Raw genomic sequence first — 57,671 nt, 5'->3', positions numbered from 1 at the left:
ATCTGTACCATATATATTTACTAATTACAGGTGTGTCAACGATAGGTATCTTAGTTGTTATTTTTTACTTTTTTGAAACAATTTTAAAAGATAGGGCTTGTTGCGTGTAATTCGATACTGATTTTAATGAAGAGGATGTCAATGTGTCATTGCTTATTTTAATTCTAATGCATTGATATAATGTAATTTTTTATTTTTATAGGTACTTATTTTTTGTTTCATTTTTGTTAATTAACGCTTTTAATTAACAGGGAATTGAAATAAGTAAATAGACTAAAAGTATTACTTTGGCATATTTTTGTAATTATTCCGAATGTAATTTACATGATGCTATATTGTTTCAAATTGTTATTTGGTAGTGTTGATCAATTGCAATATTTTTCGCTCTATAATTTTAGCCGCCAGATACATCATTAAATATCCTGTACCGAGGGCTAAGATTACAGCAACCACATTTTCCGTGTGTAAGCGATAAATATAGAAAGTACCTACTAGCACGATAATCCCCAAAATACGGATCATTAAGCTCTGGGTAAAATAGCCATGGGCTTTGATATAGGCTAGCTGGTAGCCATTGAGCATCATAAATATAAAAAACATGGAGAAATGCATTAATACGGGTGCCGCTTTAATGTATTGCTCGGGGAATAACCACGCGACTAATGGCTCGCTCGCGAATATCATAGTGATGAAAAACACTCCGCTGATCCACAATGACATTTTAGTCAGCCATGATTTAATTTTTTGCACTTCGTCAAAGCGTTTTTCTCGTACACATACTGCGACTTCAGGCAGCACAAAACGGTATATAGGGAAGACGAAAAGTAGGGTGAGATAAGTGATCATCGGCCGAACCACCACTTGGAAATCACCCAGTTCATCTATGCTGAAATAGGCAATAGTCAGCAGTACTGTGATGTAAATCATCAAGATACTGGCACCTGCCTCCATGGATGCTGTTAGACTTTTTTTCATAAAGCTGCGTAGTTCTGTATCAAAATGCACTGCACTTAAGGGTGGGGTGGCTATATCCCTGCGCCGTTTTAAGTACATATATAGGGCTACGATGAGTGATGATAAAGTCATACTGTAAAAGAGTGACGCGATTGCAGTTTGTTGTAGACCATAGAAGCACAATAAAAAACTCATCACCTGTGCGAGTGGTTCTAGCCAAGTCACACGATTGGAGATGGCATAGAGTCGGTACATAGCGATTTGGTTGGTAAAATAGACCTTGAACCCCATACTCAGAATAATCCCAACCAATTGAAAATATTCTACATTAAGCTGAAGTTTGTGTTTGATATAAGGTAATACCAGACCCCATGTCAACAACACCATAGCAATAAGGCTATAACGGAAAATATTGGTGATATCCACATCTTGTTTGGTTTGTGAATAGGTCACCACCATAGAAGAGCGAAATCCTGTCATCAGGATTAGCGACAGCGAAATAATATCGATCACCGTGTGATAGAGCGCCAGATCGGCTTTGGCAACCCATTGTGCTAGCCAGAGTTTAAATAGAAAGCCTATTGAAATACTGGCGAGTGATGCCCAAAATCCAGCAATAATGGCCTGTTTAACCCGTTGCAGTGGCGTGGTTTTCATCATCAATATCCAACTGAAACGACAAAAGCGTTTCGCAGTAAAGTGTGTAATAGGGGCATTTATTAGCTGAGTAAATGTATTTTGGTCGTATTATCAACGGTATTCAGCAGCCTTTTGCGCCTTGAGAGTGTAGCATTTAGGTGACTTGAGACCTAGAGATAGATTGTCAATGATTGATAAAAATCAACATGTTATCTTGTTGTGAATGGGGTGTGTTTAGAAAATCATTAGACATTGTCAGTCTGCTGATATTTGCTTGGTTGAAGATTAACACGCCCTGAGTATATAACGAGGGCGTGTATTGCAGTGTGGATTAATAGGTAATGACATTGACTATATCGAGGATGGTACGAGTTTTATCATCTAGCTTAATCAATGCGCCTTCAATTTGGATACTCACAATGCCATCCTTATCTAACGGCACGACAATGCGTCCTCGGTTATAAATGTCCAGTTCGAGAATATCTCCACGGCGGAGTTTTTTCTGCCAACCGGGAGGGAGAGGTTCTCCGCGATCAACTTTTTTCTGTAGCCCTGGTGGTAGCCCTTTACCTTGCTTGTCTTGTTCATACTCATTTTTTGCAAAGGCGTTTATGGACGTGATAAAACTGAGCGCGATTCCACCAATCACCATCAAAGTGAATTTATTCATATTTGCTCCCAAGAGACGTTGAATTGATGCGATGACAATAGGCTATGTTAAATGAACCCTAGCTGAATATGGCTGAGTATAGAGTTCAGCGGGTTAACATTAGCACAGTTTGCCATTGTTCGGCGGTTACTGGCTGAATACTCAGTCTGGAACCTTTAGATACAAGATACATATCTGTTAGTTGCGGCATGTTTTTAATGAGACTTAAAGGGATTATATGGTCAAATTTTTCGACAAAGCGGATGTCGATGCTAAGCCATCTTGGTTTGGAGGGATCTGATTTAGGGTCGAAATATGTCGATTCTGGATCGAAGGCCGTGCTATCTGGATAAGCATGGGTCACGACTTCAGCGATACCGACAATACCAGGTACTTTGCAGCTTGAGTGGTAAAAAAATACCTTGTCGCCAATCTGCATCCCATCGCGTATAAAATTACGTGCCTGATAGTTGCGTATCCCATACCAAGCTTCAGTTTGGTTCGGACAAGCCTTGAGATCATCTATGCTAAATTCATCGGGTTCTGATTTCATAAGCCAGTAGTTCATATTGCTTCCTTCGCTAATTTTATCTGTTAACAGCTTTAATTCTCGGCACTTATCTTAATTTTTGTCTCCAGCTAATAACCATATCCCCTAAATAGGCTTGAAATACACAATGTTGCATTGGGCTTAATTGTTTACTTGATTAAGTTACCGTTCAGATAGCACAACTTACTCTGTAACTAACTTGTTTGTACTTGTTTGTGGTTTGCCGTATGCAATTTTACGTTACGCATTAGGCAAAGTGTCAATCTTATTAGATCTGCGATAACCATAACCGAAGAGGTATGCTATGGACACGTTAACAATGAAGACTGATTGTGGTTTATACACTAAATATCTTAAGGATTTTACGGCGGGTGATGTGATCTTAAGCCATGAACGTATGTTGGAGTTTATCCATGATCTGAAAACTCAGGGCTGGTTATTGGCAAATTTCACTTGGGATTATTGGTATAACAACAGCTACTTGGTTGATAAACCTGCCTACATTCGTGATGCGAGTATTTCACAGTGTAAGCTGCTCTTAACGGCAATGACTCGATTGGAGGTTTTTAGCCCAGGTGTATTAGAAAATATGCGGCGACAAGGGGTTTTACTGGCCATTGTTGAGCGCTTACAAAGCTTAAATACTCCTAAATCGAGTGCTCATTTAGCGTTTATTAGTCGTTAACGTCATGTTTTAATCGACAGTTATCTCATCGCCTGCCTTACTCTTTAGTCTAATAAAGGGCTTTTTTACTTGTGACCTGATCCGTGGATTGGTTAGTTTTAAGCTTGCTAACCATAACAATAAATGCACGGAGGCCTAAATGTCTGTTTCAACACGTCAAGCAATAACCCCATTACAATATAGTGAGTTTCGTGGTGGTTCCTCACCGAAACTCATTGAAAAAACCATAGGCCAATATCTTGATGATATAGTGGCAACTTATCCAGACCAACTCGCCATTGTTGTACAACATCAGAATATCCGCTGGAATTACCGCCAATATCTTGCCAAAATCGATGCGCTCGCCACAGGACTATTAACACTCGGAATTAAGCCCGGTGATAGGGTAGGGATTTGGTCGCCAAACAATATCGAGTGGTGTTTAACACAATTTGCAACCGCTAAAATTGGCGCCATCATGGTGTGTATTAATCCTGCCTATCGTCCTGAAGAGTTGCAATACGCGCTGAGTAACGTGGGTTGCCGCGCTGTAATTTGTGCTGATAAGTTTAAATCCAGTAATTATCTTGAGATGCTATATGAATTAGCGCCTGAGCTAACCTCTTGTCCTGCGGGTAAATTACAGGCTAAAGCTGTACCTGAACTTGAATTTGTGATCCGTATGGGCAAAGAGAAGTCTACCGGGATGTTGAACTTTGATGACTTACTTATCGATATTACTGACGATGATAAGGTGATGCTCGAGAGTATTGCTAAGGAATTAAGCCCGTACGATGCGATTAATATCCAGTTTACCTCTGGCACTACGGGTAGTCCGAAAGGTGCGACCCTATCTCATCATAACATATTGAATAATGGCTATTTAGTGGCCGAGGCAATGAAGTTTACCTGCCACGATAAACTCTGTATTCCAGTTCCCTTGTACCATTGTTTTGGCATGGTACTCGGTAGTTTAGTCTGCTTAGCCAAAGGCGCAGCTGCAGTGTTCCCCGGAGAATCCTTTGATCCACTGACGACATTGCAAGTGATTGAGCAAGAGCGTTGCACCGCATTACATGGTGTACCAACTATGTTTATTGCTGAGCTTGAACATCCAGAGTTTACGCGTTTTGATTTGAGTTCATTACGTACCGGCGTGATGGCAGGGGCAACTTGTCCAGAAGAAGTGATGCGCCGAGTACAAAATCTGATGTATATGAAAGAAGTACTGATTGGTTATGGGCAGACGGAGTGTAGTCCGCTCAATCATATTACCGAAATTGATTCTCCAATAGAGAAACGGGTGCTCACCGTTGGCCGTGCTTTACCCCATACCGAAGTTAAAATCATCGATGAATTTGGCGAAGTGCTGCCAATTAATCAACCCGGTGAAGTCTGTAGTCGTGGTTATTGTATTATGCAGTGTTATTGGAATGACCCTGAAAAAACGGCTGCGACTATAGACAGCGCCAGCTGGCTACATTCGGGCGATATTGGCCAAATGGATGAGCAAGGTTATGTGCAAATTGTGGGACGCATTAAAGATATGATCATCCGCGGTGGCGAGAATATTTATCCCCGTGAGATTGAAGAGAAACTCTACACCCATAAAGATGTGCAGGATGCGGCGGTATTCGGGGTGCAAAGCGATAAATATGGCGAGGAAGTGTGTGCCTGGATCAAAGTGCGTTCAGGATCGATCATTACAGAGGCCGATATTCGTCATTTTTTGACCGAGAAGTTCGCCTATTTTAAGGTGCCGCGTTACATCAAATTTGTGGAACAGTATCCCATGACGGTGACGGGTAAAATCCAAAAATTTAAAATGCGTGAGTTGATGTATCAAGAGTTATACCAAGATATCAATCAGTAATGGGCAATGTAGATTTGACCATTTTTTTATATATATAGGTCACGTCTACCATTCATTCCATTCGATCAAGCCGCATATGCGGCTTGAATATAGGTTTAGTCCTAACATGGCCAACGGCAGAGAATTTTAGTCCCTTTATTAAGCTCACTTTGTATGGTGAGTTGTCCTTTTAGGTCATTTTTCATCCATAAATTTAAGCAAGTGAGTGTCCCTAGGCAGAGATTTTGTGCCATATTTTGCTGTAACTGTGAAAGTTGTTGGTCTGTCATACCAATTCCATTATCAGTGAGTTCCACTTGGAGTTCATTAGCATTTCTTTGAAGATGAATGGTGATTTCCCGTATTTGATGATGGTTTTTAAAGGCATGATTGAGTGTGTTGTTGAGTAGCCGATAGAAGAGTTGCAGATATTGCCATGAGTTGCCATCGATAATCAGGTTTTCATCACATGTTAAGCATACAGTGACATTAGCGCGAATGAACTGTACTTGTAATAAATCCAGTAATTGGCGCATAAACAGCGCTAAATGTAATGGCCTGACATCATTTTGATGCGCGTTAAAAAGTTGTGCTATGTGCCTAAGCCTTTTTGCTTGGACTGTCATCATGTCAGTAATGGCAATTTGAGATTCATCACCCCCATTGGCTTGTGTCTGACAGATTTGTGCAAGTAAGCGATCTTGTTCTTGCATTATTTGCGTGATGACTTCAGCAAGGAAATTTTGCATTAGCTTTTGGCTTTGTGCTTTGCTTAGGTTGATTTGGAATTGCATCTCGAACGCTTTGTTAAACTCTGCAAGCTGTTGTTTCAGAGCATTATTCTCATCGTTGACTATCTGCATTTTACTCTGTTGCTTTTGTAGGTGAGCAGCTTGGTTCTGGAATCGTTTTTCTTGCTCTTGTTCTTGGCGTTTTTTGAGATCCATATTGAAACCGATAGCACCAACGGCAATAGAATTATCTTCATCATCCCTGATATCAAATTTTGTCATTTGATAGACTTGATATCCGTGAGGCGTCGGAATTGATTCTTCAAAATGGATGGCATCTTGGTTTTGGGTGACTCGCTGATCATTTTTTTGAAATGTCTGTGCTAATTGACTTTGAAACAATTCAAAGTCAGATACACCGATAATTCGTCTGCGTTCAATCCCAAGTACTTCGCAATATTTATCGTTAACTAACGTGTATTTACCACTTAAATCTTTAATATAAATGAGGTGTTTAGAAAATTTAAGTAGGGATCTTAATTGTTCTTTATGGTGATTTAATTCTTGTTGAAATAGTTGCTGAGTTTTCAATTGCTGTTCTAGGGCGAGATTGCTTGCATCAAGGCTTGCCATGGCGACATCGAGTTGTTGAGTGCGTGAGAGTAATGTTTTTGCCAGTAAGCCTATTTCATCGTGACGTTGTTTAGCCTTAAATTCGATGGCAGTAGGATCGTCACGTTTTAATGCTTCAACCATTTTCATGATTGGGGTAATGATTAACCTATGTTGCAATATGAACAAGATAATTAACCCAATGAGTTGAATTAAAACTAAATATATTCCTATTTTTTCAACTAAATGTTTGGCTGTATCCTGCAGCGGAGCAATGGGTGTCACGACCAATATCTTCCAGTAGGTATTGGGCATTAAAAAGATAGATGCTAATGCTGGGGTGTTGAGTATTGGATCTGTCGCTAAGGGAACCGATGCAAGCTGTTGAGGGGTTGTGAAATGATTGCGAGCATTATTATTAACAATTGCGGTGAGCATTTTGCGTTCATTGTCTGCTGTTAAACGGGTGAGATTATCCATTTGTTCTTGGGTAAACACACGTTCAGCAATAGCTTTAGTCACAAAGGCACTGTCAGCCGTATTTAGGGCTAATGCAAGTGGATCAAAGTTTGGGTGCTGTTTTGTCAGATCATTAAATGTCAGCAACGAGTTTGCTGCTTGGTCCAAGATCGCGGTATGATTTTTCCCACGCGGATAAGCTAATACCTGATTGTGATAATCAAGCACTATCACATAACCACTGATATCCGTCATTGCATTACGCAGTAGCGTATTGAGTTTTTCTAAACTGATATCGGCCGTTGCTGCGCCTATAAATTGATGGTCCATCCAGACAGCAGCCGAGGCTGTAATCATTGGTTCCTGTGTGCTTGGGTCGATATAAGATTTAGACCAAAAGGTTTTTCCTGAGGGGAAATAACGTGTGGGGCGATACCATGCTTCTGTGTGGTAACTTGGGAACGCGTCATCATTATAGGTATCTATCTTAATGAGCTCATCGTGAATATTACGCGACCAAAAGAGACTATTGCGAAACTTTTGTTGATTAAAGGCACTCGGTTCGGGCCAAATACCGCCGCCGGATATCACATCCTTTTGATTTTCAAGCGCAAGCAAAGTGGGGATAGTCTTACTGAGTTGCTCATGGTCATAGCGATATAACTTAGCGATACTGGCAATTGCATTGACAAGATTTTCGACTTGAGAGGTCATTTCCTGCAATTTTGCAATAACAATCTGTCCATGATTCTGATTTAGTACTGCCTGCTGTTCTGTTATTTGCTGATTTTGAATGCGTAACATGACCCAAGCTGTGCTAAAAATCAAAATACTCGCGATGATAAGTTGGACAAGACTAAATTTAAACGGCAAGCTATTTTGCCATTGGGTCAATGGGGTCTGTGGCTCAGATATTGACTTTTTTTCCATCATCACAGAGTTCCGAATACCACTTTTCATTGAGCCAGTTTAGCGTCTTTTTAGTCTTTTGCTATTGGTCTATATCAAAATCAGTGGGATAAAGAAGGTAATAATGGTTGATTTAAGAAGAAAATTTTATTGGAAGGCAGGCAAATTTGCCTGCCAACGGAAACCGTTATTTATAAAGAGAAGGTTTAGTGGAGCCACTTAGAATTGGCACGATAAACAGTAACCAAATCACGAGGAAAGTGCTAAAGACGACAACCATCCATTCTGCCATGGTGACATCCATAAAACGCCATGGTAAATCGGTACACATGCCTGTTGGTAACATTACCGCAGGAAACCATTCGTGTAATGGCATCCAAGTTGGAAATTCGGGTAAAAATGAGCAAGTAGCAAAAGGGGAAGGGTTATTTTGCATATTCACTAGCGCTAAAGCTAATTTTAATCCCCAAGTGGCACTCACGGCCCAACAGCTCGCTCCTAATATTCGTATCAGACGATACTTAGGGGCTGTCATTCCTATCAAACCTGCGACCAAAATGCCAAATACAGCTAATCTTTGATAGATACACATGACACAGGGATCGAGTTTCATCACATACTGAAAATACAGTGCAGCGGCTTCTAAGCCAATAGCGGTGCCCGTGAGAAGGAACCAAGAACTGCGAGAATGGGCAAAGCGAGTAAGTGCTGTCAAATGTGAGCTCCATATCAACGAAAAACGCCCCTCAATCATTGGGGCGTTTTTTTCGACTCTACTGATTTAATAAAGTTCAGTCAATGCTTAGACCTGAGTTAGTGACTTGTCAGGGGGGCGATAACGTCTTTAGCACTGTGATGAATAATCATATGCGAGTCATAGAAGTATTGCGTTGCTTGCTCTAAGAAGCCTGTCTCAATAGCTAATACACCTACAACTGACAGTACGATTGTATAGGGTAGAGCCATCCACACCATTCTGCCATAAGACAACCGAATCAGTGGCGCTAATGCTGAGGTGAGTAAGAACAAGAACGCGGCTTGTCCATTGGGTGTCGCTACAGAAGGTAGGTTAGTACCAGTGTTAATTGCAACAGCGAGCAGATCGAATTGATCACGGGTAATTTGACCATCAATCAAGGCTGCTTTGACTTCGTTGATATAAACCGTACCCACAAACACGTTATCGCTCACCATTGAAAGTAAACCGTTAGCAATATAGAAAATAACTAATTGGGTATTTCCTTCATAACTCAATGCCCATTGGATGACTGGCGCAAATAAATGTTGATCAATAATGACGGCAACTACAGCAAAAAATACTGCCAATAGTGCAGTGAATGGAAGTGCTTCTTCAAAGGCTTTACCCAGAGCATGCTCATCGGTGATACCGTTGAAAGCTGTGGTTAAAATAATCACCGATAAACCCACTAAACCAACAGAAGCTAAATGCAACGCTAAGCCTGCAATTAACCACACACCTACTAATACTTGAATGACAAGCTTCATCTTATCTTTATTGGTACGGTGTGCATCTTCATGGGCAGCATAATCACAAAGAATTTTATGAACTGCATCAGGGAGTTTGGCACCATAACCAAAAATACGGAATTTCTCCACGAGTAGGCAAGTCAGAATACCTGCGATCAGTACTGGTACTGTCACAGGAGACATGCGAACAACGAATTCACCAAACTGCCAGTTAGCTTGGGCGGCGATAATTAAGTTTTGTGGTTCACCAACCATTGTACACACGCCACCTAAGGCGGTACCAACACCTGCATGCATTAATAAATTACGTAGAAATCCTCGGAATGACTCGAGCTCACTGTTATTTAATTGAGTATTACTTTCTGAGGTATGGTCATGCACAGCAGAGAAATCTTTACCGGATGCCACCTTGTGGTAAATCGCGTAAAAACCCACTGCAACGGCAATGATAACCGCAATAACGGTTAAGGCATCTAAAAACGCAGATAGAAATGCAGAGGTTAGACAGAACATTAATGAGACTAAAATTTTGGAGCGTACTTTGGTAATAATCTTGGTAAAAGCAAACAACAGCAATTGCTTCATGAAATAAATACCAGCAACCATAAAGACCAGTAGTAATAACACTTCAAGGTTTGCTTCTATTTCATGCAGCACTTGGTTTGCAGAAGTCATACCGATAGCCACAGCCTCAATGGCCAGTAAACCACCGGGTTGTAATGGATAGCATTTTAATGCCATGGCCAAGGTAAAAATAAACTCAAGTACTAATACCCAACCAGCCACAAAAGGACTGACATAGAAAAAGAGTATTGGATTAATGATTAAAAAAGACAGTATCGCGATTTTGTACCACTTAGGAGAATTCCCTAGGAAGTTTCCAATAAACGCCTGACTCATTGTCAACGGCATAGCATCCTCTCTTCTAATTATGTTGAAAAAGGTTGAAAAATTGGCACGTGTGATTTGTGTTTACTCGTGTTTGGGAAAACAGTCTAGCTGAAAGAGAATGCTAATGTAATGTCATACCGGAACCAAGATTTAAAAAAGCGGAGCTAATCTGCAAATTTATCGCAATAGGTGTTGATTGCGGTCTATTTTTTGAGCGCTTATGTGATATTTATACCGTCCAAAAGCGTTGGGCCTCAGTCAATGGTTTTCATTTTTTGCCGCTCTGGTATGATCAGTGCCCATTACGATGCACAACAACTGGATAAGTGGGCTGATGATTATCAATGCCAAGGGACCTGCAAGTTTTGCAGAGAAATATATAGTGAGATCTATTTGGGAAAATAAATTTCCACCAGGGTCCATTTTACCGGCTGAACGTGAGCTTTCCGAGTTGATCGGTGTCACTCGCACCACTCTACGTGAAGTGCTTCAACGCTTAGCGCGTGATGGCTGGTTGAAAATTCAACATGGCAAACCAACACGGGTCAATAATTTTTGGGAAACGTCGGGGCTTAATATTCTTGAGACGATTGCCGATCTTAATCCTGAAGGTTTTCCCGTATTAGTTGACCAACTGCTATCTGCAAGAACGAATGTCAGCGCGATCTATTTCCGTGGTGCTTTGCGTTATAATCCAGAAACAGCGGTCGACGTGTTAGCTAAAATTCACCAACTAGAAAATACCGCAGAATCTTTTGCTGAGTATGACTATTTATTGCATCACACGTTAGCGTTTTCATCAGGAAATCCTCTTTACGTTTTGATTTTAAATGGCTTTAAAGGATTATATAGCCGAGTTGGTCGTTATTATTTTAGCAGCGCTGAAGCACGATTATTGGCATTAAACTTCTATAAAGAGTTAGAAGTACTTGCGAAAGCGAAAAATTATACGGATGTCCCAGCACTAATGCGTACCTACGGTATAAATAGCGGCAAAATGTGGCTACAGCTTCGGGATGATATGCCAGCGTCTATTGCCCAAGACAATTAACGATCAAGCTAGGCACGAGCACTATTCTGTAACACAAAGTTAAAGCCGTCTTTATTTGAAGACGGCTTTATTATTTGTGGCATGATTAGGATGTCGTATTATTTGGGCAAGTTGCTAACACATTAATGCTAGCATCGGCGTTTTGTTGCTCAAGGGTAACATTAAATCCCCAGAGTCGATGTAGATGCTTCAACACTTCGTGATAGTTATTGGCAAGCGGAATGTCGTTGTTTGGTACATACCTTAGGGTTAATGATCTATCACCATTTATTTCAACATGGTGTACTTGGATATTCGGTTCTATGTTTGACAAGTTATATTGCTGTGAAAGTAATTGACGAATATCACGATAACCTTGTTCATCGTGAATTGCTGATACAGAAAGGTAACTGCGTTTTTCATCATCGTGAATGCCAAATAATTTAAATTGGCGAATGACTCTTGGGGAAAGATATTGGCTAATAAAACTCTCATCTTTAAAATGTTGCATGGCAAAATGTAACGTCTCAAGCCAATTACTGCCCGCGATATCAGGAAACCACATTTTATCTTCATCGGTTGGTGCTTCACAAATTCGTCTGATATCGGTGAACATGGCAAAACCTAGGGCATAGGGGTTAATACCGCTATAATAGCGGCTGTTATACTCAGGCTGCGCAACGACGCCAGTATGGCTTTGTAAAAACTCCATCATAAAACGGTCGGTCACGACACCATCATCGTATAAGTGATTTAAAATCGTGTAGTGCCAGAAGGTGGCCCAGCCTTCATTCATTACTTGAGTTTGTTTTTGTGGATAAAAATATTGCGCCATTTTGCGAACGATGCGAATGATTTCTCTTTGCCATGGCTCAAGTAGTGGGGCATTTTTCTCGATAAAATAGAGAATATTTTCCTGCGGTTCAGAGGGGAAGTGTCGTTTTTTGGTTTGGGATAAATCCTGTTGCTGAGTTGGAATAGTGCGCCATAAATCATTCACTTGGCTTTGAAGATAGGCCTCACGCTCTTTTTGTCTTGCTTGTTCTTCTCGAAAAGAAATTTCCGATGGACGTTTATAACGGTCTACACCGTAATTCATTAAGGCGTGGCAGGAGTCAATAATGCTTTCAACTTGTTCGGCTCCATGTTTTTGCTCGCAGTCGCTAATATAGTTTTTGGCAAAAACCAAATAATCGATAATTGAGCTGGCATCAGTCCAAGTTTTAAATAAATAATTATTTTTAAAGAAGCTGTTATGTCCGAAACATGCGTGAGCCATCACCAATGCTTGCATCGTAATGGTATTTTCTTCCATTAAATAGGCAATACAAGGGTTGGAGTTAATCACTATTTCATAGGCAAGCCCCATTTGCCCGCGTTTATACCCTTGTTCCGTCTCAATAAAGCGTTTGCCAAATGACCAATGGGTATAACCAATCGGCATACCTATTCCTGCGTAGGCATCCATCATTTGTTCGGCTGTGATGACTTCAATTTGATTTGGATAGGTGTTGAGCTTGTAAATTGCCGCCACCCTTTCGATTTCTTTGAGATAATCCTGCAGCAGCTCAAAGCTCCAATCTGGACCATCGCTCAATCGTGTTCTTGATGTCGTTTTCCCCATACTGCCCCCTTAAACCGCCTGTTTCTTAAATAATTCTCTAAATACAGGGTAAATATCTTCGGCTTGACGTATATGCTGCACAGCGATGTTGTCGTAGTGTTGTTCTAGGGACTCATATTCTCGCCACAGTGTTTGATGGGCGCGGTTAGTAATTTCGATATAACTAAAGTAGCGTACTAACGGCAGGATTTTTTGTTCTAATAACTGCCGACATGTGGGAGAGTCATCCGCCCAGTTATCACCATCAGATGCTTGTGCGGCATAAATATTCCATTCATCGGCGGGATAACGCGCCTGCTGTATTTCATGCATCAGTTTTAAAGCACTTGAAACAATCGTTCCGCCTGTTTCTTGGGAGTAGAAGAACTCGTGTTCATCGACTTCTTTGGCTTGAGTGTGGTGACGAATGTAAACCACTTCTAAGTTTTTATAGGTGCGGGTGAGGAACAGATACAGCAAGATATAGAAGCGTTTTGCCATATCTTTAGTTGCCTGATCCATAGAACCAGACACGTCCATCAAACAGAACATGACGGCTTGGCTTGATGGGATTTCTCGTTTGCTGAAGTTGTTAAAACGTAAGTCGAAGGTGTCGATAAATGGGACTTTCGCAATTTTTTGTTTAAGTACCTCTATTTGAGCCTTTAAATCGAGGAGCCGCTCTGCCTGAGTCCCTGGGATATTCTCAAGTTCTGCCAACTCTTGTTCTAATTCCGCTAATAGCTTTTTTTTACTGGCCGACATCGCAATGCGCCGTGCCAGTGAAGAGCGTAGGGAACGGACAATATTAATGTTGGCGGGGACGCCATCGTTGGTAAATCCGGCGCGATAAACCTGATATTCCACCAATTTATTAAGGCGGTTTTTTTGTAGATTCGGTAATTCTAAGTCTTCAAATAATAGTTCTAGGTATTCATCCTTTGAAATTTCAAAGACAAAATCATCGTTCCCTTCACCTGAATCAGAGGCATCGCCTTTACCCGCTCCGCCGCCTGCACCACCGGGTGGTCGGTCAATTTTATCGCCACGGGTAAATTGGTCATTACCAGGATGTACTCTGTCCCTGACACCGCCTTTGCCTTGGTGAAACATGGGTTCGCTAATATCCCGAGTTGGGATACTGATTTTTTCGCCTTTATCTACATCCGTTACACTGCGACGCGTGACGGCATCACTGACGGCTTTTTTAATTTGTTGCTTATATCTATTGATAAAGCGTTGGCGGTTGACTGTGCTTTTTCCTTTCGCATTCAACCGTCTATCGATAAAGTTCGCCATACGCACCTCCCAAAACCCAGCGAAGGCTTTGGCAACACCAAAGCCCTTTACTTAGTTAGCGCAAGTTTAAGAAGATTTACGCACCCGTAAATACCACTCAGACAAGAGTCGGACTTGTTTCTTGGTATAGCCTTTTTCCATCATACGATTGACAAAATCATCGTGTTTACGTTGATCGTCGTTCGACGTTTTGGCATTAAAGGAAATAACGGGGAGTAAATCTTCTGTGTTGGAGAACATTTTCTTTTCAATCACAGTGCGAAGTTTCTCGTAGCTGGTCCAGAGGGGATTGTTGCCCTCATGGTTGGCACGGGCACGCAGGACAAAGTTGACGATTTCATTACGGAAATCTTTAGGATTACTGATCCCTGCAGGTTTTTCGATTTTTTCAAGCTCCGCATTAAGGGCGGCGCGGTCGAACAGTTGGCCTGTTTCTGGATCGCGGTATTCTTGATCTTGGATCCAAAAGTCGGCATAGGTGACATAGCGGTCAAAGATATTTTGACCGTACTCAGAGTAAGACTCTAAATAAGCGGTTTGGATTTCTTTACCAATAAACTCCACATATTTAGGGATGAGATAGCCCTTTAAAAACTCGAGATAACGCTCAGCCGTGTCGTTCGGGAACTGTTCTTGTTCTATTTGGCGCTCGAGTACATAGAACAAATGTACCGGATTGGCGGCGATTTCCGAGTGGTCAAAGTTAAACACCCGCGACAGGATTTTAAATGCAAATCGTGTTGATAAACCATTCATGCCCTCATCAACACCGGCATAATCGCGGTATTCTTGATATGACTTCGCTTTGGGATCGGTATCTTTTAGACTTTCTCCATTATAAACCCGCATTTTAGAGTAGATGGATGAGTTTTCTGGCGCTTTAATGCGGGATAAAACACTAAATTGCGCGAGCGTTTCAAGCGTACCAGGAGCGCAGGGCGCTTTTGATAACTCAGAGTGGAGCAATAATTTTTGATAGATTTGTAGTTCTTCTGAAACCCGTAAGCAATAAGGCACTTTGACTATATACACTCGGTCGAGGAAGGCCTCATTATTCTTATTGTTTTTAAAGGTTGACCATTCTGACTCATTCGAGTGCGCCAGAATAATGCCACTATAGGGCAGGGCCGATAAGCCTTCTGTACCGTTATAGTTACCTTCTTGGGTTGCGGTCAGCAGAGGGTGTAGCACTTTAATAGGCGCCTTAAACATCTCGACAAATTCCATCATCCCTTGGTTTGCACGGCACAATGCACCAGAATAAGCATAGGCATCGGCGTCATCTTGGGAGAAATGTTCAAGTTGGCGAATATCGACTTTACCCACTAAAGATGAAATATCTTGGTTGTTTTCATCCCCGGGTTCCGTTTTAGCAATAGCGATTTGGTCTAAAATTGATGGATAGACTTTTACCACACGGAATTTAGAAATATCGCCGCCAAATTCGTGCAGTCGCTTTACAGCCCAAGGTGACATGATGGTTTTTAAATAACGGGTGGGAATATTAAATTCATCCTTCAGTAACTGTCCATCTTCATCGGGATCGAACAGGCAGAAGGGATGATCATTTACAGGACTACGCACCCCATTGGCACTTAATATATAAATGGGCACTTTTTGCATTAAGGATTTGAGTTTTTCTGCAAGTGATGATTTACCACCACCCACAGGGCCGAGTAAATATAAAATTTGTTTGGATTCTTCTAAGCCTTGGGCGGAGTGCTTAAGATAAGCCACGATCTGCTCAATGGCATCTTCCATACCGAAGAAATCTTTAAAAGCGGGATAACGTGAAATTAGACGATTAGAAAAAATACGGCTAAGTGTTGGATTTTTAGCTGTATCAATGACTTCAGCTTCACCAATGGCGAGCAGTAGTCGCTCTGATGCTGACATGTAAGCGCTGCGATCTTCCTTACAGATCTCAAGAAACTCCTGCAAAGTGTATTCTTCATCGAGTTTTTGTTCATAGCGCTTTTGGTAATGCTCGAAAATGCCCATATAAACCCCCTGAAACGCCAGTGATGTTATGGAACGGAGAACAGACTAACTAATCTCCTACACTAATCTTAGACACAAATTCACTATCAATGTCAAAAAATATCAAATAAAAACAATAACAAATAGTTGCAAACGCAATTATTGCACTTGTAGTTATCAGGTGAGGTTTAATGGGAAGTTTAAGGTGAATGATTTTTGAGGCAATAAAAAAGAGCCACTTGGGCTCTTTTAAAGTATTGCTAAGAGGTGATTAACCCGCGTAGTTTTGGTTCACGAAGTCCCAGTTTACTAATTGCCAGAAGTGGGCTAAATAGTCTGGACGTACGTTGCGGTAATCGATGTAGTAAGCGTGTTCCCACACATCTACAGTCAGGATTGGTGTCACAGTGCTGTCAGTCAGTGGTGTTGCAGCGTTGCTAGTGTTAACGATAGCAAGAGTACCATCGGCTTTTTTTACTAACCAAGTCCAAGCGCTACCGAAGTTATTCACTGCTGAATCAGTAAATTGTGCTTTAAATGCTTCAAATGAACCGAAGGCTGCATTGATGGCATCAGCAACTGGGCCAGTTGGCTCGCCGCCAGCATTTGGCGCTAGGCAGTTCCAGTAGAAAGTGTGGTTCCACACTTGAGCTGCGTTGTTAAACACACCACCAGTAGAGGTTTTGATGATTTCTTCTAAAGATTTGTCTGCGAAATCAGTTCCTTCGATTAAGCCGTTTAGCTTAACAACATAAGTGTTGTGATGCTTGCCGTAGTGGTATTCAATGGTTTCTTGAGAAATGTGTGGTTCTAGTGCGTTCTTTGCATATGGTAATGCGGGTAATTCGAAAGCCATTAGTATCTCTCCATGGTCTTAGGTTATCGTTTCTTAAACGTGCTCACTAGGCACTATTGTACCGATAAAATTTGTGATGTGAATCATTGTTTCGCTAATTGATTAGATAGGCATCATCGAAAAATCAAATGTCGACATAACCTTACAAACTGTGGGATTTTGTTCTGTGCCTAGCTGTCGTACAATAGCGCCATTGAGTCAATGTCATCGTACTTAGGAATTAAAATGGAAACAGTAGAGAAAATTAAGCAGCAGATCGCCGAAAACCCCATCATTGTTTATATGAAAGGTTCACCTAAATTACCGAGCTGTGGTTTTTCATCTCAGGTAGCACAGATCATGATTAACTGTGGCGAGCAATTTGCGTTCGTAGATATTCTTCAGCACCCTGATATTCGTGCAGAGTTACCTAAGTATGCAAACTGGCCGACGTTTCCACAACTGTGGATTGAAGGTGAGTTGATTGGTGGCTGTGATATCGTGGTGGACATGTTCCAAAAGGGCGAACTACAACCCTTAATCAAAGCGACTGCTGAAAAATACAAAACCGCAGAGTAATCCCTCGTAACAGAGTGATGAAAGAATAACAAAAAGCCGCTAAGCTGATGACTTATCGGCTTTTTTATTGCCAAATTTTGACTGATTTAAAGGCGGAACTTAGTGTGATGCCGCATCACGTTCGTGATGTTTAGTCGCGGGTAAGAGTAAGTTCATTGTGATGGCCACAATACCGCACAAACTGATCCCAGTTAAACTGAATGAGCCAATACCAAATGCCATCCCTCCAATACCAAATACGAGTGTTACGCCAACAATACTTAAATTGCGAGCCTCTGATAAATCCACATGATTGCGGATCAAGGTATTGAGGCCCACTGCCGCGATAGACCCAAAGAGTAAACACATAATGCCGCCCATAACAGGAACCGGAATTGTCTGCATGAGTGCACCTAGCTTACCAACGAAAGCTAAGGTAATGGCAGTAATCGCGGTCCAAGTCATGATTTTAGGATCAAAGTTACGGGTTAATGTGACTGCGCCTGTGACTTCTGAATAGGTAGTATTAGGCGGTCCACCAAAGGCGGCTGCAGCGATAGTTGCTACGCCATCGCCGGTTAGTGTGCGATGAAGGCCTGGTTTTTTCATGAAATCCTTACCAGTGACATTGGATATTGCCAAAATATCACCAATATGTTCAACCGCAGGTGCAATGGCGACAGGGATCATAAAGGCGATGGCATGCCAGTTAAATTCTGGCGCGACAAATTTAGGAATGGCAATCCAACTTGCAGCAGTCACTACGGCAAAATCAACAATACCAAAGGCAAGACTTAAGCCGTAACCTACGACAATACCAGCTAAAATCGGCATTACCTTCAGTAATCCTTTCGCAAAAATTGCCACGGCGATCGTAGTACAAAGCGATGCAAGCGAAATAAATAACGCAGTATTGGTGGCAACTAACGTCAAGCTACCATCGCCACTCTTACCTAATGCCATATTAACGGCAACTGGGGCTAATCCAAGACCGATAATAATGATCACTGGACCAACTACCACAGGCGGTAATAGCTTATGGATAAAGTCGGTACCCCGTACTTTAACTAGGGCACCGAGCAGCACATAAACGACACCTGCTGCCATGATCCCTCCCATGGTGGATGGTATCCCCCAAGTTTGCACACCATAAAGAATGGGGGCAATAAAAGCGAAGGAAGAAGCAAGGAAGATAGGCACTTGACGTTTAGTAATCAATTGGAACAGTAGCGTACCGATACCTGCAGTGAATAGGGCGACACTGGTGTCTAGCCCAGTCAGTAGTGGCATCAATACTAAGGCACCAAAAGCTACAAATAGCATTTGTGCACCCTGTAGGGGGATGGTGAGTCGTCTCATTTATTATTCTCGTTAATTTAGGGTAAACCGCCAGATGATATCAGTTTGTTGAAATCCAGACAGAATAAAATGTTCACTTTTATGGGGGTGGATCACTGTTTAGCATTTCCCAGCCAATGGTTAAGGCTAAATTTTGCCAAGACTCGCTTAAGGCGCTAACTATGGTACAATTTGCCCTATCTGACGTTACCTTAACTACTCAAAGATGCTGAAATTTCTATTGAAGCCGAGCTTAATTGCGTTTTTATACTGCTTATTCACTATTAATGGCCTTTATGCTGTTGAAGTGAGTAAATTAGATGAGGCCGATGTGCCTGTATCCTCTCGTGCCGTGCCTGAACGAAATAAAGCATTACGCACGGCATTGGAGCAAGTGATACTGAAAAATACTGGAACCGCAGGTTCACTTGAGAATAGTGTTATCCAATCACAACTTGCCAATCCTGATGGGCTGCTGAGTCAATATGGTTATGTTGAACAGAATGGTCAATTGCTGCTAAGAGCTAACTTTGAGCATCGCCGTGTTGTCGCATTATTACGTCAGGCACAATTACCTGTATGGGGTACGCAGCGGCCTTTAACATTATTTTGGGTTGCGATGCCGTCAGAAGGCGATACGATTTTATTAAGCGATTCTTCGCCATTACCAGAACGCCAAGTCTTTACTACTTTCTCTGATGCGCGCGGTATTCCCGTATTATTGCCTATCCTAGATTTAGATGAGCTTATGGGGATCAACCCTAACGATGTTAAAGGGATGTTTGCCGATATAGTGGCGACCGTTTCAGGTCGTTATCAAGCGGACTTTTTAGCTTTAGTGGCAATTGATGCTGTAGGTAATCAAGCTCGTTACCGTTTAAATCTCTACACTAAAGCAACAATTGATTCTTTAACACCACCGCTTTTTAGTTTTAATGGTACTGCGGAAAATACATCCCAAGCGATAACGGCAATGATGGCTGCTCTGGGAGATTATTATTTCTCTAAGTATGCGATTGCTGATACGGGAACGCGAGTTGGCGCAAGCGTGACCTTTGTTAATATCGAGAAAATGGCACAGTTGGTTGAAATTGAAAAATATTTAAAGCAACTTAGTGCAATTAAAAATGCCACATTGACTCGAATTCAAGGCAATAAAGCCACATTTTCATTAGATTTGTTTGGCTCTGAAACCGATCTTGAGCGGTTATTGAGCCTTGAACCTCGTATTTCGGTGGTTACGCCAGCAATGTCAGGTGAATTTAACCCTATGCAACATGAGTCGAGCAAACCTGTTTACCAATGGCGACTGCCTTAAGCCATTAGTCGGTAAAACGGGTATTGTGATCATATGATCCCGTTTTACATTGTATTTAGCGAATTAGTATTAATATTGAGACGTCCGAGTGCCCTTGAACTCACCTCTGCAACTCTCATTACCTGTGTATTTGCCAGATGATGAAACCTTTAATAGTTATTACCCTGCAGCGGGTAATGATGAACTTATTCAAAAGCTCAGAGCCAATGCCGAGGGTAGTGGTGAAGCCGCAATTTATTTATGGGGGCCTGTTAAATCTGGTCGAACCCATTTAATGCATGCTGCCTGCGCCCATGCTAATGAACTTGATCGTCGTAGTTTTTATATTCCACTGGGTATCCATGCCAGTATTTCAACTGCGCTACTCGAAGGATTAGAACAGCTGGATTTAGTTTGTATTGATGATGTTGATGCCATTGCCGGACATCCCATATGGGAAGAGGCGATTTTTGACCTCTATAACCGTGTTGCAGAGCATAAAAATTGTGCTTTAGTGGTCAGTGGTAGTTCATCTCCAGCAGAGGCAGGTTTTTTATTACCAGATCTGGTCTCTCGTATGCAGTGGGGCTTAAATTACCAGTTACAACCCATGGCTGATGATGAGAAGTTGGCTGCATTACAGCGCCGAGCCGCTATGCGAGGGTTACAATTACCAGAGGATGTTGGACGCTTTCTGTTGAACAGAATGGCTCGGGACTTACGTACCTTATTTGATGTTTTAGATAAGCTAGATAAAGCCTCGTTGGTACATCAACGTAAGCTAACGATCCCTTTTGCCAAAGAGATGCTGCATCTTTAAATACATTTAAGTATTTATTTTTAAAATATAAAAGCCCGTAGCAGGTACATACGGGCTTTTTGTTATCAGCATTTCAGCATGCTATTGCAATGGATGACGATGTCTATCGCCACTTAAGCGGATTTCTGGTTCATCGAGCGGCGGATTGTTACTTTGGGTATTATTTTGACCTTTCAGCAAGGTGTTCGTCGGCGATATTGCTAAGGTTTGGCGCCAACTCTGGCCTTGTGGCATTGCAATAGGTTCAGGCAGGCTAGCTATTAAGTTTCTTCCATCAAGTTCGGGTAACATCTCATTTATGACTAATGCCGCTCGATCGTATAGGCTGCTTTCACCAATTCTTCCCCTTTGTCCCCAATCCACAATAAGTGTATCTGCCGTTAATTCTTCGGGTTTATTGGCGACGGCAACATCTCGCAATATTTGATAGCGATAACTCATCATCGCCTCTTCAAACAGCATCGCAGTATCTTCTCTCGTACTGGAATAAGCGTAAAAATCACTAGCAGTATCATTTGAGAAGAAAGTGCTAACATCAGAAGGTTGGTAGGCTTTTTGCGTTGGATTGGCTTTTTCTCCTGCAAAACTCACCTTAGCAAGGCCAGTCATTTCGAGACTATTTAATGGATAAAGTCGAGTGACTTGATCCGAAATCAGGCTTTTATTGGCATTGCGGCGACTATAGTCGTCCAGCAACCTTGGCCCTGTCAGTGAGCTATGAACACTGCGCGGGAAGAAATCATTTGCATGGGCAAGCTCATGGTAAAGTAAGGAAGCAAAATCAGCATTGATTTGTGCAAGAGTTCGATTGGCTCGGGTGGTAATAGGGATACCAATAGAAGCATATTGGTTATTTTTAACATAACGCCATGGCATGATAAAATTCAAATCATTACCATAATTACTGCGGTAATCGGGCACTTCATTAATGGTATCTCGCTGGGCTGGTGTTAGCCACAGAGCATCAGGATCAAGATAAATTGCGCCTGTTGCTACCCAGTAGAAAGAGGGGCGAATGTCGTAACTTATCACTATCGCCGTGACCGATTGCAATAGCCGTGCAAAATCGTTAGTTGGATCCATTTCCCGTAAGAAGCGCGCAAAGTTATCACCCATCCAATCGTGTGACACTAAGACCCGATCAAGGATCCTATCAATATTCACTTCCTCTGAGATTTGGCCTATCAGAGGAAGTTGGTTAATGGTACAGGGTGGATTGAGTTGATTTGAGTAAACGCATTGTGTGAGCACCTTTGCATAGGGTGAGGTTGGATTATAGGCATGGGTTCGGGCAATCGGGGTTTTAAAATAAGAAGAACTGATGTTTGGCGCGGCGGTTGTCAAAATAAAGGCATCGTCACTTAGTTGAATGCCATTGATATTTGCATTAGCGACGAGCTTAATTAATGTATCCTGAGTCACATTCGGTGCAGTAAAGAGTGGCCTAAAGGGATTGGATAGATCGACGGCTAAATCTGGCCCTGACCCAATACACCAAGAAATATTTGCCGCAGTTAATCCCCCTTGTTGTTCAAGCCTTAAACTCACATTATTGCCTTTAACCACTTGATGATCTTGCCTAACATTGAGTAATGCTTGGGAGGCTGGTTCAGCATTAATCCCTATCTCTCCTGTCACATCTACATTATTGCCAGTGACATTCAGGCTGAAGCGGTAGCTACCCGCTAAGGGAATATCAAAGGCTAATACGGGACTATTTTGACTGACTAATGGAATACTTGGTCCCTCTATTTGTTGCCAGCGAAACTGAAGATTTTGGCTATCACGGTTTTCAATATTGGCGATAATGACACTCGATTGGCCCGCAATATATTGCGCTTCTGTTTGAAAACGAATAGAGGATGAGGTGGTTGTGATTAAAGGGGCTGGTAGGGTCGTACAGCGTGGTAGATTCGTCGTGGGTGGCGTAATATCACCGCTACTGCTGTCACCATCACCATCACCACCGCCACATGCACTGAGTGCAATAATACAGGCGACTATTCCATACAAACGAATCGAATCTGATATCCCCATAATCCTATGCTCCAATGCTAACTCACTTTAACGATTAGATTTTTCGCTTATTTGTAGATTGTACATTCTAGGCTCAAAGACTATAGCACGGCTATTAAGTTGCAAAAAGCGATGAAAAGTATAGTCGATGTTAAAAAAGGTGAGGTTGGGGATAAGGGCGCGACCCAGATTATGCCGCGCCTTAATAATTAACATTGTAAGTTGAATTAGGTCACGTGGGCTGGAGCTATTGGTTTTTAGCAGATTTTTTCTTCAAACCTAAACCCAATTCTCGGCCACGAAGCCGTGCATAGAAAGGAAAGGTGATCAGTAATACACCAATTAACAAGACTTCAATTAATGCAAATGCGAAGGCATCAGTGGTGACATACAGTAGGGTCAGTCCATGCAGCATATATAGGCATAAAATAAAACTTGCCCAAGCATAGGTATAGGGATTGCCTTTTATGACACCTCTGATAGGTAATAACAAAGGTATTAGCCATAATAAGCTGAATAATAAAGTATATTCGCCATTAACGCTTTGACCGATAAACCAACCGCCAAGGAGCAGCACCAGTGCAAGATAGCCAAAGCGGCTAAGAATAAGAAGGGTATTTGATGTCATGGCATTACCTAAGATTGAAAATCGCGATCGGATCAGGGGCATCTATTACAGAATAGTAAGCACATTTTCTGGTGGACGACCTATTACCGCGTAGCCATTTGCAAGCACTATTGGACGCTCAAGGAGTTTAGGGTTGTTGACCATAGCTTCAATTAACTGTGCTTCGCTAAGCGATGGATCACTAAGCCCTAATGTTTGGTATTCATTTTCTTTGGTGCGCATTAACTCACGGGCACTGATCCCGAGTTTGGCTAAAATTTGGCTTATTTCTGCCGCAGTTGGCATATTTTTTAAATATTCAATCACATGAATATCACAGCCTTGTTGCTCAAGTAGCGCGAGGGTCTCACGGCTTTTAGAACAACGGGGATTATGGTAAATCGTCGCTTGGGTCATCGTATTAGAGGCTCTATCAAGGCTGAAATAATAATGGCGCGGATAATAACAGAGAAATAGGTGCCCCGTCAGGTTGTTCGGGGCACTTTTGGCAAGGTTAAAGGGCGGATTTTTCCACTATTTCAGTGCATCCAGTTCTTTATCTGCTTGTTTAAATTGGCGAATACGTGCTTCAATCCGTGCGAGTTGCAGTTGATTACCTTCCGATGCGCGATAGGCAAAGTTCAGTTGATCGATTGCCCCTTTGTAATTTGCGCCTAAGGCCATTAACTCTGCATTGGAAACATATTCCAGTGCCTGATTGCCAATCTTTTTATAGGCCATATTCAGCAACTGGTAAGGTAATTGGTTTTGTTTATCAAGGAAAATAATATCTTCTAATATGGGGACTGCTTTTGCCGCTTGATCGGCTTCGATATAAATATGGGCAAGGTTAATATTAATTACCTGAGAAGTCGGTTTCATTTTTCGCTGAGCTTCAAGCATTGCTATGGCCTTATCGTAATCTTTCTTCTCTGTGAATAAGTCGGACTTAGTGTCGATATAAAACAAATTGTTATCATCAATTTTTAATAAGTCATCGATGATCTTTTCTGCTTCATCAAACTTCTTAAGCCTAAAAAGTGCTAAGGCTTTACCATAGAGAGCCGCTTCTTTAAAACGATAAGTTTGTTTATTCAATTGAGTTTCAAACAGGCTTAGCACTGCATCGTCACTGTAACTTGAAAAACGTACCTGAATACGCGCTTTGGCAAGTTGAAAGTTAAGATTATCGGGCACATAGCGTTTGGGATATTGCTCAGCACGGTTACGGGCTTCGGTGATCCTTGATTCAGGTAAGGGGTGAGTTAATAACATTTGTGGTGGCTTTGTGGTAAAGCGATAACGGCTTGCTAATTTACCAAAAAAATCCGCAGAAGCATTAGGGTCAAAGCCCGCATCCACCAAAATTTGCATACCAATACGGTCCGCTTCTTTTTCATGCAATCGGGTGTAGTTAATTTTGGATTGCGTTGCCATTGCTTGGGTGGTTGCAAGGGCGGCCATACCCGCCTGTGGAACGGCGATAGTTAGGAGAATGGCACCCAGTAATCCCGCGACTGTGGCTGGGCCACTTTTTTGCTGTGCTTCGAGTGAACGAGCAAGGTGGCGTTGAGTGACATGGGTAATTTCATGGCCTAATACGGATGCCAGTTCACTTTCGTTATCGGCATTAAGAAAAAGCCCTGTATGGACTGCAACGTGTCCACCAAAGAAAGCAAAAGCGTTAATTTCATCATTTTGCAACAGGAAGAAGTAAAAGGGGGTTTTTACCCCAGTGGCGTGGGCCACTAATTTGTTGCCAAGCTCGGTAAGATATTGATTTAATACAGGATCATTCAGCATTGGCGCTGATGAACGAATGACACGCATATAGGCATCACCGTAAATCATTTCTTTTTCGAGGCTGAAGGTATTCACTGCAGCCGTACCTAGGTCAGGTAAATCATTGTTTGCAAAACTTTTTGCCGCACTAGTTAGCAACATCAATGAAAGTGCACCAGCGACAAAGGGTTTACAGCGAGTTAAAAACATCAAGTTACGCAAGTGGATCCTTTATTTCTTGTCATTATCTCAACTAAAGGCAGAGATACTGCTCTTAGCTTGTAGTTTGGATTGCAACTTAGGATAATAGCCCAAGTTCGTTCATAGCAAGTTCATTATGATTTTTATTGATTTAACGCCATTTCGCTGCCCAATTCCTTTGGTCAAAGTCAAACTTGCCTTGAAGTCTATGGATGCTGGCGAAACCTTGCATATTTTACTCTCTGACTCAGGTTCAAGGCGAGATGTTCCCGTGTATTTAAAAAAACAGGGGCACAATGTCGAAGTGCTGCGTGATGATGCAGCACAGTTAGCATTAATCATAATGAAAGTTGATTTATCTCAGGGATAATAGTGGTGGATTTATGTTTCAATCTGGCGCGAAAACAGCCTAATGGATTTCTTGATTTTCAATTGCATGACACTATTTCGCATTTGAGATAGTCTTAGTTCGCATTTGAGATAGTCTTAGCATAGGCTAAACACTTTTCAGAATATTTAATCTCACCACGACTATTGGAATAAATCCATGCTTACTGTTTTCACCCGCTGGTATCAGGAACGCTTTAGTGATCCTCAGGCTGTGACTTTAATGGCGATATTAATCGGTCTTGCATTGTTACTTTACTTTGCTGGGGGATTGCTGGCGCCTTTGCTCGTCGCATTGGTACTCGCATTTTTGCTGGAGTGGCCTGTCGCACAAATGCTCAAATTAGGCATCAACCGTACTATGGGCGCGTCACTGGTGTTGGTGCTCTTTTTGGGGGTGGTTATGCTCTTAACCTTCGGACTGATTCCCAGCGTCTGGCGTCAAGGTGTAAGCTTAATGGCTGATTTGCCAAACATGATAGATAAAGGCTTACAAACCTTGCAGGCCTTGATAAACCAATATCCACAGTTTATCAATCCTGAACAACTCAATGTGATGGTTGCTGAGCTGAAGAAGATGCTCGATACCCAGCATGTGCTTGATATTGCAAAGCAGATTATTGGTTATTCCGCTTCTTTATTGGTGCTTATGGTGTATGCGATTTTAGTGCCTTTATTAGTGTTTTTCTTTTTAAAAGATAAAGACCAACTTATTCGAGGTAGTAAACGGTTTTTCCCTGCAAATCGTCAATTAGCGCGTCAAGTATGGTTTGAGATGAATCAACAGATCTTTAACTACATTCGCGGCAAAGTGATTGAAATTGTGATTGTAGGTGTAGCAAGTTACATCTTTTTTGCATTTATGGGATTGCGTTACTCAGCACTGCTTGGTGTATTAACGGGTTTATCTGTACTTATTCCGTATGTTGGTGCAACACTGGTGACATTACCTATTACCTTAGTGGCATTTTTCCAATGGGGATTTACCTCCGAATTTGGTTATTTAATGCTAGGTTACGGTATTATCCAAGCCCTTGATGGTAATCTGCTTGTCCCCATTTTATTCTCAGATGCGGTGGATTTACACCCAGTGATCATTATTGCAGCAGTGTTAGTTTTTGGTGGATTATGGGGCGTTTGGGGCGTGTTCTTTGCCATTCCATTAGCTTCCTTGGTGAAAGCGGTGATCAATGCTTGGCCTAAAACCGAAATTGAGCCTATTACATCCGCTCCCCCGCAAGCATAATCTCGTTGTAACATGACTAACAGCGATTAAAAACTGAGCAGAACGCTCAGTTTTTTGTTTATCCACTTCAATAATATGACTTATTGCTGCAATAAATGGTGTTGCGCCGTGGCCGCCAGAGCACGATAAACCAAAGTGGTTTGTTTGGCTTTGATATTCCAATGTTGCCAAAACAAGGGTACAGGCATGCGACAGTTAGGTGTGAGTTCAATCAATACACCTTTATCTATTAATGGCTTAGCTTGTAAATGTCCAACAAGACCATAGCCTAAACTCAAGTTAATGGCTTCTAAAAAGCTCTCCGATGAGGGAATGGTGTGCTGCCACCATTGTCCTGGTGTCATCTGAAAATACTTAGCAAGATACTTTTCATGGAGTTTATCCTTAGTGGAAAAGACAACCGCTGGGGCCTTAGTGAGTTGATCAGGGGTGAGCATCATTGGATTATTGGGGGGATTTACAGTATTGCCATTACTAAAGTAACGGGCGGCAAATTCGGGCGTTGCCACACAGAGATATTCCATCGTGCCTAAAAATTCACTGCTACAACCAGCCATAGGGCTCTCTGTCGTTGTTACGCAGCCCACAGCTTCACCGTTTTTAAGTAAATGGTGGGTGTAAGATTCATCATCGACAATTAATTCCAAGAGCCAAGCACGGCGGCTAAACATGCCTGAAAGCGCGGGTAAGAACCAGGTTGCTAAACTGTCTGCATTTACCGCGATGCGGACCGTTGTGGGGTGATTAGGATCATCGGCATCTAATTCAGCCCTTAACTCACTTTCCAATAGTTGTACCTGTGAAAAATGGCGTAATAAGCGTTTACCTGTCGGTGTTGCCACGACAGGATTTGAGCGAATCAGTAGGGATTGACCGACTCTTTCCTCCAACTGCCGTACGCGTTGTGAGACAGCCGATTGCGTGATATGCAGCACTTTAGCGGCACGCTCAAAGCCACCTTCAGAGACAACGACAGCAAGTGCTTTAAGATTGGCGTATTCCAACATCATTATTCCAGTCTAATCATTATTAATTTTACTTATGATACATAAAAAACATTAGTTATATTAATTTTGTTGTTTTGACTATGCTTGCGCCTTCTTCAAACATAAGAGGTAGTTATGCAAGCGGCATTTATACAGGGTATGGGAATTGGTGGGAGTTTGATTATTGCCGTGGGTGCACAAAATGCTTTTGTGCTAAAGCAGGGGATTAAAGGCACTTATTCTTTACCCATTGCGTTACTCTGTTCTGTTATTGATGCATTAATGATCACCGCAGGTGTGGCTGGGCTTGGACATATTATTGAGACATTTCCGATAATTAAGCATGTGGCAAGTTTTGGTGGTGCGGCATTTTTACTCTGGTATGGCACCAATGCATTAAAGGCCTCTTTTGTCGATAAGGGGATGGAAATGGATAAAGCTGAGAATGCCGATACCCTAAGAAAAGCCATTCTGACGACACTCGGGATCAGTTTTCTTAACCCACATTTATATTTAGATACCGTTGTTTTACTGGGTAGCATTAGCACACAGTTTGATGATTTTGCTCGGCCTTGGTTTGGTGCTGGCGCGGTATTAGCCTCATTTATTTGGTTTTTTAGCTTAAGTTTTGGAGCGCGTTTACTTGCACCTATTTTTAGTCGTCCCGCAGCATGGCGTTACCTAGACCGCTTTATTTGGTTAACGATGTGGAGTATTGCTGCGGCAATTATTTGGCCTTATTTATCCGTTTTTTCATCATTACACATGATATTTTAGTTGGCATTAAGTGGGTATGTGCCCGAACTGGCTTCGTTTTTCCCATTTTGACTTGGGTTGTATTTGAATAAGGTGAAAATTTTTCATGAAAAAGGTCCTTAATTTAAGGACCTTTTCTCTTAATTGCTGTTTATTTGCGCTGGAAGATGAGGTTTTAATGTCGTTGAAACATTGAAAATTGGATCAGCGCCATAAATTTAGTTGGATATTTGCGCTAATACGACATCATGGTGATCGCTGGTTTTAAACTTATCAAACACATGGGCAATAGTGCCATCGGGATTGATAAGAAAACTTATTCTATGGATTCCATCATAGATTTTGCCCATAAATTTCTTCTCGCCCCATACCCCAAACGCATCGGCAACACTGTGGTCTTCATCGCTCAGCAAGGTAAAGTTAAGTGATTGTTTTTCAGCAAACTTGGCTAATTTAGCCACAGGATCTGGGCTGATTCCAAGCACGGTTACTTTGTGACTGTCGAGTTCAGCTTTGCTATCACGTAAACCGCAGGCTTGCACTGTGCAGCCTGGGGTTGAAGCCTTAGGGTAAAAATACACTAAAACAGGGCCTTTTTTTAAACATTCCTGCAGTGAAACAGGATTATCTTTTTGATCTTGTAAGGTAAAAAGTGGCGCTTTGGCGCCAGCGATTAAGGTGTTCATCTATTATCCTCTGTCGTTTCTTGAGGTCGTGCCTTCCATGCGTCTAATGGTGCAATCCAGTGCCATCTCATCGGAGAGTTGATAGATACTCTTTTCGAGCTTTTCTAGTTCAACTTTTTCAGGAATATTGATGGTTAATGAAATGGTTTGAGTTTGCTCGCCATTTTCGAGTTCTTCAGAGAAGGAGCGGACTGCCGCTAAGTCTAGGGAGCGGTCGGCAAGAAACTGAGTAATGCATTTCATGGTGCCGCGTTGATCTTTACCCGTAAAGCGCACTTCAAGACGCGAAAGGTAATTTTGCGGCGTATGTTTAGAGGTGCGCTTCATTACTGTCATCAGTTCCAACTCAACACTGAGACTCGGGAGCATACTTTCAATTTTCGTTATGGATGCCCACGAACCTGACAACATCATGATTAAGGTAAATTCGTTACCAAATAATGCCATACGGCTGTCGACGATATCGCAGTCACAGTCACTGGCAAGGCGAGCTAGTTTACTTACGAGTCCAGGGCGGTCTAAGCCCATTGCGGTTACGACCAGGAAGTTGGTCATGAATTTTCCTCACTTTTTCGATATCATAGAGCGAAAACTCAGAGTTAAAGCCGAGTTTTTGTGCGGGATGTAATGCTACCATAACTAAATCAATTTGAGATCCCCGTTAATGCTTGTCATTAATGGTTGGCATCAGTACCATAGCGAATCCTGAAATCTTGGGGAAAGTCAGATGATAAACGGAAGCATCGTAGCCTTAATCACGCCTATGAACAGTGATGGCTCAATAGATTTTGCAAGTCTTGAAAGATTAGTCGAATTCCATATAGACCAAGGCACAGATGCCATTGTGGCCGTTGGCACGACCGGCGAGTCAGCGACTCTGCCCATGTCTGAGCATGTTACCGTGGTTGCACAAACCGTTAAATTTGCTGCAGGCCGCATTCCTGTTATTGGTGGTAATGGCGCCAATGCGACAGCGGAAGCCATCGAACTCACTAAATCTTTATCTAAAGTGGGTGTCGCAGGTATGTTAGGTGTAACACCTTACTACAACAAACCAACGCCAAAGGGCTTGATTGCCCACTACAAAGCCGTAGCTGCGAGCACTGATATTCCTCAAATTCTGTATAACGTACCAGGACGCACTGCAGTTGATATGCAGCCAGAAACGGTCGCAGAACTCGTCGGTGTGAGCAATATTATTGGTGTAAAAGAAGCCACAGGTGATATCGCTAGGGTAAAACGTCTGCGGGAATTATGTGGTAATGATTTCAAGCTCTACAGCGGTGATGACGCAACAGCCAGAGAGTTTTTGCTACTCGGCGGTAATGGCGTGATTTCTGTGGCCAATAACATAGTCCCCAAAGCCTTTAAAGCTATGTGCGACGCAGCTCTTGCAGGTAATGCTGAATTGGCCTTGAGCCTAGATACGCCACTGCGAGGCTTATATAGTACGCTTTTCTGTGAGGCGAACCCGATCCCTGTTAAATGGGCTGCCCATCGTATGGGATTGATTAAATGTGGCCATATTCGTTTACCTTTGACTGAACTTTCTGAGCAATGTCATGGTCTGTTGATAGATGCAATGACTCGTGCCCAGATAGAGGTTAAATAATTAATGTTAAAGAAAGTCACCCCACTGATCTTAGTCGCTGCCGTTGCGGCCTGTTCCTCACCACTTGAACGTCGTCAAGCAAACGGTGGCGATGACTATGTTCAGGCTGAGCAAGCGCCAATGCTTAAAATCCCAGAGGGATTAAAGACGCCACCTTACAATAAAGAATATGAAGTGCCAGCGTTAGGCGCTAAAGCGAATACTGCGCTTATTGGTAAAACCCTTGATATTCGTCCACCATTGCAAGTACTGCCAATGGCTGAAGGTACCCATGTTGAAGAGGGTAGCGATAATATCAAAATCGTGGTTGAGTCTATCGACAATTCAGCAGACCTAAAGCAAGAGATCTTTGCTAACTTAGATGGTTTCTTAGCAAAGCAAGCGATCCCTGTTCGTAGCCGTGATTTTGATAAGAGCAATATCGAAACCGACTGGATCGAAAGCCGTGAAGTGATTGAATCGAGCCTGTGGGGGGCGGATAAAGTCTATCTGTTACGCCAACGCTATCGTTTCGATGTGGAAACCCGTCCACATGGCCGTACGGCAAGTATCGTTATTCACTTAGTTGAACATGAAGAGTTTTACGACGATAAAGCCCAAGAAGTGTTATTAAGTGGTGAAGATAAACAAAGATACACCATTGATATGCTTAACAGCGCTATCGCTTATATGAGCGTTAAACGTGAGCAAGCAATCCAAGCCAATCGCTTAAAGCAAACATTAGGGATCAATGTTGATCTCGTGACACCAGAGGCGGGAGCCGCCTATTGGTCAGCTAAAGCACCTTATAAGCAAGTGTGGGATCGTTTGCGTATCGTACTCCCTGAAATGGGGTTTGAAATTGCCGATATGGATAGTACGAAAGGATTGTACTTCATCAAGTTTACGGATAATTCGGGTTTCTGGAGTTCGCTCTGGAGCAGTAACAAGGTATCGCTAAAAGAGGGCAGTTATCGTTTACTGCTGGAAGATGGTGATACACCTGAAGAGACCAAATTATTCCTACGTGATGGTGATGACCAACCATTAGCGAATGATGTTGTGTCTAATATCAACCAATCATTGACAGATTTGATGAGAGAAGAACGTAAGCTACGCTAATGTTCTATAAAAACAAAAAAGGGCGATTATTCGCCCTTTTTTGTTGCCTTACCCGTCCTAAATAGCGTTGACACTTACCAAAACGCGATTCAGCATGTTCCTTCTAAATATCAATATTTTTAGCATGGTTTTAGTCTAAAATCTCAAAAAGTAATTCAATGGCAGTGTTAGTCTCTTCATTATGCATTTAGCGCACTGCATTCTGATGCGTTAGCCATGTTTATCACTAACATAAGGTGTTTATACATTATTTAAGCAGTTGGCGTAATTTGTAAGAAAAAGTAAAACGTATTGATGCAATGATACGAGTGGGTAAACTAGCCGTCACTAATGCGAGACATCATTTGGAAGCCCGATGAAAAAAATTATTCTAATAATCGCCATATTGGCGTCAGCATGGTTTGGATATCAAGCAATGCAACCCCAAGAGATAGCACAAGCTAAGGTGAAATTAGTGCCAAATGTCGTGATAGCCACTGCAGAAATTGCGCCTGTACGCGATGAAGTGGAAGCGATTGGCACTAACAAAGCATATGAATCTGTGACTATCACGCCTAAGGTGACCGATATGGTGATGTCACTTAACTTTGATGATGGTGATATCGTTAAGAGAGGGGATTTGCTCGTACAACTACAAAATGCAGAGCAAATTGCCAAAGTGAAAGCAGCTCAAGTAAAAGTGACTGATAATAAAAGGGAATTAAATCGTATTAGTTCGCTAGTGACGAGCCGTACTGTGGCGGAGTTAGAGCGAGATCGTCTGCAAACGCTGATAGATACTACCCGTGCTGAGCTTGAACAGGCACAAGTATCACTTAATGATCGCCGCATTTGGGCTCCTTTTGATGGCCGTTTAGGCTTACGTCAAGTGAGCGTGGGCAGCTTAGTGACACCCGGAACTGAAATTACAACACTTGATGATATTTCTAAGATTAAACTAGATTTTTCTGTCCCTGAGCGTTTTATTCAAGAGTTACGCCCTGGTAAATTGGTGGAAGCCACTGCTATCGCATTTCCTGATGAAACCTTCAATGGCATTGTGACCTCCATAGATAGCCGTGTGAATCCAACGACACGGGCTGTGATAGTTCGTGCTGAAATACCGAACCCCGATCTGCGTTTATTACCTGGCATGTTAATGAAGGTCAAACTAATTAAACGCAGCCGTGATGCCTTGATGTTACCTGAATCTGCCATTATCCCTTTGCAGAGTAATCATTTCGTTTATAGCGTCAATAGCGATAATGTGATTGAACGTAAACAAGTGACTATTGGTATTCGTACCCGTGGCTGGGTTGAAATTCTCGATGGTGTGACATCCGGTGAGAAAGTCGTCATACGTGGGCTGTTAAAAGTGCACCCAGGCGATAAGGTCACAACTCAATTAGCTGAAAAGTTTAGCTATCTATCCACAGATGCTGATGTGGAGCCAAGCGTATGATACTGACTGATCTTTCGGTTAAACGACCGGTTTTTGCATCTGTCATTAGTCTCCTTGTGGTTGCTTTTGGTCTCGTCTCTTTCGATAAGTTGCCATTGCGGGAATATCCTAATATCGACCCGCCAATTGTTTCCATAGAAACCAATTACCGTGGCGCCAGTGCCGCAGTGGTTGAGAGCCGTATCACCCAACTGATTGAAGACAGGATCAGTGGCGTAGAAGGTATTCGTCATGTCAGCTCATCGAGTAGCGATGGTCGCTCTTCGGTAACATTAGAATTTGATATCAGCCGAAATATTGAAGATGCGGCTAACGATGTACGCGACAGAATCTCAGGATTACTCGATAACTTGCCAGAGGAAGCCGATCCCCCTGAAGTGCAAAAAGCCAATGGTGGTGATGAAGTTATCATGTGGCTTAATCTAGTCTCGGATAATATGACGACCCTCGAATTGACCGATTACACCAATCGTTACCTGTCTGATCGTTTATCCGTGGTCGATGGCGTGGCGAGGATCCGTATCGGCGGGGGGAAAGTTTACGCAATGCGGATTTGGCTCGACAGACAAGCCCTTGCTTCGCGTAGCCTTACCGTGGCGGATGTCGAGGCGGCACTAAGAGCCGAAAACGTCGAGTTACCTGCAGGTTCGATTGAATCGAAAGAGCGGCATTTTACTGTACGTTTAGAGCGGAGTTATCGCACCGCTGAAGACTTTGCCAATTTAGTGCTTACTCAGGGGAATGATGGTTATCTCGTCAAACTGGGGGATGTCGCTAAGGTTGAAATCGGCTCTGAAGAAGAGCGTATTATGTTCCGCGGTAATAAAGAGGCCATGATAGGGTTAGGTGTCTCAAAACAGTCGACGGCTAACACCCTTGAAGTTGCCCGCGCCGTTAATGCGTTGATCGATAAAATTAACCCAACACTCCCCGCGGGTATGTCTATTAAACGCAGCTACGATAGTTCAGTGTTTATTGAAGCCTCGATTAAGGAAGTGTACCAAACCCTGTTTATCGCCATGATCTTAGTGATTATTGTGATTTATTTATTTCTGGGTAGTGCACGCGCCATGTTGATCCCCGCGATTACGGTACCTGTATCCTTGCTGGGTACTTTTATCGTGCTATATGCACTGGGTTACACGATTAACCTATTAACATTATTAGCAATGATCCTCGCTATCGGTATGGTAGTGGACGATGCGATTGTGATGTTAGAGAACATCCATCGACGGATTGAAGAGGGCGATTCCCCCCTTAAAGCCGCTTATCTCGGTGCGCGAGAAGTCGCCTTCGCGGTGATTGCCACAACTTTAGTGCTGGTGTCGGTATTTATGCCGATCACTTTCCTTGAAGGGGACTTAGGTAAACTCTTTAAAGAGTTTGCTGTGGCGATGAGCGCGGCGGTGATTTTCTCCAGTATTGTTGCCTTAACGCTAAGTCCAATGATGTGTTCTAAATTGCTTAAACCTGCCACGCAAGACTCATGGTTGGTACGTAAAGTCGATGGCATCATGGCAAGTATTGCCCGTGGTTATCAAACCTCATTACAAAAAGCGATGGCAAAGCCGTTATTGATGTCAGTGCTTGTCCTATGTGCATTGGGGAGCAGTTTCTTCCTTGTGCAAAAGGTGCCACAGGAGTTTGCGCCCCAAGAAGATCGAGGTTCATTATTCTTAATGGTAAACGGTCCACAGGGCGCGAGTTACGAGTATATCGAATCCTATATGACCGAAGTCGAAAACCGTTTAATGCCACTGGTCGATGCTGGTGATATCAAACGCTTACTCATTAGAGCTCCTCGCGGATTTGGTCGCGCTGCCGATTTTTCTAACGGTATGGCCATTGTGGTATTGGAAGATTGGGGACAGCGCCGCCCGATTAAAGAAGTGATTGTCGATATCAATAAACGTCTTGCCGATCTTGCGGGTGTGCAGGCATTTCCTGTGATGCGTCAAGCCTTTGGCCGTGGAGTGGGTAAACCCGTGCAATTTGTAATTGGTGGACCAAGCTACGAGGAACTCGCTCGCTGGCGTGACATTATGATGGAAAAAGCCGCAGAAAATCCCATGTTACTCGGGCTTGACCATGACTATAAAGAGACTAAGCCACAGCTTAGAGTGGTGATTGATCGTGATAGAGCCGCCAGTCTTGGGGTGTCGATTGCTAATATTGGTCGTACGTTAGAGTCAATGTTAGGCTCACGCTTAGTCACTACCTTTATGCGTGATGGTGAAGAATATGACGTGATTGTCGAAGGTGAACGCAATAACCAAAATACCGCAGCAGATTTGCAAAATATCTATGTGCGTTCCGAGCGCAGTAAAGAACTTATTCCACTCTCCAACTTAGTGACTGTGGAAGAGTTTGCCGATGCCAGTTCGCTCAATCGTTATAACCGTATGCGAGCTATCACAATCGAGGCCAGTTTGGCCGATGGTTATAGCCTAGGTGCTGCATTAGATGATCTTAATCAGATGGCGCGTGCTTACTTGCCGGCGGAAGCGGTGATCAGCTACAAGGGGCAATCCCTCGATTATCAAGAATCGGGTAACTCCATGTATTTTGTGTTTTTGCTCGCTTTAGGCATCGTATTCTTAGTGTTAGCGGCACAGTTTGAAAGCTATATTCACCCCATAGTGATTATGTTAACTGTGCCGCTGGCAACGGTTGGTGCGCTAGCGGGCTTGTGGTTTACGGGGCAAAGTCTCAATATTTACAGCCAGATAGGCATTATTATGCTGGTAGGGCTAGCCGCCAAGAATGGTATTTTAATTGTCGAATTCGCGAACCAATTAAGGGATAAAGGTGTCGACTTTGACCGCGCCATTATCCAAGCGGCGAGCCAAAGATTACGGCCAATTTTGATGACAGGTATTACCACTGCCGCGGGAGCGATTCCCCTTGTGATGGCCGTCGGTGCAGGTGCTGAAACGCGTTTTGTGATTGGTGTTGTTGTGCTATCGGGCATTTTGTTGGCGACCTTATTCACTATCTTTGTGATCCCAACGGCCTATGGTTTCTTTGCCCGAAACAGCGGTTCACCAGAGGCCATTGCCCAGCAGTTAGAAAAGGAACTGGCTGAAGATTAACTGTAATAATCTAAGTTTTTAAAGAGTTTAATCCTTAAAAAATAGGCGTTTAAGATAACTTAAGCGCCTATTTTGTTTTAATGACTCTTTATCTTAACTCTTGGAGTGGTCTGTTTGTTCTACGTTAAGGTTGCTAGCTATCGGCATGGGCGATAGTGTGAATATAACGAAAAGAGGTTTTCTCAAAGCCGATGGCCTCATAATAGGCTTGGGTCTTTTCCCGTCGCATAGACGTTGTGACCTCAAGCTGGTGACAACCCTGTTCATTCGCCCTTGCTTTGGCAAAGTTTATCAGTTGCGTTCCCACACCCAACCCTCTACAGGCCTGTGTTACAATCAGTGCGGTGATACGGCAAATCTGTTGCTGGGCAGGGAAATAATCAAAAAAGAGTAAGCTTATCAGGCCGATAATATTACCTTTTTCCTCGGCTATATAGATTTCATCCGTTCTTTCACTTTTTTCTAGGTACATTTGTAACTGTTCTTGAGTCGAACTATATCCAAGCTGCAGTAGTAAATTCTCTATTGCCCTAAGATCTTGTCTCTCAGCTTGTCTAATCTGAAGTGAGCTCATCACCATTCCTTAGTCATTTATGCCAGAAAAAAAGAGATGTTTCTGATTTTTGTCTGTAGTGATTTTTATCGCGCACCTATTCTATCCATTGATTCTATTCATTCATATTATTGCGGCGATAACTGATAAATTGTTGATTTAGCTTCGTCGGTCGCCAGATAAATCAGTCCATCGGGCCCCTGTACGACTGAGCGTAATCTTTGTCCTAATTCGGTTTTCAGCAGCCGTTCTTCTTTGATAATTTTTTCTCCATCAAGCACTAAGCGCACCAGTGTTTTTTCCTTTAGGCTGGCGAGTAAAATATTATTTTGCCACTGTGGAAATTTATCACCTGTGTAAAACATAAAGCCCGCCGTGGCGATTGAGGGTACCCATTTGTAGACGGGTTGCTCCATCCCCGTCTTGTGGGTGCCTTCGCCGATTTTGCCGCCGCCATAATTTTCCCCATAGGTAATCACGGGCCAGCCATAGTTTTTACCCGCTTGGTCGATATTGAGCTCATCGCCGCCCTGCGGCCCATGCTCGCCCGTCCACAATGTGCTGCTAACGGGATGTATTGCCGCACCTTGCATATTGCGGTGGCCATAGGACCAGATCTCCGGCAAGGCACCGGCCGTATTGACGAAGGGATTATCCTTAGGCACAGAACCATCGGCATGAATACGCACGACTTTGCCAAGGTGATTATCCAATGTTTGGGCGCGCTCTTTTTCGCTGTATCGATCGCCAAGCGTGATAAACAGTGTGCCGTCAGGCGCCCACACTAAACGAGAACCAAAATGATGGTTGCTGTTGATTTTGGGCTGCTGACTAAAAACGCGGGTAAGGTTTTCAAGTTTATTACCATTGAGCGTGGCAAAACTGACTGCGGTACTGTTGAGAGAGGCTAAATTGCCTTCACCGGGTTCAGCATAACTGAAATAGATTTTTTTGCTGCTGGCAAAATCGGGCGCAAGCACCACATCGAGCAAACCGCCTTGACCTTTGGCAACTATTGGTGGCAAACCCGTTAAGGGTTCACCGACTTTGCCTTCAGCACTGACAATGCGCATCCTTCCGGCACGTTCAGTCACGAGCATACTGCCATCGGGTAAAAATGCCATACCCCAGACATTTTCTAGTCCTTCTGCGATGGTTTTTATTTGAATATGACCCGTTTCTGTTTTGATGCTAATGGTTTTTGTATCAACGGATTGGGCAAAAATCATGGGTGAGTTTATCACTAAACCTAAAGCAAGGATTAAGGTACTTAGCGGCAAGGTACTCAGTTTCATAAATCTCCCTAAAAACATTATTCATCCTCAGTGAGGGTTCAGAGTAACAAGTCAGTCATTTAAGGGCAATTAACCTGTCAACAGTTGAATCGAAAACGGTTAAACTGGGGGCATCGTTAGCGGATAAAAAAGCCGAGCGCCATCGCTAGACCGACGATCACAATAAAACCGCGTAACAGGGGCTGTGAAATACGATAAGCCATTGCCGCGCCTACATAACCACCGATAATTGCCATAACAGCAAGCAGCAACAGATACTGGCTATCGATAGCATCTCCTGCCGCATAAATCACCACTGCAATCGTGGTAAGCAGGGCAGAAATCAGATTTTTAAGCCCGTTCATCCCATGTAGGTTTGTTTGCCCCATTAGACCAAAACTCGCCAGCAGAATAATACCTAAGCCACCATTAAAATAACCGCCATAGATACACACAGCCGCTAGTAGCATCAGTGCCATTATCGGACTTAACATTGGCGTAGAGGTGTTTTCGCCTTGCTCAGCGATTCTTCGTTTGAGCAACCAAGGGCCAACAATAAAGGCCGCGGTGGCCAGTAGAATCAGCCAAGGGATCAGTTTTGCGAAGACTTGCTCGCTGGTGGTCAGCAAAATACCTGCGCCAATACTGCCACCGATTAAAGCAATTAAGATCAGACCCTTAAGGCTGAGACTCGCCGGATATTCGATATCCTTTCTAAAACGCCATGCGCTGGCGATATAACCGGGCAGCAGCGCGGCTGTCCCCGTGGCATTCGCCGCAATCGGTGGAACCCCGACAAACACTAACACTAATAGGGTAATAAAACTGCCACCACCGGCAACTGCATTGAGCATGCCGCCTAAAAAGCCAGCGAGTGCAATCATAAGCCAGTCCATAGATACCGCTCCTTTTGGGCAATGAGAGAGTTAAACAGAGCGCTAAAAATGTGTCTGTTATTATGAGTCAATCTAAGCACTCACCCTAACAGGATGATTTCGATATTGAAAGTCGCGTAATGATTCGTTACATATCGCCATTCGTGAAGGTGAAGATATAGGATGAGTGAGCAGGCTTTTACTTGCTTAGTGCTAGGGGACTTGATCCCAAATGCCAGACATAAAAATAACCGCAGCGATGGCTGCACTTTGCTCGGTAAAAACATCTTCTCCCCAACAGTTTTGTCCACGTTCTTGGTAATAAACATGAAAGGTACTGAGCATAGGTGTTCGAATGCAATACCAACCATCGAAGGTATTCTTGGCAAAATGCACCCAATGCTGCGCATCGGCAGTTTGGATTTGCTGAATGAGTAATTCATTTTGCGACAGCAAAGCCACAAGCTCATTCTGGGTGGTGATTTGATGCTCGGCTTTTATAGCTTCGAGAAGATTTTTAAGTTTTATCATGGGATCCTTTTCATTCATCGAGAGTATCTACATCACTTTTAACGAATGGCCGCGGAGATGGAGGATTGGATTAATGTTTCAAAAATATCTGTTTGCCCAGCAGGAATAAGCTGCCTGTGAATTTCGCGGCGTTTCGCACTGTCGAATAAACGCTCCGCAACCCAACCCGTTAAATAGAGTGAGGAAAGGCAGCCGCCCGCAGTGGCAATATTGCCATTAATCACGAGGGCGCAGTCTTCTACATCGACGCCCATGGCAACTAGGGCAGGTTTTGCATCGGGGTGAGTCGTTGCCGAGAGATTGTCGAGTAGCCCTAATTTGGCAAAGAAGAATGACCCCGCGCAGATACTCCCAAGCAATTGTCGTGTGGGATCTAATTTAAGGGCGGACATAAACTCAGTATCAGCAAGTGCCGCAGGTACGCCTTTGTAACCACTGCTGAATAATACCACGTCGGCATCAGCGACTTCAGCGACATGACCATCGGTTGCAACCGGCATCCCCAAACTTGATATGTGGCTAGGCTTTGTCCCGAGTACTTTTACTGTCCAATCGGTTTTTGTACGGCCGAGAATATCGCGCATTAAGAAGAAATCGATATCGGTAAATTCATCAAATATCACAATCGCAATCTGGTACATAAGCTTTCCTCTGGCTTGTATTGTGGATGACTTAAGGCTTGAATACGCTCAACCTTAAGCCTTGGGTCCTCAATATTAATAGAATCATGATTTTATTGGTTATCCATTTTTTATGAAAATTTGGTTAATCAAAATCTTAACCAGCACTAAACGATGGCAGCCGCTTGGCGAAAATAGCATGGGCATCAAAATCTTGGCTTTGCATTCTGGTTAATGTGTTGGTTAACACCTCATCGGCTGCATCTTCAATCCGCAGGATCTTCTCTGCTGCGACATAGTCGCTAAACGCTGTGCAGACTTGTTCAAACAAAGCCGTTACATCGCCAAAGGCCGGATGACTGAACTGCGGATTAGGCAAGCCCCTGAGGTCACGAAGCTTTAGCAGCATTAACGCCGTCAAGGGTATGTATGATAGATGTCCATTGTGGAACTCAAAAAAACACTTTTTATCCCCGATGATCGCTTGTTCTACCTGATCATCGCAGAGGGTTTGCAGCATAGTGCTGATGAATTCGATATCCTGTGTATCCCAGTTATCTAAAAATGACGCATAGGGGAAAGGAGCAGTTTTTCGCAGTGTCACTTGCACTTCCGTGGTAAAAGGCGGCTCGATATGCCCCAGATAACGGCCATACAGCAGCACCAAAAAATCGCCAATAAAGCCATGGGAGCGAACAATCCAGCCCGAACGCCGCGCGGTTGCATCAGCGTGGTACAGCTCGTCCGCCTCGCTTTTAAGCCCAGCTAACAGCATCAGCACAAGCCGAAACACGCTGATTGTAGACCACATAGCGTTTGCTATCCCGCCAGTTTTTTCTATCGATGAGCAATATTTATAGTATTCAATGGCGGTTGCAAAATAACCGTAAGCAAGCGAGCACATAAGCGGCTTAGGCTCAAGCAAGCCCGATTCAATATAGGTAAGTTGGGCTACATAGCCCCAATGACACTCGGGTACACCAAACTCAGCTCCAAATAATTCCCACTGGCGAAAATCCTCATCAAACTCACGATATTGTTTCACTCTCTCGAAACCATCTGTCATCCCACTGTCGATATAATCGGTCAGTAAATACTGGTCATATTCAAAGACGTTTTTGGCATAATCGCGCATATGTTTACGACTGCGACTGCGCTTATTGAGAAATTTGGCTAACATCTTGAGCATCCTTATTATTTAGGCTGCGGCAAGTTTACCGCAACGGCGCTAAATATGACTATCTGTAGCATTTTTGAAGCAAGCATTAAGCGACTCCGTTGTAGCGATGGTGAACACACATTCGCCAGCAAAGAACCTTACTAACATATGGTGTTATCAGTTTAATGCGCGACATTGTTCATTATTGAATATGCTGGGATGGGGAGTAAACCGCACTCTTGCGTTGGCGACCATCGGGAAAAGGGACTTTTTCGTTGAGCCCCCAAGGATGGGTTTACGGCGTGTCGCCAGAGCAGAAGGGCTGTTTATGGCGATCAGCATTCAAAAAGTACATAGTGCAAAACACTCAGTAGAGCAGGCTTGTTCACCGAAAACACGGTTTGTAGTGGACAATCTGGCGGTGAATTTACTTATGGTTCCCCGCCTTCGCGGGGATGACAAAAGCAATAAGAAGCCCAAAATCAACAAAAAGCCCAGAATCATCTTCTGGGCCTTGTTGGTATCGTAAAACGTCGGTTAACGCTCAACACTTTTTAGGCTAACGCTTTAAACTAACGTAAGTTTCAAGCCTTATCGTTATAGGTTTCTTGCGCACGTTAAAGAATGCTTAAAACACCATCTCTGGTACATGGTCTGGTACGATTAATTTGCCAGCGGTTTTGCTAACAATTTCTTCAACACTCACACCGGGCGCACGTTCTAACAGATGGAAAGCGCCATCTTTGATTTCGATAAAGGCTAAATCTGTGACGACGCGTTTAATGCAGCCGTAACCTGTTAGCGGCAATTCGCACACGGGTAGCAGCTTAGAATTGCCGTATTTATCGGCGTGCATCATAGTCACGATAATGTTTTCGGCGCCCGCGACTAAATCCATTGCGCCGCCCATGCCTTTGATGAGTTTGCCGGGGATCATCCATGAGGCGATAGAGCCGTTCACATCGACTTCAAAGGCGCCGAGTACGGTTAAATCCACATGGCCGCCACGGATCATGGCAAAGCTCTCGGCTGAAGAGAAAAACGACGCGCCTTTCACGGCGGTAACGGTTTGTTTGCCCGCATTGATTAAATCGGGATCTATGGTGTCTTCGGTTGGGAATTCACCCATGCCGAGTAGGCCGTTTTCTGATTGCAGCATGACTTCCATGCCTTCGGGAATGTAGTTGGCCACGAGCGTGGGAATACCAATACCGAGGTTGACGTAGTAGCCGTCTTTTAATTCTTTGGCGACGCGCTGAGCCAGTTGTTCTCTTGATAATGCCATGATATCTATCCTTTCTATTTGGCTTTGACGCTTTGGTCTTTACTCTTAGGTTTTTACCCTTAGTTTTTACTCTAGAGATCTAAGTGCCAATTGCGTTAACTGTGTTTCAAGGTTTTGCTAGCGCCTTTTATTTCGCGGCTTTTACCGTGCGCTGCTCGATACGTTTCTCGAACTTGCCTTGAATAACGCGGTCAACATAGATGCCCGGCGTGTGGATATGATCAGGGTCTAGCTCGCCTGGCTCTACAATAAACTCGGCTTCCACCACAGTGATTTTGCCCGCAGTCGCCATCATAGGGTTAAAGTTAGCTGCGGTTTTGCGGAACACTAAGTTACCCATAGTATCGGCCTTCCATGCGCGCACTAAGGCAAAATTGGCGGTCAGTGATTCTTCTAACACATAGTGACGGCCTTTAATTTCGCGGGTTTCTTTGCCTTCAGCCACGGGGGTGCCGTAGCCTGTGGCGGTGAAAAACGCCGGAATGCCTGCGCCGCCCGCGCGGATTTTTTCCGCCAGCGTGCCTTGGGGCGTTAAAATCACATTCAATTCACCCGAGAGCATTTGCTGCTCGAAGGTGGCGTTCTCACCCACGTAAGAGGCGATCATGGTTGAAATCTGGCGATGTTTTAACAATAAGCCCAAGCCGAAATCGTCGACGCCGGCATTGTTCGAAATGGCGGTTAAGCCCTTAACGCCCATCTTCACCATTTGATTGATTAAGCCTTCAGGAATACCGCACAGGCCAAAACCGCCAACCATAATGGTCATATCATCGGATAAACCTGTTAACGCTTCTTCATAGCTGCTGACGACTTTATTGAGTCCTGCCATTTTGATGTCCTTTAAATTGTTATTCGTGTCCAATCATTTCTAGAACCTAGAACCTAGGCTTTGGCGCCCTGTAAGATTGCATTGGCGACTTTAGAGCCATTAAGACGATTTAATTGTTTGCTGATCCCAAAACCCGCTAATGCCAGTTTTTCTAAATCGATACCTGTGTTTAAGCCCAGACCATGGAGCATATAGACCAAGTCTTCACTCGCCAGATTGCCCGACGCGCCTTTCGCATACGGGCAACCACCTAAGCCCGCCACCGAGGCGTCAAAGCTGCGCACGCCCAAGTCGAGGCAGGCGGTAATATTGGCTAATGCTTGGCCATAGGTGTCATGGAAGTGCAGGGCGAGCTTTTCAACCGGGACTCGCTCCATCACGGCTTGCAGCATTTTACGGGCTTTTAACGGCGTGCCTACACCGATAGTGTCGCCGAGCGAAATTTCGTAACAGCCCATTTTGTAAACGATTTCAGACACTCTTGCCACTTCGCTCGCCGCAATTTCTCCTTCATAGGGGCAACCTAAAACGCAGGACACATAGCCACGAACTGGGATATTGGCGGCTTTTGCCATGTCCATCAACGGGATAAAGCGTTCAATCGACTCTTCAATCGAACAGTTGATATTGCGCTGGCTAAAGCTTTGTGACGCCGCACCAAAGATAGCGACTTCGGAAGCTTTTGCATCCAGCGCTAGCTCTAAGCCTTTGACATTGGGGGTGAGGGCGCTGTAAACCACGCCCGCTTGACGGCGAATTTGGCGCAATACGTCGCCGCTATCGGCCATTTGTGGCACCCATTTGGGTGACACAAAACTGCCGGATTCAATTCGCTTCACGCCCGCATCGGCAAGGGCTTCAATCAAGGCGACTTTAGCCTCTGTCGGGACGGCGGCCTCATTCTGCAAGCCATCACGGGGACCCATCTCGAATAAGCTTACCTTATCCGAAGTGGCGCTTAAGTTCGCAAGATCCAGCGCAGACATTTAGGCTTCCTCGCTCTGGGCTTTGGGCTCAACATGGAGCAGCACGGCGCCATCGCTCACTAACTCGCCCGCCTTAAAGTAGAACTCGGTAACAATACCGTCGAAGGGCGCTTCGATGGTGTATTCCATCTTCATCGCTTCCATCACCAGTAGCCCTTGTCCTGCCTTAACCTCAGCCCCGACTTCCACTAAGTGGGTGACGACTGTACCGTTCATCGGGGCCTTGAGCTTATCTTCATTGCTGGACTGCGCCTCAACCACTTGGGTTTTAACCGCCCTGAAGTGATAACTGCCTGAGGGTAAAAATAGCGTAAAATCATCTCCCTGAGCACTGACGGGCACTTTACTCTTATGGCCGTTGATTTCGGCTAACAGTAAATCCTGCTTAAGCTCACCACTGAGGGACTTGCTCACTTGGCCTGCGTCAGTTGGCTGAGATAACTGAGGCTGTGATAATAGGTAGTGATCGCCAAAGTCTAATAGCACCAATTGTTGTAACTCGTGGGCATCGTCGAGCAGGGCAATAGTATGCTGGCTGACGCTGTTGAGTCTAAAGCCACTGACTTGGCCCCAAGGCGAGTAAGGATCGGTGCTATTAATCGCCTGTGCCTTGGCCGCTTCTTTACGGGCAAGCACTTGATACAGCGCGGCAAAGGCAAGCGCAGTGTCGGCTTCGCTCGAAGCACTGCCAATCAGTGCATCGCCGTAACGGTTAATAAAGTCGGTGCTAAAGTCCGCCTTGGCAAAGGCGGGATGCTCGGCAATATTGGCTAAAAATTCAATATTGTGTTTAAGCCCACTGATTTGGTAGGACTCGAGGGCATGCACTAGGCGTTGCAGCGCACGTGGGCGCGACTCATCCCATACAATAAGCTTGGCAATCATCGGATCATAAAAGTTACTGATCACATCATTTTCGCGAATGCCCGAATCGATACGCACGTATTTACTTTGCTCGGGTTCACGTAAAAAGTTGAGCTTACCGCTGGCGGGTAAAAACTCATTCTGTGGATCTTCGGCATAAATACGCACTTCAAAGGAATGGCCGTGGATCCGCACTTCATCTTGCTTAAGGGGCAATGGCTGACCACTGGCGACCATTAACTGCCATTTGACTAGGTCTTGGCCGGTCACCATTTCGGTCACTGGATGCTCAACCTGCAGACGGGTATTCATCTCCATAAAGTAGAAGCGATTGTCGGTATCTAACAGGAATTCAACTGTTCCCGCGCCGACATAATCGATGGCCTTGGCGGCAGCTACGGCGGCTTCACCCATTTGGGCGCGCAGCTCATCGCTTAAACCGGGCGCAGGGGCTTCTTCGACCACTTTTTGATGGCGGCGCTGAATCGAACAATCGCGATCCGATAAGTAAATCGCATTGCCAAAGGTATCGGCGAACACTTGCACTTCGACATGGCGAGGGTGGCGCAAGTAACGCTCCAGCAATAATTTATCGTTACCGAAGGAGGAGGCCGCTTCACGGCGCGCCGAGTTGATGGCGTCCATGATTTCGCCTTCATGCTCAACAATACGCATGCCTTTGCCACCGCCACCGTAGGCGGCTTTTATCAGCATGGGGAAGCCGATTTTTAAGGCTTCGGCCTTGAGGGTGGCGTCGGTTTGATCGTCGCCATGGTAACCTGGCACTAAAGGCACTTGCGCTGCCGTCATAATGGCTTTGGCTGCGCTCTTGCTGCCCATGGCATCGATGGCCTCGCTGCCAGGGCCAACAAACACGATTCCGGCGGCCTCACACTTGCGGGCAAAATCGGCGTTTTCCGATAAAAAACCATAGCCTGGGTGAATGGCTTGTGCCTGGGCTTTTTTGGCGATGTCAATAATCAAGTCGCCCTTCAGGTAAGAATCCGCTGGAGCGCTGCCACCTAAGTAAAACGATTCGTCGGCCATGGCAACATGGCGGGCATTTTTATCGGCATCGGAATATAAGGCAACGGTGCGAACGCCCATGGCCTGCGCGGTTTTGATAATACGGCAGGCAATTTCACCACGGTTAGCAATTAAAAGCTTAGTGAACATGCTGTTAGTCAACATCTGCTTGGTCAACATTAAAGTGCTCCTTGGGTATCGGTTGGCGTGTGCCAGTTCGGCTGACGTTTCTCAAAAAAGGCGTTTAAGCCCTCTTGGCCTTCATCAGATACCCGAATGCGGGCGATGCGCTCGCTGGTGTAATCAATCGTATCTTGGTCTATCACGCCGTCTTCGAGGCGGGCGAGTAGGGTCTTTACCCATGCCATTCCCTGCGGACTGTTGGCCAGCAGCGCGGTGATAATGGGTTGGGCTGCGGCCGCTAAATCGTCGTTTATCTCATGGATAACATTGAGTTTGAGCGCTGTTTGCGCATCAAAACGCTCTGCGGTCAGCATATAGCGGCGTGAGGCGCGATTGCCCATAGCGCGGGCAACGTAGGGGCTAATCACCGCAGGGATCAGCCCTAGTTTGACTTCGCTTAAGCAGAAACTGGCACGCTCGGTGGCGATGGCAATATCACTGGCGCAGATTAACCCAAGCGCGCCGCCAAAGGCCGCACCTTGGATTAAGGCGATAGTGGGTTTTGGAAAGGTATCTAAATCCTGCATCAGCTTAGCCAGTGCTTTGGCGTCATTGAGGTTTTGATCGAAATCCATCTTTGCTTGTTTGCGCATCCAATTTAAGTCGGCGCCAGCGCTGAAGTTTTTGCCATTGGCTTTTAATACCAACAGTTTGCAGTCTTTGTGCTCGGCAAAATAACCGAGGACGACGATCATTTCGCTAATCATCACCTCATCGAAGGCGTTGTGCACTTCGGCTCGGTTAAGGATTAACTCGCCTACGCCGTTATTCAGCGCGTAACTTACATGTTGCAAATGGTCTAAGGCGTGCTGCAAATTGCCTAAGGATTGAGTGCTAGTGTTCTGGTGTTGTGTGTCAGTCATTATTTTATTCCCGTCATCGTTATTCCCTCTATGAGTGATACGTAAGGCATCGCAAGATGCGTTACATACGGAAGACGCCGAAGCGGGTGTCTTCGATAGGGGCATTTAATGCGGCTGACAGGGCGAGGCCCACCACATCACGGGTTTGCGCCGGGTCGATAATGCCGTCATCCCACAGGCGGGCACTGGCATGGTAGGGATGACCCTCTTTATCGTACTGGGCAATAATCGGTGCCTTGAAGGCTTTTTCATCCTCAACTGACCATGCTTCGCCCTTACGGGCTAAACCGTCGCGGCGTACAGTCGCTAATACGCCAGCGGCTTGCTCGCCACCCATTACAGAGATACGCGCATTGGGCCACATCCACATCATGGTTGGCTCGAAGGCGCGGCCACACATACCGTAGTTACCTGCGCCATAGCTGCCACCAATAATCACGGTAAATTTAGGTACATTGGCGCAGGACACTGCGGTCACCATCTTGGCGCCGTGCTTGGCGATACCTTCGTGTTCGTACTTTTTACCCACCATAAAGCCGGTGATGTTTTGCAGGAACAGTAGCGGGATCTTACGCTGGCAACACAGCTCGATAAAGTGCGCGCCTTTTTGCGCCGATTCTGAGAATAAAATGCCGTTGTTGGCGACAATCCCAACTGGATAGCCGTGAATACGGGCAAAACCGCAGACCAAAGTCGCGCCATAGTTGGCTTTAAACTCATCGAAATCCGAGTCGTCGACGATGCGGGCGATAACTTCTTTGACATCGAATGGCTTTTTCAAGTCGGTGCCGACAATGCCATACAGTTCGCTAATGTCGAACTTTGGCGGTTTGACAGGGCTTAGGAGTGATTTGATTTCTTTTTGATGATTCAGACGCAGCACTGCACGGCGGGCAAGCTCTAAGGCATGCTCATCGTTTTGGGCTAAGTGGTCCGCGACACCTGAAATTTTAGTGTGCACTTCGGCGCCGCCGAGTTCTTCGGCGCTGACTTCTTCACCGGTCGCGGCTTTTACTAACGGCGGCCCAGCTAAGAAGATAGTGCCTTGATCTTTTACGATAATCGATTCATCCGCCATGGCCGGCACATAAGCGCCGCCTGCGGTACATAAGCCCATCACCACCGCAATTTGGGGGATACCTTTAGCGGACATTTGCGCTTGGTTATAAAAGATACGGCCAAAATGGTCGCGGTCTGGGAAGACTTCATCTTGGCGGGGCAGGTTGGCGCCGCCTGAGTCGACTAAATAGATACAAGGCAAGTGACAACGACTGGCAATATCTTGGGCGCGGAGGTGTTTTTTAACGGTAATCGGGTAGTAAGTGCCGCCTTTAACTGTAGCGTCGTTGGCGATAATCATGCACTCGACACCGCTCACACGGCCGATACCAGCGATAATGCCCGCAGCGGGCACTTCTTCGTCATAGACTTCAAACGCCGCAAATTGCGATAGCTCTAAAAAGGGCGAACCTGCATCGAGCAGCTTTTCAACCCGTTGACGTGGGAGTAATTTCCCGCGGGATAAATGACGCTCCAGCGCCACAGGGCCGCCGCCGAGTTCGATTCTGGCGAGTTTGGTTTTAAGATCGGCCACGAGAGCGGCCATATCGTCGGATTTGGCTTTAAATTCATCGCTACGGGCGTTGATACGACTGCTTAATTGCGTCACTTTGATTGTCCTTATAAAGCGGTAACTCAGTATCCGTTGGCTTAGTTGGGCGAGGGAGCATGAAGGACTTAAGCCGAGTTATGCATCGTTCGCCCTGGGCTGCTTATTTCGATTCGTTAAAGAGCTCGCGGCCAATCAGCATACGGCGAATTTCTGAGGTGCCAGCGCCAATCTCATAGAGTTTGGCATCGCGCAGTAAGCGGCCTGTCGCGTACTCGTTGACATAGCCATTACCGCCGAGCAATTGAATGGCATCCAGTGCCATTTTTGTGGCGAGTTCCGCACTGTAGAGAATGGCGCCCGCGGCGTCTTTGCGGGTAGTTTCACCGCGATCGCAGGATTTTGCTACGTTATAGACATAGGATTTGGCGGCATTCATACCGGTGTACATGTCGGCTAACTTGCCTTGTACTAGTTGGAATTCACCGATTGATTTACCAAATTGCTCACGCTCGTGGATATAAGGCACAACGATATCCATACAGGCGTTCATGATCCCCAACGGTCCGCCTGAGAGCACTACGCGTTCGTAATCTAAGCCACTCATCAGCACTTTGACGCCATTGTTGAGGCCACCAAGGATGTTTTCCTCTGGCACTTCTACCTCTTCAAACACCAGTTCACAGGTGTTTGAACCGCGCATGCCGAGTTTGTCGAGTTTTTGCGCTTGGCTGAAACCTTTAAAACCGCGCTCGACGATAAAGGCGGTGATGCCGTGGGCGCCCTTAGTTAAGTCGGTTTTGGCATAAATAACATAGGTATTGGCATCGGGACCGTTGGTGATCCACATCTTGTTGCCATTAAGAATATAACGGTCGCCTTCTTTGCGGGCGTGCAGTTTCATCGAAACCACATCAGAACCCGCATTGGGTTCACTCATAGCCAGTGCGCCAATATGCTCACCGCTGACGAGCTTTGGTAAGTATTTGGCTTTTTGTGCGGCATTACCGTTACGGTTAATTTGGTTTACGCACAGATTGGAGTGGGCACCGTAACTTAAGCCGATAGAGGCCGAGGCGCGGGAAATTTCTTCCATTGCGACGACGTGGGCAAGGTAGCCCATGTTCGCGCCGCCGAACTCTTCGGGTACTGTTACGCCGAGCAGTCCCATACCTCCAAGCACAGGCCAAAGTTCATTGGGAAAGGCATTGTCGTGATCCACTTTCGCGGCAATCGGTGCGATTTCATTCGCGGCAAAATCCTGCACTGCATCGCGCAGCATATCGACATCTTCGCCTAGGCCAAAATTAAGACTGGTGTAGAGTGAGTTCATTGCTTGTGTCCTTTCAGATGTTCTAATTTATATTGTTATGATTATTAGGTGCTTGAGTCTTTAAAACTGTCTTGCTTAGCGTGATGTATCCCTGTCACGCGGTCGTACCAACTGAGGTGTTCGTTAATGCTATGCTTGCAAGCTCGAAGGCATTAGGCCTTGGTCTTGCTTTCTTCTAGGGCGAGGCGGCATTGCTGCTCGGCCGAATTTAGCTCCATCAGGACCACTTTGATGTCGTCCATTTGCTGTTGTAGGGCGGATTTTTTCTCTTCCACGAGGGCAAGCATGGTATTGAGCTGAGTGGTGCTGCTCTTATCGGCATCGTAAAGTTCGAACAGGCGTCGGGTCTCCGCAAGGGAGAACCCAAGGCGCTTGCCGCGCAGAATAAGTTTGAGTCGAACCCTGTCCTTAAGACTGTAAATACGGGTTTGACCGCGACGTTTCGGCTTAAGCAAGCCTTGGTCTTCGTAGAAACGAATGCTCCGTGTGGTGATATCAAATTCTTTTGAGAGATCACTAATCGAGTACGTTGTTTGTACTGTGTGTGTTGCGCTCATTCATGTACCCTAAATAATCAGTTTTAAGCAAGATATATGAAGTTTACGTAAAGGTAAAGATTTTGACTTTTATTCTGTTGGCAAAAAAGTGTCAATCCCAATTGCCATCGGGCTGTGCGGCTGGATTTAAAGCTCATAAAACCACAAATATCTTCTGGTTATAGGCTAACGTCTAATAGTGGGCTTGAGGTCTCCTTGCTAATAATAGAAGCAGGAAGGAAGGGGTAGTTGTCGTTATTGCGGCTGCTAATTAAAGCCGCAGTCCTGATTGGAGGACATATGTTGATCGAACAGCAAAATGCATCTGTAGCGCAAGCCACAAATCAAAAACAGAACCAACAAAAACATCAAGCGTTGCACCAAGCATCCTTGCTTAATAAAGCCGAATTCTGGGGAGAAGCGGCGAAGACGCTCGATTGGATTAAGCCGGCGCAAACGGTGCTCGATGAATCGCAGGCACCGTTTTATCACTGGTTTGCCGATGGTGAGATGAACACTTGTTATAATGCCGTTGACCGCCATGTGTTGGCTGGGCGCGGTGACCAAGTGGCTATCCAGTATGTGAGTCCAGTAACGGATACTGAATATGGCATTAGTTACGCGGAGTTACAGGCTCAAGTGAGCCGACTCGCTGGCTTTATGCAATCTATTGGTATAAGAAAGGGCGACCGTGTGGTGATTTATATGCCTATGGTGCCGGAAACCGCCTTTGCTATGCTGGCTTGTGCCCGCATCGGCGCGATTCATTCGGTATTTTTTGGTGGCTTTGCCGCCAATGAACTCGCGACTCGGATCAATGATGCTAAACCCAAATTGGTATTGTCGGCATCCTGCGGCATTGAGCCCTCGGGCGTCATTCCTTATAAGCCTTTACTAGACAAAGCCTTGGCTCAGTCTGTACATCAGGTTGATCACTGCCTAATTTTGAATCGTAGCCAGTATCAGGCCGATTTACTTGAGGGCCGTGACTTAGATTGGCAAGCCGTATTAGCAACTGCACCTAAGGCCGATTGTGTCGCGCTTAAGGCTACCGATCCCTTGTATGTGCTTTATACCTCAGGCACCACGGGTCAGCCTAAAGGTGTGGTGCGCGATAATGGTGGCCATGCCGTGGCTCTGGCTTGGTCGATGCAGCATATTTATGATATTCAAGCGGGTGATGTGTTTTGGGCTGCGTCCGATGTGGGCTGGGTTGTGGGCCATTCTTACATTGTGTATGGACCGCTGCTGGTTGGTGCAACCACCTTAATGTACGAGGGCAAACCTGTCGGTACGCCCGATCCCGGTGCTTTTTGGCGTACGATTGCCAAATATAAAGTCAAAAGTTTTTTCACAGCGCCGACAGCCATTCGCGCAATCAAGCGTGAAGATCCTGACGGTGAATATCTACAAGGTGTTGATTTAACCTGTCTTAAAAATGTGTTTTTGGCGGGGGAGCGTTGCGATCCCGATACCTTAGTTTGGGCACACACAAAACTTGCTAAACCTGTTATTGATCACTGGTGGCAAACCGAAACCGGCTGGCCAGTAGCGGCAAATTTAATGGGTACAGCACCGATTACCATTAAACCAGGTTCGCCCGCTTTACCTGTGCCGGGTTATGCGGTTGAAGTATTGGATGAATTAGGTGAGCAAGTTGCACCCAATACTTCGGGTAATGTGGTGATTAAATTGCCCCTACCGCCGGGGACGTTGACGACACTGTGGCAAAATGATCAACGCTATCAAGATAGTTACTTGTCTATGTATCCGGGTTACTACTTAACTGGTGATGCGGGTTATACCGATGAAGACGGCTATCTCTACATTATGAGTCGTATCGATGACATCATAAATGTAGCGGGACACAGGCTATCGACGGGGCGCTTCGAAGAAGTGTTATGTCAACACCCTGATGTGGCCGAAGCCGCGGTAATTGGGGTAGATGATGCGCTTAAGGGTCAAGTTCCCCTCGGATTAGTGGTACTTAAGAAAGGCGTGACGATCAGTGATGAAGAGCTGCATAAACAGTTAATAACCCTAGTACGCCAAGAAATTGGTCCCGTCGCCTCCTTTAGGTTAGTGAGTGCCATTCAAAAATTACCTAAAACGCGCTCTGGTAAAATTTTACGCGGTACTATGCGAAAAATTGCCGATAATCAGCAATATACCGCGCCAGCGACCATAGAAGATCCACAGACCTTAGAGTTAGTGCGTACCGCGCTCACTCGCATGGGTTATGCCGATGCCTTAGTGTAAGAAATAGAGCGTAAAGGCTTTTATAGAAAGAGTGTAAAGGTCTTATCGAGAGTTGAAATATCAAGGCGATAGTAAACTGACCAAGCTTGCTATCGCCTTTTTGCGCATGGCATTTCTTATTTCGGCAAAATCAAAGATTGAAATTTTCACCACAAATTTGCTAGTCTTGCATTCTCATCACGTACAGTTATTACGTACAGCTATATCACCTACAGTTTGACTGTAATCAAATGGCTTAGGGACGACCCTAAATACGCCTAATCTAACATGGGGACGACCCCTTTATGGGAGTTCACTATGAGTTGGTTCTTATTAGTTCTTGCGGGTTTATTTGAAATTGGTTGGGCTATTGGCCTTAAATATACCGACGGTTTTACGCGTTTGTGGCCAAGTATCTTTACAGTGGCGTCGATGGCTGTGAGTGTGTTGCTGTTAGGACTCGCGGTTAAGCATTTGCCTATTGGTACGGCTTACGGCGTGTGGGTCGGCATTGGTGCTATGGGTACGGCGATTGCGGGAATTATCCTCTTAGGAGAAGGCGTTAGCTTACTTAAAATCGCCAGTTTGATATTGATATTACTGGGTGTTTTAGGGCTTAAACTCGCCCATTAATTGTAGATAAAATGAGACCTAAACGATTGGCACTTTCGGCACAATCGAAATTGCCAATCGTATGTCTCTGGTAATTAAGTTACAAAGATCGCTATAATTCCTCCACAAAATTGGTTAACTCTAACCTCTGTGACCCGTGGGAATAATATAATGCAAAACCACAGCAATCTTAATGATATCGGCGTAATTGGCCTTGGTGTTATGGGTAAAAACCTCGCGCTAAACATCGCAGATAACCAATATCACGTCAGCGCATTTGACCTCGATCCTGTTAAAGTTAATGGTGTTATACAGCAAGAAAAACAGGAACGTGCTGGACTCGAATCTCGCATTCTTGGCTGTGCTAATCTTACCGAAATGTTAGCCAGTCTCACAAAACCCCGTATTCTTGTGCTTTCTGTTCCTGCTGGAGCCCCCGTCGATGGTGTCTGTAGTGCCTTGATTTCTGCCGGAATTGAGTCCGATGATATTGTTATCGACACAGGTAACAGTTTATGGACTGACACTGTTGAGCGTGAAGCGCGATACAAAGGCCAGTTTGTATTTTTTAGTTCTGCCGTTTCGGGCGGCGAAGTCGGTGCGCGCTTCGGCCCCTCACTTATGCCTAGCGGTGATATCGATGCATGGCATCATGTTGCGCCGATTTGGAAAGCCATTGCCGCTAAGGTTGATGCCAAAACTGGGCTACCTATCGAACGCTTCGAGCCGGGTAATCCCGTGACAGAAGGCGAGCCATGCACGACTTATATTGGTCCCGCGGGTGCTGGCCATTATGTGAAAATGGTGCACAACGGTATCGAATACGCTGATATGCAGTTGATTTGCGAAGCGTATCAAATGCTGCATGACGGTTTAGGCATGAGCGCCTCTGAAGTGGGCGATGTGTTTGAACGCTGGAACAAAGGCAGCTTGAACAGCTACTTGATGGAGATCAGCAGCGAAGTATTAAAACAGGCCGATCCCTTAACGGGTAAACCGCTGGTGGAAATGATCTTAGATAAAGCGGGCCAAAAAGGCACGGGTTTGTGGACGGCCGTGAGCAGTTTACAAATTGGCTGTCCGGCGCCGACGATTGCTGAGGCTGTGTATGCTCGCGCCGTGAGTACCCAAAAATCCTTACGCTTGCAACTTAGCCAGAAATTAGCGGGGCCAAATCCAACAATTATTAATAATGCGCAAAAAGCGCAATTGATTGAAGCCCTTGAAAGCGCGTTATATTGTGCAAAAGTCTGTTGTTACGCCCAAGGTTTCCAGTTAATGGCGATGACGGCCCATGAGCAAAAATGGCAGTTAGACTTTGCGCAAATTGCAAAAATTTGGCGTGCGGGTTGTATTATTCGCGCGACTTTCTTGCAATCCATCACTCAAGCCTATGAAGACAAATCTGATCTTAGCAATTTGTTGATGGCGGACAGTTTTGCGTCTGCCTTGTCTGAAAAGCAAGGCCTATGGCGTACCGCAGTCGCGACTGCGGTGATGCAAGGCATTCCAGCACCTTGTATTAGCTCGGCTCTGGCGTATTACGACAGTTACCGCTGCGAAACATTACCGGCAAACTTGCTCCAAGGTCAGCGTGACTTTTTCGGTTCCCATACATTTGAGCGTATCGATACCCCAGCAGGCGAGAAATATCACTTAGATTGGAGTGCCAAAGAGCGCACCTTAGCTAAGGTTTAAGTCTAAGGTTTAGCCTGTTATTGAAATGAAAGACGCCCCTTATCGAGGGGCGTTTTTGTTTATGGCCGATGACTTTATAAGGGCATATAACTTAGTTACTTCACCTTATTTAAAGCCACTAAAACCAAACCTGAAGCTTGAAGTCTTAAGCATTCAGCTCAATGAAAAGGCGATCAGCTTTTGCCAGAGTGCTTGTGCCACGGGGCCTAAAGGTGAGTGGGGTTTTCGCATCACATAGTAATCGAGTTGAATATTATTTTGTCTTTCACGCAGATCCAGTGCAATCAATGCGCCCTGTTTGAGTGAATCTTCAATCATATAGTGCGGCAGCTTGCCCCAGCCCATACCACTTTGAATAAGCATTTTCTTGGTATAAAAATCATTAACATACCAACGTCGTTGCCCCGCCTGTACCCCAAATTCAATATTGGCTGTTCCCGTCCCTGTATCTTGGATCACGATTTGGTATTCGTTCACTAACTCCCGTACATGGCTTAGGTTGGGATAACGGCTGAGTAAGCGCGGTGCGGCAACATCGAGAAGGCTACCGGAAAATAAATAGGCTAATTCTAAATGGCTCGAACGTATGGGTTCAATTCCGCCCGCAGAGATGATGATTTCAGCTTTATCTTGATTTAGCGCTTCGAGTGCACCAGTTAAAAACTCTTGTTTGAGAATAATTTGGGTATAAGGAAACTCATTTTGAGTCAGCTCTAAAATCGGCAAAATTCGAGCGAGATTAAAGGAGGCTTCAAAAGCTAAGGTGATGCTTGCTTCGTTACCTTTGGCTAAATGCTTCGCTACTTGCTTCATTTCTTGCGCTTCATTCAGTACCCGCAGGGTATGTTGCAGCAGTTTTCGACCTTGTTCTGTGATGGCGAGTCGATAACCTTCGCGATTAAACAGGATAAGATCGAGTTGGGATTCTAACTGTTTGATACTTTGGCTTATGGCGGGTTGGGTTTTATGTAGCTTGTTACTGGCAGCTTTGAGTGAGCCCGCCTCAGCTACGGTTTTAAACATCAGCAGTTGGTCTAAGGTCACAAATATTACTCGCAAGTTATAAACTATTAGTTTATGAGATATTAGATTTTATTCCATATTTATTTATCTTTTATCGGCTCATAATCGATTCCATTCTTGCTCGTTGTTGTGCATTTATGTCCCAGACTGACGGCAAATATCAGGTTTAATGGGGTGTGTGCGATGCGATTATTCAACTCGATGAAATTGTGGAGCGTTTAGTGCGATTTCAGCGGCAGTTGGTGCAGAGTCGTTCCGCATTTTAAGCGTGCATTGAAGTGTTATGTAGGACAGTGAGTTAAGCGAGAAATGCTGAGTTTAAAGCCAGTAGTACAAATATAAGTTAATCAACACGAGAGGATTATGATGCAAGTTAACGCGAGTCGTATGCCTGTGCTATTTGTGCCCCACGGTGGTGGCCCTATGCCTTTGCTCAATGATGTTAATCATAGGGAGTTGCGTACATTTTTAACTTCAGTAACAGCGCCAATGCCCACTCC

Annotated in this window: 51 protein-coding genes (1 of these 51 running past the window's edge); 18 read left to right on the top strand and 33 right to left on the bottom strand. The window is 44.6% G+C overall.

Features of this window, described 5'->3' with window-relative positions; translation table 11 throughout:
• Positions 1–348 precede the first annotated feature (348 nt).
• The 3 genes from SPUTW3181_RS12225 to SPUTW3181_RS12215 all read right to left on the bottom strand — a co-directional run bounded on the left by SPUTW3181_RS12225 (position 349) and on the right by SPUTW3181_RS12215 (position 2,810).
• Positions 349–1,614: a membrane protein gene (locus SPUTW3181_RS12225; protein WP_011789639.1), complete on the bottom strand. Its 1,266-nt coding sequence runs from the start codon at positions 1,612–1,614 to the stop codon at positions 349–351.
• A gap of 310 nt (positions 1,615–1,924) precedes the next feature.
• Positions 1,925–2,263 carry a hypothetical protein gene (locus SPUTW3181_RS12220; RefSeq protein ID WP_011789638.1) on the bottom strand — a complete coding sequence of 113 codons (339 nt, stop codon included), beginning with the start codon at positions 2,261–2,263 and terminating at the stop codon, positions 1,925–1,927.
• 85 nt (positions 2,264–2,348) lie between these two features.
• Positions 2,349–2,810 (bottom strand): EVE domain-containing protein, encoded by a 462-nt coding sequence (locus SPUTW3181_RS12215; RefSeq protein ID WP_011789637.1) that lies wholly within the window; start codon positions 2,808–2,810, stop codon positions 2,349–2,351.
• Positions 2,811–3,096: 286 nt separating this feature from the next.
• Here SPUTW3181_RS12215 and SPUTW3181_RS12210 point away from each other — a divergent pair, with 286 nt between their 5' ends.
• Both SPUTW3181_RS12210 and SPUTW3181_RS12205 read left to right on the top strand, forming a co-directional pair.
• Complete coding sequence (locus tag SPUTW3181_RS12210) at positions 3,097–3,477, top strand: DUF6508 domain-containing protein (protein ID WP_011789636.1); 381 nt, start codon at positions 3,097–3,099, stop codon at positions 3,475–3,477.
• Between the two features lie 139 nt (positions 3,478–3,616).
• Positions 3,617–5,329, top strand: coding sequence for an AMP-binding protein (locus SPUTW3181_RS12205; protein ID WP_011789635.1), 1,713 nt, complete (start codon positions 3,617–3,619; stop codon positions 5,327–5,329).
• A 101-nt stretch (positions 5,330–5,430) separates the two neighbouring features.
• Here the strand turns inward: SPUTW3181_RS12205 and SPUTW3181_RS12200 are convergent, their stop codons facing one another.
• The 3 genes from SPUTW3181_RS12200 to nhaB all read right to left on the bottom strand — a co-directional run bounded on the left by SPUTW3181_RS12200 (position 5,431) and on the right by nhaB (position 10,419).
• On the bottom strand, positions 5,431–8,040 hold the full coding sequence (locus SPUTW3181_RS12200; protein WP_041408396.1) for a PAS domain-containing protein: 2,610 nt from the start codon (positions 8,038–8,040) through the stop codon (positions 5,431–5,433).
• Between the two features lie 166 nt (positions 8,041–8,206).
• Positions 8,207–8,734, bottom strand: a complete 528-nt coding sequence (gene dsbB, locus SPUTW3181_RS12195; protein WP_014610390.1) for a disulfide bond formation protein DsbB — start codon at positions 8,732–8,734, stop codon at positions 8,207–8,209.
• 98 nt (positions 8,735–8,832) lie between these two features.
• Positions 8,833–10,419, bottom strand: a complete 1,587-nt coding sequence (gene nhaB, locus SPUTW3181_RS12190) for a sodium/proton antiporter NhaB (protein ID WP_011789632.1) — start codon at positions 10,417–10,419, stop codon at positions 8,833–8,835.
• Between the two features lie 313 nt (positions 10,420–10,732).
• Here nhaB and fadR point away from each other — a divergent pair, with 313 nt between their 5' ends.
• Positions 10,733–11,449, top strand: coding sequence for a fatty acid metabolism transcriptional regulator FadR (gene fadR, locus SPUTW3181_RS12185; RefSeq protein ID WP_011919150.1), 717 nt, complete (start codon positions 10,733–10,735; stop codon positions 11,447–11,449).
• An 85-nt stretch (positions 11,450–11,534) separates the two neighbouring features.
• On the opposite strand, the gene SPUTW3181_RS12180 is transcribed toward fadR, so the two are convergent.
• The 4 genes from SPUTW3181_RS12180 to sodB all read right to left on the bottom strand — a co-directional run bounded on the left by SPUTW3181_RS12180 (position 11,535) and on the right by sodB (position 17,166).
• Positions 11,535–13,052 (bottom strand): SpoVR family protein, encoded by a 1,518-nt coding sequence (locus SPUTW3181_RS12180; protein ID WP_011789630.1) that lies wholly within the window; start codon positions 13,050–13,052, stop codon positions 11,535–11,537.
• Positions 13,053–13,061: 9 nt separating this feature from the next.
• Positions 13,062–14,330 carry a YeaH/YhbH family protein gene (locus SPUTW3181_RS12175; protein ID WP_041408199.1) on the bottom strand — a complete coding sequence of 423 codons (1,269 nt, stop codon included), beginning with the start codon at positions 14,328–14,330 and terminating at the stop codon, positions 13,062–13,064.
• Between the two features lie 66 nt (positions 14,331–14,396).
• Positions 14,397–16,331, bottom strand: coding sequence for a PrkA family serine protein kinase (locus SPUTW3181_RS12170; RefSeq protein WP_011789628.1), 1,935 nt, complete (start codon positions 16,329–16,331; stop codon positions 14,397–14,399).
• 250 nt (positions 16,332–16,581) lie between these two features.
• A complete protein-coding gene (gene sodB / locus SPUTW3181_RS12165; protein WP_011789627.1) occupies positions 16,582–17,166 on the bottom strand; it encodes a superoxide dismutase [Fe] in 585 nt (194 codons plus the stop codon).
• A gap of 225 nt (positions 17,167–17,391) precedes the next feature.
• On the opposite strand from sodB, the gene SPUTW3181_RS12160 reads away from it, so the two are divergent.
• Positions 17,392–17,724 (top strand): Grx4 family monothiol glutaredoxin, encoded by a 333-nt coding sequence (locus SPUTW3181_RS12160; protein WP_011789626.1) that lies wholly within the window; start codon positions 17,392–17,394, stop codon positions 17,722–17,724.
• A gap of 99 nt (positions 17,725–17,823) precedes the next feature.
• Here the strand turns inward: SPUTW3181_RS12160 and SPUTW3181_RS12155 are convergent, their stop codons facing one another.
• Complete coding sequence (locus tag SPUTW3181_RS12155; protein WP_011789625.1) at positions 17,824–19,062, bottom strand: uracil-xanthine permease family protein; 1,239 nt, start codon at positions 19,060–19,062, stop codon at positions 17,824–17,826.
• A 205-nt stretch (positions 19,063–19,267) separates the two neighbouring features.
• Here SPUTW3181_RS12155 and SPUTW3181_RS12150 point away from each other — a divergent pair, with 205 nt between their 5' ends.
• Together SPUTW3181_RS12150 and hda are read left to right on the top strand one after the other, a co-directional pair.
• On the top strand, positions 19,268–20,359 hold the full coding sequence (locus SPUTW3181_RS12150; protein ID WP_011789624.1) for a DUF2066 domain-containing protein: 1,092 nt from the start codon (positions 19,268–19,270) through the stop codon (positions 20,357–20,359).
• Between the two features lie 88 nt (positions 20,360–20,447).
• The gene (hda, locus tag SPUTW3181_RS12145; RefSeq protein WP_011789623.1) at positions 20,448–21,158 is read left to right on the top strand and encodes a DnaA inactivator Hda; all 711 of its coding nucleotides are present in this window, start codon (positions 20,448–20,450) and stop codon (positions 21,156–21,158) included.
• A gap of 81 nt (positions 21,159–21,239) precedes the next feature.
• Here the strand turns inward: hda and SPUTW3181_RS12140 are convergent, their stop codons facing one another.
• From SPUTW3181_RS12140 to SPUTW3181_RS12125, 4 genes are all read right to left on the bottom strand, one after another.
• On the bottom strand, positions 21,240–23,195 hold the full coding sequence (locus SPUTW3181_RS12140; RefSeq protein ID WP_011789622.1) for a hypothetical protein: 1,956 nt from the start codon (positions 23,193–23,195) through the stop codon (positions 21,240–21,242).
• A gap of 226 nt (positions 23,196–23,421) precedes the next feature.
• On the bottom strand, positions 23,422–23,802 hold the full coding sequence (locus SPUTW3181_RS12135; RefSeq protein WP_014610394.1) for a DUF2069 domain-containing protein: 381 nt from the start codon (positions 23,800–23,802) through the stop codon (positions 23,422–23,424).
• 45 nt (positions 23,803–23,847) lie between these two features.
• Complete coding sequence (gene arsC / locus SPUTW3181_RS12130; protein ID WP_011789620.1) at positions 23,848–24,198, bottom strand: arsenate reductase (glutaredoxin); 351 nt, start codon at positions 24,196–24,198, stop codon at positions 23,848–23,850.
• 117 nt (positions 24,199–24,315) lie between these two features.
• Positions 24,316–25,785, bottom strand: a complete 1,470-nt coding sequence (locus SPUTW3181_RS12125; protein WP_041408198.1) for a M48 family metalloprotease — start codon at positions 25,783–25,785, stop codon at positions 24,316–24,318.
• Between the two features lie 115 nt (positions 25,786–25,900).
• Between SPUTW3181_RS12125 and SPUTW3181_RS12120 the strand changes: the two genes are divergently transcribed.
• Positions 25,901–26,134 (top strand): sulfurtransferase TusA family protein, encoded by a 234-nt coding sequence (locus tag SPUTW3181_RS12120; protein WP_011789618.1) that lies wholly within the window; start codon positions 25,901–25,903, stop codon positions 26,132–26,134.
• Between the two features lie 177 nt (positions 26,135–26,311).
• Positions 26,312–27,397, top strand: coding sequence for an AI-2E family transporter (locus SPUTW3181_RS12115; protein WP_011789617.1), 1,086 nt, complete (start codon positions 26,312–26,314; stop codon positions 27,395–27,397).
• An 80-nt stretch (positions 27,398–27,477) separates the two neighbouring features.
• Here SPUTW3181_RS12115 and SPUTW3181_RS12110 read toward each other — a convergent pair whose 3' ends face one another.
• Positions 27,478–28,404, bottom strand: a complete 927-nt coding sequence (locus tag SPUTW3181_RS12110) for a LysR family transcriptional regulator ArgP (RefSeq protein WP_041408197.1) — start codon at positions 28,402–28,404, stop codon at positions 27,478–27,480.
• Positions 28,405–28,518: 114 nt separating this feature from the next.
• On the opposite strand from SPUTW3181_RS12110, the gene SPUTW3181_RS12105 reads away from it, so the two are divergent.
• Entirely contained in the window at positions 28,519–29,160 is a 642-nt protein-coding gene (locus SPUTW3181_RS12105; RefSeq protein ID WP_011789615.1) for a LysE/ArgO family amino acid transporter, read from the top strand.
• Positions 29,161–29,357: 197 nt separating this feature from the next.
• On the opposite strand, the gene bcp is transcribed toward SPUTW3181_RS12105, so the two are convergent.
• Complete coding sequence (gene bcp / locus SPUTW3181_RS12100) at positions 29,358–29,825, bottom strand: thioredoxin-dependent thiol peroxidase (protein WP_011789614.1); 468 nt, start codon at positions 29,823–29,825, stop codon at positions 29,358–29,360.
• A gap of 3 nt (positions 29,826–29,828) precedes the next feature.
• Positions 29,829–30,380 carry a glycine cleavage system protein R gene (locus tag SPUTW3181_RS12095; RefSeq protein ID WP_011789613.1) on the bottom strand — a complete coding sequence of 184 codons (552 nt, stop codon included), beginning with the start codon at positions 30,378–30,380 and terminating at the stop codon, positions 29,829–29,831.
• A gap of 172 nt (positions 30,381–30,552) precedes the next feature.
• Here SPUTW3181_RS12095 and dapA point away from each other — a divergent pair, with 172 nt between their 5' ends.
• The 4 genes from dapA (at position 30,553) to SPUTW3181_RS12075 (ending at position 37,071) form a co-directional block, all read left to right on the top strand.
• Positions 30,553–31,437, top strand: coding sequence for a 4-hydroxy-tetrahydrodipicolinate synthase (dapA, locus tag SPUTW3181_RS12090; RefSeq protein WP_011789612.1), 885 nt, complete (start codon positions 30,553–30,555; stop codon positions 31,435–31,437).
• A 3-nt stretch (positions 31,438–31,440) separates the two neighbouring features.
• A complete protein-coding gene (bamC, locus tag SPUTW3181_RS12085) occupies positions 31,441–32,538 on the top strand; it encodes an outer membrane protein assembly factor BamC (RefSeq protein ID WP_011789611.1) in 1,098 nt (365 codons plus the stop codon).
• A 355-nt stretch (positions 32,539–32,893) separates the two neighbouring features.
• Positions 32,894–33,979, top strand: a complete 1,086-nt coding sequence (locus SPUTW3181_RS12080) for an efflux RND transporter periplasmic adaptor subunit (RefSeq protein WP_011789610.1) — start codon at positions 32,894–32,896, stop codon at positions 33,977–33,979.
• Positions 33,976–37,071, top strand: coding sequence for an efflux RND transporter permease subunit (locus SPUTW3181_RS12075; protein WP_011789609.1), 3,096 nt, complete (start codon positions 33,976–33,978; stop codon positions 37,069–37,071). The genes SPUTW3181_RS12080 and SPUTW3181_RS12075 overlap by 4 nt, the downstream gene beginning before the upstream one ends.
• Positions 37,072–37,204: 133 nt before the next feature.
• On the opposite strand, the gene SPUTW3181_RS12070 is transcribed toward SPUTW3181_RS12075, so the two are convergent.
• The 6 genes from SPUTW3181_RS12070 to SPUTW3181_RS12045 form a co-directional block, all read right to left on the bottom strand.
• A complete protein-coding gene (locus tag SPUTW3181_RS12070) occupies positions 37,205–37,645 on the bottom strand; it encodes a GNAT family N-acetyltransferase (RefSeq protein WP_011789608.1) in 441 nt (146 codons plus the stop codon).
• A 107-nt stretch (positions 37,646–37,752) separates the two neighbouring features.
• The gene (locus SPUTW3181_RS12065; RefSeq protein WP_011789607.1) at positions 37,753–38,937 is read right to left on the bottom strand and encodes a PQQ-dependent sugar dehydrogenase; all 1,185 of its coding nucleotides are present in this window, start codon (positions 38,935–38,937) and stop codon (positions 37,753–37,755) included.
• A gap of 98 nt (positions 38,938–39,035) precedes the next feature.
• Positions 39,036–39,794 carry a sulfite exporter TauE/SafE family protein gene (locus SPUTW3181_RS12060; protein ID WP_011789606.1) on the bottom strand — a complete coding sequence of 253 codons (759 nt, stop codon included), beginning with the start codon at positions 39,792–39,794 and terminating at the stop codon, positions 39,036–39,038.
• A 192-nt stretch (positions 39,795–39,986) separates the two neighbouring features.
• Positions 39,987–40,304, bottom strand: a complete 318-nt coding sequence (locus tag SPUTW3181_RS12055; protein ID WP_011789605.1) for a hypothetical protein — start codon at positions 40,302–40,304, stop codon at positions 39,987–39,989.
• Between the two features lie 38 nt (positions 40,305–40,342).
• Positions 40,343–40,945 carry a DJ-1/PfpI family protein gene (locus tag SPUTW3181_RS12050; RefSeq protein ID WP_011789604.1) on the bottom strand — a complete coding sequence of 201 codons (603 nt, stop codon included), beginning with the start codon at positions 40,943–40,945 and terminating at the stop codon, positions 40,343–40,345.
• Between the two features lie 136 nt (positions 40,946–41,081).
• Positions 41,082–42,104, bottom strand: a complete 1,023-nt coding sequence (locus SPUTW3181_RS12045; protein WP_011789603.1) for a hypothetical protein — start codon at positions 42,102–42,104, stop codon at positions 41,082–41,084.
• Positions 42,105–42,411: 307 nt separating this feature from the next.
• Between SPUTW3181_RS12045 and SPUTW3181_RS22145 the strand changes: the two genes are divergently transcribed.
• Positions 42,412–42,612 carry a hypothetical protein gene (locus tag SPUTW3181_RS22145; protein WP_227498115.1) on the top strand — a complete coding sequence of 67 codons (201 nt, stop codon included), beginning with the start codon at positions 42,412–42,414 and terminating at the stop codon, positions 42,610–42,612.
• Between the two features lie 99 nt (positions 42,613–42,711).
• Here the strand turns inward: SPUTW3181_RS22145 and SPUTW3181_RS12035 are convergent, their stop codons facing one another.
• From SPUTW3181_RS12035 to SPUTW3181_RS12000, 8 genes are all read right to left on the bottom strand, one after another.
• Complete coding sequence (locus SPUTW3181_RS12035; protein WP_011789601.1) at positions 42,712–43,368, bottom strand: CoA transferase subunit B; 657 nt, start codon at positions 43,366–43,368, stop codon at positions 42,712–42,714.
• A gap of 127 nt (positions 43,369–43,495) precedes the next feature.
• Positions 43,496–44,200, bottom strand: a complete 705-nt coding sequence (locus tag SPUTW3181_RS12030) for a CoA transferase subunit A (protein ID WP_011789600.1) — start codon at positions 44,198–44,200, stop codon at positions 43,496–43,498.
• A gap of 53 nt (positions 44,201–44,253) precedes the next feature.
• Positions 44,254–45,186 (bottom strand): hydroxymethylglutaryl-CoA lyase, encoded by a 933-nt coding sequence (locus SPUTW3181_RS12025; protein ID WP_011789599.1) that lies wholly within the window; start codon positions 45,184–45,186, stop codon positions 44,254–44,256.
• Positions 45,187–47,241 carry an acetyl/propionyl/methylcrotonyl-CoA carboxylase subunit alpha gene (locus tag SPUTW3181_RS12020; protein WP_041408395.1) on the bottom strand — a complete coding sequence of 685 codons (2,055 nt, stop codon included), beginning with the start codon at positions 47,239–47,241 and terminating at the stop codon, positions 45,187–45,189.
• Positions 47,242–47,255: 14 nt separating this feature from the next.
• Positions 47,256–48,122 carry an enoyl-CoA hydratase-related protein gene (locus SPUTW3181_RS12015; protein ID WP_011789597.1) on the bottom strand — a complete coding sequence of 289 codons (867 nt, stop codon included), beginning with the start codon at positions 48,120–48,122 and terminating at the stop codon, positions 47,256–47,258.
• Positions 48,123–48,183: 61 nt separating this feature from the next.
• Entirely contained in the window at positions 48,184–49,791 is a 1,608-nt protein-coding gene (locus SPUTW3181_RS12010; RefSeq protein ID WP_011789596.1) for a carboxyl transferase domain-containing protein, read from the bottom strand.
• Between the two features lie 103 nt (positions 49,792–49,894).
• The gene (locus SPUTW3181_RS12005; protein ID WP_011789595.1) at positions 49,895–51,064 is read right to left on the bottom strand and encodes an isovaleryl-CoA dehydrogenase; all 1,170 of its coding nucleotides are present in this window, start codon (positions 51,062–51,064) and stop codon (positions 49,895–49,897) included.
• Positions 51,065–51,216: 152 nt separating this feature from the next.
• Positions 51,217–51,621, bottom strand: coding sequence for a MerR family transcriptional regulator (locus SPUTW3181_RS12000; protein ID WP_011789594.1), 405 nt, complete (start codon positions 51,619–51,621; stop codon positions 51,217–51,219).
• A gap of 279 nt (positions 51,622–51,900) precedes the next feature.
• Here SPUTW3181_RS12000 and SPUTW3181_RS11995 point away from each other — a divergent pair, with 279 nt between their 5' ends.
• The 3 genes from SPUTW3181_RS11995 to gndA all read left to right on the top strand — a co-directional run bounded on the left by SPUTW3181_RS11995 (position 51,901) and on the right by gndA (position 56,148).
• Entirely contained in the window at positions 51,901–53,859 is a 1,959-nt protein-coding gene (locus tag SPUTW3181_RS11995; protein WP_011789593.1) for a propionyl-CoA synthetase, read from the top strand.
• 297 nt (positions 53,860–54,156) lie between these two features.
• Entirely contained in the window at positions 54,157–54,471 is a 315-nt protein-coding gene (sugE, locus tag SPUTW3181_RS11990; protein WP_011789592.1) for a quaternary ammonium compound efflux SMR transporter SugE, read from the top strand.
• 150 nt (positions 54,472–54,621) lie between these two features.
• Positions 54,622–56,148, top strand: a complete 1,527-nt coding sequence (gene gndA / locus SPUTW3181_RS11985) for an NADP-dependent phosphogluconate dehydrogenase (RefSeq protein ID WP_011789591.1) — start codon at positions 54,622–54,624, stop codon at positions 56,146–56,148.
• A gap of 153 nt (positions 56,149–56,301) precedes the next feature.
• Here the strand turns inward: gndA and SPUTW3181_RS11980 are convergent, their stop codons facing one another.
• Positions 56,302–57,192, bottom strand: a complete 891-nt coding sequence (locus SPUTW3181_RS11980) for a LysR family transcriptional regulator (RefSeq protein ID WP_011789590.1) — start codon at positions 57,190–57,192, stop codon at positions 56,302–56,304.
• A gap of 342 nt (positions 57,193–57,534) precedes the next feature.
• Between SPUTW3181_RS11980 and SPUTW3181_RS11975 the strand changes: the two genes are divergently transcribed.
• Positions 57,535–57,671 carry the start of a DODA-type extradiol aromatic ring-opening family dioxygenase gene (locus SPUTW3181_RS11975; RefSeq protein WP_041408196.1) on the top strand. 679 nt of this gene lie beyond the right edge of the window, so only the first 137 of its 816 coding nucleotides appear in the window; it begins with the start codon at positions 57,535–57,537; its stop codon lies beyond the right edge, outside the window.

This window comes from Shewanella sp. W3-18-1 (assembly GCF_000015185.1).
Classification (GTDB): domain Bacteria; phylum Pseudomonadota; class Gammaproteobacteria; order Enterobacterales; family Shewanellaceae; genus Shewanella; species Shewanella putrefaciens.
Note: the sequence above shows the minus strand (reverse complement) of the source record. Positions and strands in the feature narration are given on the sequence as shown.

Coding starts and splice junctions, on each gene's coding strand:
- SPUTW3181_RS12120 (WP_011789618.1), top strand. CDS start 25,901: ATGATTTTTATTGATTTAACGCCATTTCGCTGCCCAATTCCTTTGGTC.
- SPUTW3181_RS12205 (WP_011789635.1), top strand. CDS start 3,617: ATGTCTGTTTCAACACGTCAAGCAATAACCCCATTACAATATAGTGAG.
- arsC (WP_011789620.1), bottom strand. CDS start 24,198: ATGACCCAAGCGACGATTTACCATAATCCCCGTTGTTCTAAAAGCCGT.
- SPUTW3181_RS22145 (WP_227498115.1), top strand. CDS start 42,412: ATGGCGATCAGCATTCAAAAAGTACATAGTGCAAAACACTCAGTAGAG.
- SPUTW3181_RS12200 (WP_041408396.1), bottom strand. CDS start 8,040: ATGGAAAAAAAGTCAATATCTGAGCCACAGACCCCATTGACCCAATGG.
- SPUTW3181_RS12000 (WP_011789594.1), bottom strand. CDS start 51,621: ATGAGCGCAACACACACAGTACAAACAACGTACTCGATTAGTGATCTC.
- SPUTW3181_RS11995 (WP_011789593.1), top strand. CDS start 51,901: ATGTTGATCGAACAGCAAAATGCATCTGTAGCGCAAGCCACAAATCAA.
- SPUTW3181_RS12160 (WP_011789626.1), top strand. CDS start 17,392: ATGGAAACAGTAGAGAAAATTAAGCAGCAGATCGCCGAAAACCCCATC.
- SPUTW3181_RS12140 (WP_011789622.1), bottom strand. CDS start 23,195: ATGGGGATATCAGATTCGATTCGTTTGTATGGAATAGTCGCCTGTATT.
- SPUTW3181_RS12055 (WP_011789605.1), bottom strand. CDS start 40,304: ATGATAAAACTTAAAAATCTTCTCGAAGCTATAAAAGCCGAGCATCAA.
- SPUTW3181_RS12105 (WP_011789615.1), top strand. CDS start 28,519: ATGCAAGCGGCATTTATACAGGGTATGGGAATTGGTGGGAGTTTGATT.
- SPUTW3181_RS12060 (WP_011789606.1), bottom strand. CDS start 39,794: ATGGACTGGCTTATGATTGCACTCGCTGGCTTTTTAGGCGGCATGCTC.
- SPUTW3181_RS12030 (WP_011789600.1), bottom strand. CDS start 44,200: ATGGCAGGACTCAATAAAGTCGTCAGCAGCTATGAAGAAGCGTTAACA.
- SPUTW3181_RS12150 (WP_011789624.1), top strand. CDS start 19,268: ATGCTGAAATTTCTATTGAAGCCGAGCTTAATTGCGTTTTTATACTGC.
- SPUTW3181_RS12070 (WP_011789608.1), bottom strand. CDS start 37,645: ATGAGCTCACTTCAGATTAGACAAGCTGAGAGACAAGATCTTAGGGCA.
- SPUTW3181_RS12155 (WP_011789625.1), bottom strand. CDS start 19,062: ATGAGACGACTCACCATCCCCCTACAGGGTGCACAAATGCTATTTGTA.
- SPUTW3181_RS12210 (WP_011789636.1), top strand. CDS start 3,097: ATGGACACGTTAACAATGAAGACTGATTGTGGTTTATACACTAAATAT.
- SPUTW3181_RS12020 (WP_041408395.1), bottom strand. CDS start 47,241: ATGTTGACTAACAGCATGTTCACTAAGCTTTTAATTGCTAACCGTGGT.
- SPUTW3181_RS12110 (WP_041408197.1), bottom strand. CDS start 28,404: ATGTTGGAATACGCCAATCTTAAAGCACTTGCTGTCGTTGTCTCTGAA.
- bamC (WP_011789611.1), top strand. CDS start 31,441: ATGTTAAAGAAAGTCACCCCACTGATCTTAGTCGCTGCCGTTGCGGCC.
- SPUTW3181_RS12135 (WP_014610394.1), bottom strand. CDS start 23,802: ATGACATCAAATACCCTTCTTATTCTTAGCCGCTTTGGCTATCTTGCA.
- SPUTW3181_RS12095 (WP_011789613.1), bottom strand. CDS start 30,380: ATGACCAACTTCCTGGTCGTAACCGCAATGGGCTTAGACCGCCCTGGA.
- bcp (WP_011789614.1), bottom strand. CDS start 29,825: ATGAACACCTTAATCGCTGGCGCCAAAGCGCCACTTTTTACCTTACAA.
- SPUTW3181_RS12180 (WP_011789630.1), bottom strand. CDS start 13,052: ATGGGGAAAACGACATCAAGAACACGATTGAGCGATGGTCCAGATTGG.
- sodB (WP_011789627.1), bottom strand. CDS start 17,166: ATGGCTTTCGAATTACCCGCATTACCATATGCAAAGAACGCACTAGAA.
- SPUTW3181_RS12035 (WP_011789601.1), bottom strand. CDS start 43,368: ATGGCATTATCAAGAGAACAACTGGCTCAGCGCGTCGCCAAAGAATTA.
- nhaB (WP_011789632.1), bottom strand. CDS start 10,419: ATGCCGTTGACAATGAGTCAGGCGTTTATTGGAAACTTCCTAGGGAAT.
- dapA (WP_011789612.1), top strand. CDS start 30,553: ATGATAAACGGAAGCATCGTAGCCTTAATCACGCCTATGAACAGTGAT.
- SPUTW3181_RS12080 (WP_011789610.1), top strand. CDS start 32,894: ATGAAAAAAATTATTCTAATAATCGCCATATTGGCGTCAGCATGGTTT.
- fadR (WP_011919150.1), top strand. CDS start 10,733: ATGATTATCAATGCCAAGGGACCTGCAAGTTTTGCAGAGAAATATATA.
- SPUTW3181_RS12015 (WP_011789597.1), bottom strand. CDS start 48,122: ATGACTGACACACAACACCAGAACACTAGCACTCAATCCTTAGGCAAT.
- SPUTW3181_RS12075 (WP_011789609.1), top strand. CDS start 33,976: ATGATACTGACTGATCTTTCGGTTAAACGACCGGTTTTTGCATCTGTC.
- sugE (WP_011789592.1), top strand. CDS start 54,157: ATGAGTTGGTTCTTATTAGTTCTTGCGGGTTTATTTGAAATTGGTTGG.
- gndA (WP_011789591.1), top strand. CDS start 54,622: ATGCAAAACCACAGCAATCTTAATGATATCGGCGTAATTGGCCTTGGT.
- SPUTW3181_RS12225 (WP_011789639.1), bottom strand. CDS start 1,614: ATGATGAAAACCACGCCACTGCAACGGGTTAAACAGGCCATTATTGCT.
- SPUTW3181_RS12215 (WP_011789637.1), bottom strand. CDS start 2,810: ATGAACTACTGGCTTATGAAATCAGAACCCGATGAATTTAGCATAGAT.
- SPUTW3181_RS12115 (WP_011789617.1), top strand. CDS start 26,312: ATGCTTACTGTTTTCACCCGCTGGTATCAGGAACGCTTTAGTGATCCT.
- SPUTW3181_RS12050 (WP_011789604.1), bottom strand. CDS start 40,945: ATGTACCAGATTGCGATTGTGATATTTGATGAATTTACCGATATCGAT.
- SPUTW3181_RS12045 (WP_011789603.1), bottom strand. CDS start 42,104: ATGTTAGCCAAATTTCTCAATAAGCGCAGTCGCAGTCGTAAACATATG.
- SPUTW3181_RS12170 (WP_011789628.1), bottom strand. CDS start 16,331: ATGGGCATTTTCGAGCATTACCAAAAGCGCTATGAACAAAAACTCGAT.
- SPUTW3181_RS12005 (WP_011789595.1), bottom strand. CDS start 51,064: ATGAACTCACTCTACACCAGTCTTAATTTTGGCCTAGGCGAAGATGTC.
- SPUTW3181_RS12065 (WP_011789607.1), bottom strand. CDS start 38,937: ATGTTTTTAGGGAGATTTATGAAACTGAGTACCTTGCCGCTAAGTACC.
- SPUTW3181_RS12175 (WP_041408199.1), bottom strand. CDS start 14,330: ATGGCGAACTTTATCGATAGACGGTTGAATGCGAAAGGAAAAAGCACA.
- SPUTW3181_RS12025 (WP_011789599.1), bottom strand. CDS start 45,186: ATGTCTGCGCTGGATCTTGCGAACTTAAGCGCCACTTCGGATAAGGTA.
- SPUTW3181_RS12220 (WP_011789638.1), bottom strand. CDS start 2,263: ATGAATAAATTCACTTTGATGGTGATTGGTGGAATCGCGCTCAGTTTT.